A 56,027-nucleotide genomic window follows, 5' to 3' on the forward strand; every position below is an offset into this window, starting at 1 on the left:
CAGCTTGAGCTCCATGGCCGAGTATTCTTCTTCATCTTTCGGCTCAAGGAAGGTCGCGAACTTTTCAAGCTGTTCGTTCCGGCCCGAGTTGCGCAACTGATCCTTCTTGCCGCGCTTTTCCTTTTTGGGTGCAGCGTTTGCACGCTGCAGCTTTTTCAAGGGATCTTCCGGCTGGTTCAAAAGGATCGGAATGGTCACCAGGACCATGAACAATCCCAGCACGCCGACGACGATCAGCGGGCCGAACTCGCCCAATTGATCCGTCAGCATGTCGTTGATTTGGGTCAGAAATTCCATGGTCGTGCCCTCAGACCTTGATGTTGGTGAGAATGCGCATGACGATCAGGTTCAGCGTCAGCATGATCCCCACGACAAAACAGGCGGGAATGAACCATTTGTGGTCCAGAACCGAGTCATAATACCCGGGGTCCTTGACCAGAATGAAAACCAGGCAAAACAGTGGGAACCCCGACAGGAACTTGCCCGACCACTGCGCCTCGGCCGTGATCGCCTTGACCCTGCGGAACAGACGGAACCGTGCGCGGATCACCTTGGCAAGCCCGTCAAGGATCTCGGCCAGGTTGCCGCCCGACTGCTGCTGGATGCCAACGGCGACCGCGAGAAAGCGCAAATCCTGCATGTCCAGACGTTCGGCCATGTCCTTCAACGCCTCGCCCACGTCACGGCCATAGGCGCATTCGTCGGCAATCACGCCAAATTCGGTCGCAAGCGGATCCTGCACCTCGTTCGCGACGATCTGGATCGTCGAAACGAACGGGTTGCCGACCCGAAGTGAGCGCACCATCAGTTCCACGGCATCGGGCAACTGCTCTTCAAGCATGCCCATGCGCTTCTTGGCCTTGTGATTGACCCAGGCATAGACAGCGCCGATACCGATTGCGATCGACAGAGCTGCCCGCAGGATTGTGTCGGTTCTGGTGCCGATGCTCAGGCCCATGAACGCGACCACGGACACCAGTGCCATGATCATGACCAGTTGCCGCGGGCTGAAGGCAATCGCCGCCTTCTGGGCCTTGTCGGCCAACAGCGAGTAGAGCGGAATGCTCTGCGACTTCATGTGCTGCTGCATTTCCTTGCGCAGCTGCTCCAGAACCTGTTCGCGCCCGACGCCTTTGTCGATCATGTCCAGACGGCGATTGACGCGGCTGTTCAGGCTGATGGATTTGCCGAAAGCCACCAGATAGATACCTTCGACCAGCGCCAGAACCCCGACGAAGATCGCGACATAGATGAGCGCCTCGGTTGGCAGTTGCATGCCCTGATCTCCTACATTGTCGTCGGTTCGTAGATCGATGCGGGCAGGTCATACCCCCACAGACGGAACCGTTCGGAATAGTGGCTGCGAACGCCGGTGGCCGTGAAATGACCAATGATCTTATTGTCGGGCGTCAGGCCAACTCGTTGGAATTTAAAGATTTCCTGCATCGAGATTACGTCACCTTCCATCCCGGTGATCTCGGTGATCGAGGTCATGCGGCGCGAACCATCCTGCAGACGGCTGGCTTGGACGATCAGGTTCACAGCGCTTGCAATCTGGCTGCGCACGGCCTTGATAGGCATTTCGATCCCGGCCATCGCGATCATGTTTTCAAGTCGCGAGATACCGTCGCGGGCCGAGTTGGCGTGGATCGTGGTCATCGAGCCGTCGTGGCCAGTGTTCATGGCCTGCAGCATGTCGATCACCTCGGCGCCGCGCGTTTCGCCCACGATGATGCGGTCAGGGCGCATCCGCAGGGCGTTCTTCAGACAGTCGCGCGGGCTGACTTCGCCTTTGCCTTCCACGTTGGGCGGGCGGCTTTCCATCCGGCCCACATGGGTCTGCTGCAGCTGCAGTTCCGCCGTATCCTCGATGGTCAGAATGCGTTCTGCGTCATCGATGAAGCTGGACAGCGCGTTGAGCGTGGTCGTCTTACCCGAACCCGTACCACCAGACACGATGATGTTCAGACGAGTGGAGACGGCGGCCTGAAGATACGCGGCCATTTCTTCGGTAAACGCGCCGAAATTGACCAGATCGTCGATGCCAAGCTTGTCTTTCTTGAATTTCCGGATGGAAACCAGGGACCCGTCCACCGCGATCGGTGGAACCATGGCGTTGAAACGAGACCCGTCGCGCAAACGGGCGTCAACATAGGGGTTGGATTCATCGACCCGGCGACCAACGGCGGACACGATCTTGTCGATGATCCGCATCAGGTGCTTTTCGTCTTTGAACGACACGTCGCTCAGTTCGAGCTTGCCGAAGCGTTCGACAAAGATCTGATGCGGACCGTTGACCAGAATATCGCTGACCGAGTCGTCTTGAAGCAGTGTTTCAAGCGGACCCAGACCGGTGACTTCGTCGTACAATTCCTTGTTCAACTGGGTCCGGTCTTCGCGATTGAGAACGATGCTCTTGGCTTCCAGAACCTCGCTCGCGATCGCGCTGATTTCGGTGCGCAATTCGGCTTCGGCTGCATTTTCCAGTGCGGCCAAGTTCAGGTTTTCCAGAAGCTCCCGATGCAGCTCGATCTTGATTTCGCTCAGCCGTTCCTTGCGCTTGCGCTCGCGGTCGTTGCCCTTGGCTTCCGCCGCGGTTTTGGCCACCGGTTTGCGGGCAATCGCGGTGGACGGCGAAGGTGCCGCTGCCGGAGCAGCTGGGGTTTCGGCGGCCTTGGGGGCTTGTGAAGGGGTCGCAACCGGCTGCGCACCTGATGGTTTCTTGTAACGTGAGAACACGGCGGTTTCTCCCCCTGATAGCCTTTGTTATGCCGCTTCGGCGCTGTTGCTGCCGAGGCTGTGCAAGGATTGAGCAAGCTTTGCGATTTCGCGGCGAAGAGGGTTCTTGCCGGCCGAGCTGGCCAAAGGCAGACCATGGTCGCCGCTTTGCATGACCGGCTTGCCGCCATCCGGCAGCTGCAGGTCAATCGAGATTCCCAGGCTTTCACCCATGCGCTTGACGCGGCTTTTGCCGCTCAGGTCCGTGAACTTGGGTGCGCGGTTCAACGCAAAGCGAAGCTTGTTGAACGGCAATTCCTCGGCCTGAAGGGCGCGTTTCAGACGCAACGCGTTCTGAGCGGACCGCATATCCAGTTCGATCAGAGCAAAATAGACATGCGCGGCCTGCAAAACGGTCTCGGACCAGTGCACCAGCGTTTTCGGCATGTCGACCACGACATAGTCGTAGTGCTTGCGGGCCATGTCGATCACCCGCTGGATATCTTCGTGCGTGAGAATATCCAGAGGCACCATGTCGGTCGGGGCCGTCAGAACATCCAGCTTTTCGTCGAATGTCTGCAGAGCCTGCCCAAACACTTCGTCATCCATGGCCACGGTGTCCGACAGCATTTCGAACACGGTTTCACGGCGGGGCAGGTCCAGATAGGTCGAGATGGTTCCGTATTGCAGATCCAGATCGATCAGGCAGACCTTGGGTGCATCCTTTTGCGATACGGTTGCCAATTCCCAGGCCAGGTTCACGGCCAGAGTCGTTGCACCGACACCACCGGCCAAGCCCTGAACTACAAACAAAGCGCCTTCTTTCGAAGCTCCTGAGGCCAGCGGGACGGAAACCTGTTGCGGAGTCACGACAGGTTCGGGCGCATTCATGCGGTCGATCGCTTCCTGCAGTTCGTTCTCGGGAAGAGGGTAGGGGACGAATTCATCGGCACCCTTGCGCAGCAACTGATGAAGAGCGGCGGGGGTCACGTCCTCGGCAATCAGGACGACTTTGATCTTCTTTTCCTTGGCCTGGGTGATGATCTCACCCATCAAGGTCAGGTTGTCCTCGTCCTCACCGTCGATCGCGAGGGCCACGAATTGAAGTGACTCAGCTTCGGGCTGGCTGAAAAAGGCCAGAGCCTCGGCAAAGCCAAGGTCACCCCAGCGCTCGCCCAAAGCGGCTTCCATGTCCTCGATCAACAGGTCGAAGTTCTGGACATCTCGGCTGATGGTACAGGCCAGAATGCCGGTGTCGTCGTTTTGCGGCGTTGCGCTCGTCATTAACACAATCCTCGTCGTGAGAGCGCAGCAAACGTCGATACAATACCAGTCCGTGTTTCAGCTTGCTGTCGCCCTAAGCGGTCAATTCTGGCCGCAGGTCACCCAATTGTTCACAATGTTGCGTGGAAGTGGGGCAAGAATTGGGCGCAAAAAAACCAATTGTAGGGAATTGGGCGACGATGCCGCCCAATTTCTGATTATTGTTCGCTGGTGTCGCCGATGGCCGTTTCGCGGCGCAGCTGGCTCTTGAATGTCGCGCTTTCGATGTACTCGCGATAAACGAAGTCAGCATACTTGCCATCCAGGATGTTGGGATGGCGATCGACCAGACCCGACACCTCGGTAACGGTGCGGCGGTTGCGGCGATCCCGATTGGGTGTGGCCACCAGTGGCTGCGTTTTGCCATAGGAAACAACGGCTTCCAGACGCGAGCGGGAAATACCCTGTTGCGCGAAGAAGTTGACGACCGCTTGCGCGCGGCGAAGACCCAGACTGTTGTTGTAGGACTGGGATCCGACGGCGTCGGTGTGGCCGTACACGCGGAAACGTGCTTCGGGGAACTGTTTGATCCAGTTCGCCTGATACAGCAGAATCTGGCGTGCTGCCGAATCCAGCTGCGCACTGTCGAACGCAAAGTTGATCTGGGTCGGAACCTCGGCAGCGAATCGCTGCGCCAGGATCTGGCCATAGGTCAACTCGCCGTTCATGACCTGGATGTTGTTCAGCGTTGCGTTGCCGAATGCGCCCTGGTCCACTTCATAGCCGGCCTCACGGGTACAGCTGGCGACAGCGACTGTAAGACCCAGTGTGATGATCCACTTCTGCATTGGTCTGTCCTCCCTATCAATCCAGGACGTAGCCGTAGGAGTTGCCAAAGTCCTGCTTGGCGACTTCCGATGCGGCTCCATTGCCAACCCGTTCCGTCCGGGCAGTTCTGCCGTTCATGAACAGGTCGAATTCGCTGGGCGGCTTCACGCGGTCGGTCGGCAGCGCCAGGGCTTCGCCCCGGGTCGGGGAAACCAGATGCGCGGTGATGATGATCACCAGTTCGCTCTGCTCGCGCTGGTACTCCGCGCTGCGGAACAATGCACCCAGAACAGGTACGTCACCCAACCACGGGATTTGGTTGCTCAGGTCGGTAAAGTCGTCCTGAATCAGGCCGGCGATCGCAAAGCTCTCACCATCTCGCAGTTCGACCGTTGTGCTGGTCTGGCGCGTGATGAAGCTGGGGACCGTGTCACCGTTGATGGTGAAGTTCGAGCTGGTGTCGATACTGGACACCGCCGCCGCCATCTCAAGGTTGATCAGGTCACCGTCGACGACGCGCGGAACGAAGTCGATTTCGACACCGAAAGCCTTGTATTCAATGGCAACCACACCGTCATCCTGAGGAACCGGAATCGGCACTTCACCACCGGCGAGGAAGGTTGCCTCCTGCCCGGACAGTGCCGACAGGTTCGGCTCGGCCAGGCTACGGGCCAGACCCTTGGCTTCCAGCGCTTCCAGCAGCAGCCGGACCTGGGTGGAGCCTGCGCCAAAGCCGAACAGAATCGCGCCAGTATTCGACTGAACCGCCGGGATGTTGTTGGCCAACGCGTTGCTCAGGGACAACTGGTTGTTCAGCGTGTTGATACCACCGGTCGCGTCACCGCCGGAAAAACCAAGCGAGGCGGACAGGTTCTTGGCGACCGACCGGTTCATCTCGGCAAAGCGGACTTTCAACATGACCTGCTGTACGCCGCCGACATTCATCAGGTTCGACACACGCTCGGGCGCATAGCGCTCGGCCAGTTCCAGAGCACGTGCCAGTTTGGCTGCGCTGGAGACCGTGCCCGAGAGAACGATGCCGTCATTGGCGGTCCGCACTTCGATTCGCTCATTTGGCAGAATCTGGCGCAGGCGCTCTTTGAATTCGGTCACATCGGGCGCAACGCGAACGCGGACGTTCGTGATCAGGTTTCCGGCGCCGTCAAATAGTGTCAGCGTCGTCATGCCTGGCGCTTTGCCCAAGACGTAGATTGTGCGGTCCGAAAGCGACGAGATGTCCGCAATGCCTGCATTCGCGATGCTGAGCTCCGCAAACGGCTGTTCGCTTTCAACCACGATGGCGCGGTTCATGGGCACATCCAGCGTTTCCGCCGTGCCCTTTTTCACCACGCGAAGATTTTGGGCCCAGGCGGAATCGCCGACCGGGCTCAGAACTAGGGCCAACCCCAAAAGGGTCGAACCAATCAAGGAACGTATTGTCATGTGACCTGCCTCTCCGATCACCACTCTATTTTTTTGGGTCTTATGCCCTATGGTGATGAACTCTGCGCGAATTCCAGATTTATTGCAATAATCAAGGGTTTCTGGAATTTTCCTTATGTGGACAATGCGCAACAACCCAAACGAAACGAGCCGCGCATTATGCGCGGCTCGGGCATGGTAACGCTCTGAATGGGCGTCAGTTTGTGCAGGGGATCGGGGTCTCGACGATCTGGTCGCCGCGGCGAGTCCGGATGGTGCAGACCTTCTCGGCCTCTTTCTTCGGTGCGGGCGCTGCTTCTTCGATTCCCAACAGTTTGCGTTGGTCAACCTCAATCGCACTTGCGATGGTTTCATCCTGAACCCCGACCAAGGCCAGAGACAGGCGTCCGGTGTTTTGCGCCTGCGCCAGGGCCGCGATCTGTTCCGGCGTGGCGGCAACGGTGACGGTCCGGGCAATGGTCGTGCCGGTCACATCCGATCCCGCCGTCTGATCGACGGCGATCAACTCGATATTGGTCTGGATCAAGCGGGTGATTTCCCCGTTTGCCCCTTCGACCGCGCTGCGCAGCGATCCGGTCCAGTACACATCAACAACGTCGCCGGGGCGAAGAAAGCCCGAAACGCCCGAGGCGACATCGACACTGATGGCGAACGCGCGCATACCTTTTTCGAGACGCGAGGTCAGGCCGGCCAGCTCACCCGGCCGGGTGATCTTGACCTCCATGATGGCCTCGTCCTTTTCCATGGTGCGCAGAACAAAGCGTTCATTGTTGCCGGTTTCCGGGAACAGAGCCGTCATATCGGTGAACGAACCTTCCGGAACCGCATTCTCAGGCCATTCCACGACGCGCACATCTTCTTGGGTCAGGCGCTCGCCGTATTTAAGCGGACGTTCAGATACGATCACGCCGACGGTCGGAACGACGTCGACCTTGGCGTTGGCAAGGGCCTCTTCGGCCATCTGCCGTTCACGCGCCAAGGCGTTCTGATACTCGGCAATATAGTTGCGGGCCATATAGACCGCACCGCCAGCCAGGGCGACCCCGACGATCAGGACAAGACCAAATACAGCTCGCATGCGTATACCTCTTTATTGCTCTGGCCGGACCTGTACCGGTCCGGGCAGGACATTGAAACAGCATATTTCCTAAATCGGAATTGTGTCGAAATGTGGGACAAATGGATATTTTTCGTTGTTTTATTGGCACAGAACGTTGCGAACGAGCATCTCGTGACGTGGCGTCTGCTGTATCCCAGCATGGGTTGTGCGGTGCGGAGAAGGCAGGGGGCAAACGCGAACAACCGCGCCCGGCTGGCGCGGTTGTCATGTGGCCGGTTGGCCAAGTTCCCGAAAATCAGTTGCCGCCGGATCCGTTCGATCCACCGGTGATGATCCCGCCAACGGCCGTGTTGCTGTCGCCGGTGCTGATGCTGATTGCCGAGTCGGAAAGGGCCGCCTCAACATCGTCAGCCAAGCCCTCGGTCCCACCTTGGATCAAAGCGTAGGCAATCGCTGCCAGGCCGGTGACGGCTGCGGTCAGGACCACCCAGTCGACGGTGATCGCACCGCTATCATCTTTTTTGAAGTTCCTGATGAACTTGATCATTTCGCGTCCCTCCTGACAGAGTGATTCCGCCCAGTTCCGGTTTCTGATGGCGACCAGAATTCTCGCGGGCACCTAAATACTAGTTATCAAAGACTTAAACGCGGTCTCCGTGGCGGAAATTGGGCCAAACGTGGGCCATGCTTGGCCCGGCGCCCGAAATCCGATGCGCAGCGTCTGTCTTGCTTAAAAGGAAAAGGCCGCGCCCTTGGGCGCGGCCTTGTATCCCGATTGGGATGAAGTCAGCTTAGTTGCTGCCAGCGGTGGTGATACCACCAGCTGCCGAGTTCGAACCGGTGCTGATCGTTGCGCTGGTCAGGGCGCTTGAAACGTCGGTTGCCAGGCCGGTCGCGCCGCCTTCGATCTGCTGGTAAGCAACGGCTGCCAGGCCAACAACGGCTGCGGTCAGAACGACCCAGTCAACAGTTACGGCGCCGTCTTCGTCTTTGCGGAAGTTCTTGATGAACTTGATCATGTTACGTCCCTCCTAAAGGATCAAAAAGTCAATAAAACCTCGGGGTCTTTCAGAGCTTCATCTCTCAGTCGGCTCATGACCGTCTCGGTATGGCACTATGTTTGCCCCTCGTGCGTGGCAGGAATTGGGCCAAACAACGAATTTTTTGCCTCAGGCTTAACTTTTTGGTCATTAATCTTGTAACTCATTGAAAGAAAGAATAAAAAATTTTCGACGCCAACCCGTCGCGCTGTTTCGGCGGTGCAAAATTGCGCCAAATGAGGCAAAACCGCCCCAATTCGCTTTGTTTTTCTGGCCTTGCGGGAAGATTCGCGTATCAAATCAACTCAAAAGAACAGATGAGGCAGGCAGAAATGGTTTTCCGGGACGCACTGACATGCGCCGGCGTTTTGGCGTTGCTGGTTGCCGTGGCGGCTCCGGCACCTGCCGCGGATATCGAGCCACGCGGCGTATACAAACGGATCAAGGCTCCCAAGGCGGGGGAACGCCCGCGAGTGACGGTTCAGATCAGTCCGCAAGAACACGCATCAGCACCTTCAGCGCCCAGCACGGGCCCCGATTTGGTCGTGCCCGATATCATAGCCCGGACCAAAGTCCCTCCGGCGGCCTTTCCGGACATAATGAACAAAAAGACCCCCGAGGGCGCGTACAAGGCGTTCTGGGACAAGGTATCGCCGGATATGACTCGAGCCGGCCCTGGCCGCCTTGACGAAGCCCTGCAGGCTCTGGCGGCGACCCAGATTTCATCTCCGCGGCTGCAGAACCTCCAAAAGATCGTCGAGCAGCGCGGGGTCGATATTCTCCGTACGACTGTAGGAACAAAAGTGTCGCCAGCGCTGGTCCTTGCGGTCATGTCCGTGGAATCAGGCGGTCGCCCCACTGCCGTCAGCTCGGCCGGAGCACAGGGTTTGATGCAACTGATGCCTGCCACGGCCAAGCGGTTCGGCGTGACCGACAGCATGTTGCCGGAACAGAATATCGCCGGCGGCGTGAAATACCTGGATTGGCTGATGGGTGAATTCAACGACGACCCGATTCTCGTCCTGGCGGGATACAACGCCGGTGAAGGCGCGGTGCGAAAGCACAATGGTGTTCCGCCTTATGCTGAAACGCGGGACTATGTCCCCAAGGTTCTTGCCGCCTTCCAGGTGGCCCGAGCGTTGTGCGCCACTCCGCCGATGCTGATTTCCGACGGGTGCGTCTTTCAGTCAATGAATTGAAAAAGGCCCGCCGAATGGCGGGCCTTGCGGTTTCTCCGTTTGCTCAGCAGTCAGCTGACGATGGTCGCCTCGGTCGCCGCGCGCATCTCTTCTTCGCTGACGCCATCGGCCAGTTCGACGATTTTCAGGCCGCCTTCGACCACGTCCAGCACGCCCAGGTTGGTGATGATGCGGTCAACCACGCCCTTGCCGGTCAGCGGCAGGGTGCATTCCTTCAGCACTTTGCTGTCGCCGTGCTTGTTGGTGTGGTCCATCACCACGATGACCCGTCCGACGCCGGCCACCAGGTCCATCGCGCCGCCCATGCCCTTGACCAGCTTGCCCGGAATCATCCAGTTGGCCAGATCGCCTTTCTCGTCGACCTCCATCGCGCCCAGGATTGCCGCCGCGATCTTGCCGCCGCGGATCATGGCAAAAGACGTGGCGCTGTCGAAATAGGCGGTGCGGGGCAGTTCGGTGATGGTCTGCTTGCCGGCGTTGATCAGGTCCGGGTCCTCTTCGCCCTCATAGGGGAAGGGGCCCATGCCCAGCATGCCGTTTTCCGATTGCAGGGTGATGTCCTTGTCGCCCACATAGTTCGCCACCAGCGTCGGAATCCCGATGCCGAGGTTCACATACATGCCGTCTTCCAGTTCCTCGGCCGCGCGCGCGGCCATCTGATTGCGGTCCCAGGGCATTACGCTTCCTCCTTCTTGCGGGTGGTGCGCTGTTCAATGCGCTTCTCGTGCTGACCTTGGATGACCCGGTGCACATAGATGCCGGGCAGGTGGATACAGTCGGGATCCAGCGAGCCGCGCGGTACGATCTCTTCGACCTCGGCCACGCAGATCTTGCCGCAGGTCGCCGCCGGCACGTTGAAGTTGCGGGCGGTTTTGCGGAACACCAGGTTGCCGGTGTCGTCGGCCTTCCATGCCTTGACGATGGCCAGATCGGCAAAGATCCCTTCCTCGAGGATGTAGGTCTCGCCGTTGAACTCCTTGTGCTCCTTGCCCTCGGCGATCACGGTGCCGACGCCGGTCTTGGTGTAGAAGCCCGGGATGCCCGCGCCACCGGCGCGCATGCGCTCGGCCAGGGTGCCCTGCGGGGTGAATTCCAGCTCAAGCTCGCCCGACAGGTACTGGCGCATGAATTCGGCGTTCTCACCGACATACGAGCTGATCATCTTCTTGACCTGCCGCGTCTGCAGCAGGATGCCGATGCCGAAATCGTCGACGCCCGCGTTGTTCGAGGCAAAGGTCAGATCCTTCACGCCCGACTCCTTGATCGCTTGCAGCAGCAATTCGGGAATGCCGCACAGGCCGAACCCGCCGGCCGCGATCAGCATGCCATCCCGAAGTATCCCATCGAGGGCCTCGGTGGCATTGGCATAGACTTTCTTCATGGAAAACTCCCCCAATGACATGGTGATGGGCAGGTTGTGCCGCCACGTCATTGGGAAGTCAATGAAACCCGCAGGCGGGTGGTATTTCTACCTAACCGCCCGCGGGGGCCTGGATCAGCCGGCTTTCTTCTTGGGCGCGGCCTTTTTGCGGGTGCCTTTCTTGGCCGCCTTCTCATTGACCAGTTCCACCGCCATTTCGGGCGTCACATCCTCGGGCTTGATGTCCTTGGGCAGGGTCGCGTTGACCTTTTCCCACTTCACATAAGGCCCATAGCGCCCGTCCAGAACCTGGATCGCACCGCCATCGGGATGCTCGCCCAGTTCCTTCAGCGGTTTGGCCGCAGCCCGTCCACGCCGCCCGGGGTTGGCGCGCTTTTCCGCCAACAGTTCGACGGCGCGGTTCATGCCGATCTCGAATACGTCGTTGGGATCCTTAAGGTTGGCATAGACAGGCTTCGCCTCATCCGGCAGCTGGTGCATGATATAGGGACCGAAGCGCCCGAAATTGGCGCTGATCACACCGCCCTCGGGGTGTTCGCCAATCTCGCGCGGCAGGCTCAGTAGGATCAGCGCCTTCTCAAGGTCCATGTCGTCCTTGCTCCAACCCTTGGGCAAAGAGGCGCGTGGCGGTTTATTGTTCTCGGGCGTGGCTTCGCCGCGCTGGACATAGGGGCCGAACCGACCGGATTTCAACCAGATCTCATCCTCGCCATCCATGCCCAGCAGGCGTTCTTCGCCCTCGGCGCCTTCGCCAGCGATGGGGCGGGTATAGTTGCATTCCGGATAGTTCCCGCAGCCCACGAACCCGCCGGTCCGCGAGGTTTTCAGGTGCAGCCGTCCGACCCCGCATTTGGGGCAGATGCGCGGATCAGAACCATCCTCGCGCGGGGGGTACAGCTGTGGGGCCAGCGCCTCGTCCAGCTTGTCGAGCACCTCCGAGATCCGCAGCTCGGACGTCTCGGCGATCGCGGCCGAGAAATCGCGCCAGAACTTGGAGAGCAGGTCCTTGTAGTCGCGGGCGCCGTCGCTCACCTCGTCCAGCTGTTCTTCGAGGTTGGCGGTGAATTCGTAACCCACGTACTGACGGAAGAAATTCAACAAGAAGATCGTGACGATCCGGCCCTTTTCCTCGGGGATCAGGCGGTTCTTGTCCTTGCGGACGTAACCGCGGTCCTGAATCGTGGTGACGATCGAGGCATAGGTCGAGGGTCGTCCGATGCCCAGTTCCTCCATCCGTTTGACCAGGGTCGCCTCGGTATAGCGCGGCGGCGGCTGGGTGTGGTGTTGCAGCGCCAGAACCGCCTCGTTGTCCGACAGGATGGCTTTCTTGTCCGCGCCGTCGGCGGTGGCCTTGTCAAACTGATCCTTCAGCGTGGTCTTGGCAAAGCGCGCCGGATCACCCTGCATGATCTGGGGCAGGCGCTTGTCATCCTCGTCCTCGACATCGTCGCGGCCTTCCTCGTAGACGCGCATGAAGCCGTCGAACAGCACGACCTGACCGGTGGCGCGCAGGCCCACCTGGCCGTCATCGCTGCCGATTTCGACGGTGGTGCGTTCCAGCCGCGCGGCAGCCATCTGGCAGGCGATCGTGCGCTTCCAGATCAGATCGTACAGCTTGCGCTGATCGTCATCCGACAGTTTCAGGGCGGCCGCATCTTTGCTCATGTCCGTGGGCCGGATGCATTCGTGCGCTTCCTGCGCGTTCTTGGCCTTGTTCTTGTACATGCGCGGGCTGTCCGGCACGTATTCGGCACCGAACCGGTCCTTGATCGCGTCCCGCGTGGCGGCGACGGCCTCGGGGGCCATGTCGATGCCGTCAGTTCGCATATAGGTAATGTGCCCGGCCTCGTACAAACGCTGGGCCACCTGCATCGCGTGGCGGGCGCCCATGCCAAATTTGCGGCTGGCTTCCTGCTGCAGGGTCGAGGTCATGAACGGGGCGCTGGGATTGCGCGCGGCTGGCTTCGCTTCGACCGAGGTCACGCTCAGCGCGCGGCTGGTGATGGCCTGCACCGCCAGTTCAGCCTGGGTGGCGTTGGCGATGTCATGTTTGTCCAGCTTTTTGCCGGCCAGCGTGACCAGTCGTGCTTCATAGGTCTGGCCGCGCGGCGTTTCGAACAGCGCCTTGACCGACCAGTATTCCACGGGCTTGAAGGCCTCGATCTCCATCTCGCGCTCGACGATCAGGCGCAGGCAGACCGATTGCACGCGCCCGGCCGATTTCGCGCCGGGCAGCTTGCGCCACAGAACCGGCGACAGGTTGAAGCCGACCAGATAGTCCAACGCGCGCCGGGCGAGGTACGCCTCGACCAACGGCATGTCCACCTCGCGCGGGTTCTGCATCGCCTTGGTCACCGCATCCTTGGTGATGGCGTTGAAGGTCACCCGGCTGACGGCCGTATCCTTCTTGATCGAGCGGCGTTTGGTCAGCGCCTCCTGCAGGTGCCAACTGATCGCCTCGCCCTCGCGGTCGGGGTCGGTTGCCAGGATCAGCGCGTTGTCATCCTTGAGCGCGTCGGCGATGGCCTTGACGTGTTTGCGGCTGTCGGCACCGACCTCCCAAGTCATCGAAAACTCGTGGTCGGGATCCACCGATCCATCCTTCGGAGGCAGGTCGCGAACATGTCCGTAAGAGGCCAGGACCGTGTAGTCGGGGCCAAGGTATTTATTGATCGTTTTTGCTTTGGCCGGGGATTCTACAACAACTACAGGCATTTAGTTAAAAACCTCGCTCGACGGATTGGGCGCCTTCTATGGCCGTGCAAAATGTGTAGGGCAAGATGGATTTGTCAATGCACAGTCTGAAAGGCCCGAAATCCGGCCAAATTGAGACGGTCTGCCCGGGTTGGAACCACCTCGGCAGATCACACGGCGAGGCTCAGCAACCCGCCCGGCTGGCGACGGATCAATCCGTCCAGCTCCAGATCGATCAAAGCGGGGCCGATCACGCTGGCGGGCGCATCAACATCCCGGATCAACTGGTCCTCGGCCAAAGGCGAAGGCCCCAACCGTTCCAGGATTCGGGCGTGGAGCGCCTCGGGAGGAGTGATTGTCTGCGCGACGGGCGCCGTGTCGGGGGCAGGTTCGGACGCTCTGCGCGGCTGCGGGGGCAGGGCGTCGATTACATCCTGCACGCAGCGCACCAGTGTGGCGCCTTCACGGATCAGAAGATTGCATCCGGCGGCGCGGGCGTCGAACGGATGGCCGGGCACGGCAAGAACCTCGCGTCCCTGATCCAGTGCGTCGCGCGCCGTGATGAGGCTGCCGGACTTGGCGGCAGCCTCGACGACGACGACGGCCTGAGACAGACCCGATATGATCCGGTTGCGGCGAGGAAAGTGGCGGGCCTGCGGGGTCACGCCCATTGGTTGTTCGGAGATGCGCAGCCCTTTGGTCGCGATGTTGCAGGCCAGTTCCTTGTTTTCCGCCGGATAGATGATGTCGACGCCACCGGCCATGACCGCAACGGTTCCCGTTTGCAGCGTGGCCAGATGCGCGGCGGTGTCAACACCGCGGGCCAAGCCGGAGACGACTACGTAGCCACTCTCACCCAGGCCACCTGCCAGAGCCCGCGCCATCCTGGTTCCCAAGGACGAACAGTTGCGGGCGCCGACAAGCGAGATCATCGGGCGCTGAAGCACCGACACGTCGCCTACTGCCCAAAGCATAGGAGGGGCATCGTTCAGATCGGTCAGCGCGGTTGGATAGTCGGCGGCCCCAAGGCACAAAAGCCGCGCTTTTGCGGCTTTTGCGGCCTTGAGTTCCGCCTCGATGACGCCGGGCGGGCATATTTCATACCCTGCAATTCCGGCAGCGCGTGCCAATTCCGGCAACGCGGCCAGCGCATTCTGCGCCGAGCCATGTTCGTGCATCAGGCGCCGGAATGTTGCCGGGCCAACCTTGCGCGAGCGCAACAGGCGAAGCCAGGAAAACCGGTCCTCTTCCGTGGTGGGTGGGAGTGGGGGGTGATTGGAAGAAAGCTGCTCTTCGGTCATCCGTCGCTCCGCCTGATTGCAGAACTGGTTTACGGCGTGACGGGTTAACAGCTTGTGAATCGCAGAAAATTTTAGCGTGTTCCAGCGTGGGCTTCGCGAAATAGGCGCGCAAACCTTTGAAGGTAATAACTTTTCTCAGACGGTCATTTTTGATGCGCTACGGTTCATTCCCGCCGGGCCGGCAGCACGGATTAACCATGGTGCCGGCCGCAAGCACACGATTCGTATCAAGCGGCGGATCCTCCGACCGTCAGCCCCTCCATCAGCACCGTAGGCTGCCCCACACCCACAGGCACCCACTGACCGTCCTTGCCGCAGGTTCCCATGCCGGGATCCAGAGCCATGTCGTTGCCCAGGCCCCGGATACGTTTCAGCGCTGAAGGACCGTCGCCGATCAGCGTTGCGCCCTTGACCGGCGCGCCGATCTTGCCGTTCACGACCCGATAGGCCTCGGTGCAGCTGAACACGAATTTGCCGTTGGTGATGTCGACCTGGCCGCCGCCGAAACCTACGGCCCAGATGCCATCCTTGATTTCGGCAACAAGGTCCGCCGGGTTAGCATCGCCGCCCAGCATGATCGTGTTGGTCATGCGCGGCATAGGTTTGTGCGCATAGCTTTGCCGCCGCCCGTTACCGGTGGGGGATACCCCCATCAGGCGCGCATTCTGGCGGTCCTGCATGTAGCCGGTCAGGATGCCGTCTTCGATCAGCACGGTGCGCGAGCTGGGCGTTCCCTCGTCATCCACGGTGATCGATCCGCGACGATCCGGGATCGTTCCGTCATCCACCACGGTCACGCCCTTGGAGGCGATCCGCTGCCCCATCAGCCCGGCAAAGGCCGAACTCCCCTTGCGGTTAAAGTCTCCTTCCAAGCCATGCCCGATGGCCTCGTGCAGCAAAATGCCGGGCCAGCCGGGGCCCAGTGCAACTTCCATCACGCCGGCCGGAGCGGGAACGGCATCAAGGTTGACCAAAGCAATGCGCAGCGCCTCTCGGACCTTGTCCTGCCAATCGGACGGGTCAATCAGGCCGTCCAGACCAACGCGGCCACCACCTCCGGCCGATCCGCTTTCGCGCCGGCCGTTCTGTTCGACGATGACCGACACGTTCAGGCGGGTCATCGGACGAACGTCGCGTACCATGGTGCCATCGGGGCGGAGGATCTCGACCTCTTGCACGGACGCGGCGATCACGGCGCTGACTTGAACCACCCTGGGGTCCAGATCGCGCGCAAATCCGTCGATTTCGCGCAGAGTCTCGACCTTGACCGGGAAGCTGGCGGATTCGATCGGGTCCGCATCCGTATAAAGCTGCTTGTTTGTGCGCCTTGGCGGGGCGGCCAAAGTGCCTCCACCGTCGCCAACCGCCAGCCGGGCGGTTTCCGCAGCACGTTTCAGCGAGGGCATTGATACATCGGTCGAGTGGGCATAACCGGCCACATCACCCTGCACGGCACGCAGCCCGAATCCCTCGGACGCATCGTAAGATGCGGTGCGCAGGCGCCCATCGTCAAAGGCAAGTGTTTCGGATTTCCGACGCTCGACAAACAGCTCGCCGTCTTCGGCCCCGGCGGTGGCCGAGCGCAGTACGGCCAGTGCCTCGTCATGCGGCAATGCGGTCTCGAACGGGCGAAACGGGGCTTGAGTCATGGGTTGCGGCCTTTCGCGTTTGATCCAGATCAAAAATAGCGTCTGTTTGACGCAAGCATTTTGCTTTATCTACCTCCCGGAATATGGTTTTTAACGCGGCCAAAGACAACGGGAGAGGTGTGACCGATTCACACCTGTTCGCCAGAGACGCAAAGATCAAACGATCAGGACAGAAAATGAAGAATGCTTTGATGCTTTCGGGGGTGTTCGCAGCCCTCTCCAGCCTTCCCGCCATGGCTCAGGATCTTGAGATCATCGGCAAGCCGGTCGACGGCGGCATGGGCTTCCAGCCGGCGGCCACCAGCCTGGCCGAAGGGATTCACCGCCTTGACGGTATGATTCTGGTTATCATCACCGCGATCTGTCTGCTGGTCGCAGGCCTGCTGGTATACTGCATCGTGCGCTACAACCAGCGTGTAAACCCGACCCCGGCGCGGTTCTCGCACTACACCCCGGTCGAAATCGCCTGGACCATCGGCCCGATCCTGATCCTGGTCTTCATCGGTGCGTTCTCGCTGCCGGTGCTGTTCAAACAGCAGGAAATCCCCGAGGGTGATGTCGTCATCAAGGTGACCGGCAACCAGTGGTACTGGACCTATGAGTATGTCGATCACGACTTTGCGTTCGACAGCTACCTGCTGGGTCACCCGGCCACCCTGGACGAAGGTGCACGCCCCGCCGATGCGGATGTAACCCCGTTCGTTCTGGACGATGCGATGCGCGCCAAGCTGGCCGATGCCGGCTACAGCGAGGATGAGTGGCTACTGGCCACCGACACCGCCGTCGTGGTTCCCGTCAACAAGGTGGTTGTGATGCAGGTCACCGCGGCTGACGTGATCCACTCATGGACGATCCCCGCTTTTGGCGTCAAGCAGGACGGCGTTCCGGGCCGTCTGGCCGAGCTGTGGTTCCAGGCCGACAAGGAAGGCATCTACTTCGGGCAGTGCTCCGAGCTGTGCGGCAAGGACCACGCCTACATGCCGATTACCGTCAAAGTCGTCAGCGAAGAAGCCTACCAGGAATGGCTGCAGGGCGCGTTGGACGAATACGCCGGCCAGCCGGCGTCGTTCCAGATCGCCTCGAACTGACGATCCCGGGGCCTGAGGCCCGATCGAAACCAAGGACAGGCTGCGCGGCTTTCGCGCAGCTTTCGCACCACAAGGACCTGACATGACCGACGCGAGCATCAATGCCAGCACACTTGCCGCACAATCCGGTGCGGACGAGGCCGGCTTTGGCGACTATTTCGCCCTGCTCAAGCCGCGGGTGATGTCGCTTGTCGTGTTCACCGCGTTGGTGGGTCTGCTGGCCGCACCTGTGCCGGTACATCCGTTCGTCGGCTTCTGCGCCATCCTGTTCATCGCCATCGGCGGCGGCGCCTCGGGCGCGCTGAACATGTGGTGGGACGCGGATATCGACAAGGTGATGAAGCGCACCAAGGGCCGTCCGATTCCGTCGGGCAAGGTCGAGCCCGGCGAGGCGATGGCGCTGGGCCTGGCTCTGTCGGGTCTGTCGGTGATCATGCTGGGCTTGGCGACCAACTGGTTCGCGGGCGCGTTTCTGGCCTTTACCATCTTTTTCTATGTCGTGATCTACACGATGTGGCTCAAGCGCCTGACGCCGCAGAACATCGTGATCGGTGGTGCCGCGGGCGCTTTCCCGCCGGTAATCGGCTGGGTTGCCGCGACGGGCTCGATGACGCTCGAGCCGTGGCTGATGTTTGCCCTGACCTTCATGTGGACCCCGCCGCATTTCTGGGCGCTGGCGCTGTTCATGCGCTCGGATTATGACGACGCCGGCGTGCCGATGCTGACCGTAACGCATGGACGCCGCGCCACGCGGACCCATATTCTGGTCTATACCGCATTGCTGGCTCTGCTGGCCGTGGGCACGGCGTTCTCGGGCATCGGTGGGCCGATTTACCTGGCTGTTGCCGTGGTGTTGAACGCTCTGTTCCTGCGGGGGGCATGGGCCATCTCGCGCCGCACCGAAGACGACGCGGAGGCGGACAATTTCAAGGTCGAGCGCAGCTTTTTCAAGCTGTCGCTGCTGTACCTGTTCCTGCATTTCGGCGCGATCCTCGCCGAGGCGCTGCTGAAACCCTACGGGTTGGGAGGCTGGTCATGAGCCTGCGCAAAAGCCATGAGCTGCACCAGCGTCGCTTCGGCCGCAACCTGGGTGTCGGGCTGACGTTGGCGGCGTTCATCGTGATCATCTTCGGCCTGACCATCGTCAAGGTCTCGGGCAGCGATTTCGGCGTGCCCAGCGAGGAGGTTCAGAACTGATGGCTTTGAGCGGACCGCAGAAGACCGTTGCACAGACCGTTGGTCTGGTTGTTCTGATGGGCAGCCTGGCCTGGGCGGCCGTGCCGTTCTACGACTGGTTCTGCCGGGTCACCGGGTTCGGGGGCACCACGGGCGTTGCCGAGGCCACGCCCGACGATATCCTCGACCGGGTGGTGACCGTTCGCTTCGACGCCTCCAAGGCCAAGGACATGCCGTGGGAATTCAAACCCGTCGAGCGAGAGATGAAGGTGCGTATCGGTGAGACCGGTCTGGCCTTTTACGAAGCATACAATCCGACCGACAAGCCGGTTGCGGGACAGGCATCGTACAACGTGACGCCCTATTCCGCCGGCGGATACTTCCAGAAGATCGCCTGTTTCTGCTTTGAAGAGCAGGTTCTGGAGCCTGGCGAGCGGGTCGAGATGCCCGTAACTTTCTTCGTCGACCCCGAAATGGTGGAAGACCCCGAAGCACAGTATGTTCATACGATCACGCTGTCGTATACATTCTATGAAATAGACCTGCCCGAGGGCTATGCCGCCCTGGATGCGCAGGCAGAAACAAACACGAACTAACGCCTGTAGGTGAGGGACGCTGATGGCACACGCAAAAAACCACGATTACCACATTCTGGCACCTTCGATCTGGCCGCTGATCGGCGCGATCGGTGGCTTCGTCATGCTGTTCGGAGCCGTCTTGTGGATGCACGGCATGACCTCCTTCGTGTTCTGGGGTGGTCTTGTGGCGGTACTCTACACGATGTTTGCCTGGTGGTCCGAGGTCGTGGCCGAAAGCCGCGCGGGTGATCACACTCCGGTCGTCCGGATCGGACTGCGCTACGGGTTCATCCTGTTCGTGATGTCCGAGGTGATGTTCTTCTTTGCCTGGTTCTGGTCGTTCTTCAAACATCGCATGTATCCGATGTACGACTATGCCGGTACCGAATACATCCAGCCTGACATCCACGCGGTGGACCCGTTCCACCTGCCGCTGATCAACACTCTGGTTCTGTTGCTATCGGGCTGTGCGATCACTTGGGCGCACCACGCGCTGGTCCACGACAACGACCGCAAGGCGCTGATTCAGGGTCTCGCGATCGGTATCGTCCTGGGTATCGCCTTCACCTTCCTGCAGGCCTTCGAATACTACGAACTACTGGCCCACGAAGGGTGGGAGTTCGGCGGCGATCAGTTCTACTCGAACTTCTTCATGGCAACCGGCTTCCACGGCGCACATGTGATCATCGGCACCATCTTTCTGACGGTCTGTCTGATCCGCGCGCTGCGTGGCGACTTTACCCCGGAGAAACACGTCGGGTTCGAGGCGGCCGCATGGTACTGGCACTTTGTCGACGTTGTCTGGTTGTTCCTGTTCTTCGCCGTTTACATTTGGGGTCAGGCACCTCTGATGTGACGTCGCGCAAGGCTGTCGAATTGCAAAAGCCGCCCTTCTGGGCGGCTTTTTCTCGATCAGGTGCGCAAGGGATTGCGCCCCTTACAATTGCAAGGTTGCATTTCCTTGCGCACAGACCGTAACAAGACGCCGGCTTGACCCCGAGCCGCTATGACACGCAACAAGGGCCAGACATGCGCCGCATCCTGTTTCTGCTGATTTTCGGGCTCGCCGGGCTGGCGGTTCTTGTGTCTCTGGGCACTTGGCAGGTTCAGCGTCTGGCGTGGAAAGAGGGCATTCTGGCCGATATCGAAGCCCGGATCGCCGCCTATCCGGTGCCGCTGCCCGAGGCGGTCGATCCCGAAGCCGACCGCTATCTGCCCGTAGAGGTATCGGGCGAGATGCTGCCCGGCGAAATCCATGTGCTGGTTTCGGTCAAACAGGTCGGGCCGGGCTATCGGATCATAGCGCCTTTCCGAACCGGTGATCGTACGATCCTGGTGGATCGGGGTTTTGTGCCCACAACGGCCAAGCAGGCCGAACGCCAGATCGGCCCCACGCAGGTTGTCGGAAATCTGCATTGGCCCGATGAGATCGACGGCTATACCCCCGATCCGGACCGGGCGGGCAACATCTGGTTTGCCCGCGATGTACCCGCGCTGGCCGATGCGCTTGGGGCCGAGCCGATCCTTCTGGTTGCCCGCAGCCAGACCGATCCCGCCATCACGCCGCTGCCGGTGGATACGGCGGGTATTCCCAATGACCATCTGCAATACGCGGTGACATGGTTCGGCCTGGCGCTGGTCTGGGCCGCAATGACCGGATATTTCCTGTGGCGCGGCCGCGCCCCATCAGAAAGTGACGCGCAATGAAATATATCTCGACCCGCGGGCAGGCGCCCGAACTGAGCTTTGAAGAGGCGATGCTGACCGGTCTTGCCCGCGACGGCGGCCTGTACCTGCCTGCCGAGATCGCGGTTCTGAGCCAGGACGAGATCGCCGCGATGGCCGGGCTGCCCTATGAAGAGATCGCGTTCCGCGTTATGTGGCCCTATGTCAGCGGCTCGTTCGCCGGGGACGAATTCAAAGAGATCATTGCCCGCGCCTATGCCGGGTTCGGTCATGATGCCCGCGCGCCGTTGAAGCAGCTGAACGAGAACCACTTTCTGTTGGAGCTGTTCCACGGGCCCACGCTGGCCTTCAAGGATTTCGCCATGCAACTGATTGGTCAGCTGTTTCAGGTGGCGCTGAAGCGGCGGGGTGAGCGTGTGACCATCGTGGGCGCCACCAGCGGCGATACCGGATCTGCCGCGATCGAGGCGTTCCGGGGGCTGGATGCGGTCGATGTGTTCATCCTGTTCCCGCACGGTCGCGTGTCCGAGGTGCAGCGCCGGCAGATGACCACACCCGCCGACAGCAACGTGCACGCGCTGGCCGTCGATGGCGATTTCGACGACTGTCAGGCCGCCGTGAAGGACATGTTCAACGATTTCGACTTCCGCGACGGGGTCAAGCTGGCGGGGGTGAACTCGATCAACTTTGCCCGCGTGCTGGCTCAGGTGGTCTATTATTTCTCGGCCGCGACCAGCCTGGGCGCGCCGCACCGCAAGGTCAGCTTCACTGTACCCACCGGCAATTTCGGCGACATCTTCGCCGGCTACATCGCCAAGCGGATGGGTCTGCCCATCGACCGTCTGGTGGTGGCGACCAACCAAAACGACATCCTGCATCGCTGCTTGTCGGGGCAGGGCTACTTCAAGGGCGACACCATCCCCTCGATCAGCCCGTCGATGGACATTCAGGTCAGCTCGAACTTTGAACGCGCGCTGTACTATGCCTATGGCGAGGACGGGCGGGCCGTGGCGCAGTTGATGGACGAGCTGAAACAGGGCGGCTTCCACGTCAGCCAAGGCGCGATGGAGGCCCTGCGCGAAAGTTTCGACTCGGGCCGTGTGTCCGAAGAAGAAACGCTGGCCACGATCAAATCCACGCTGGAACAGAGCGCCGAGCTTGTCTGCCCGCACACTGCCGTGGGCATCAAGGTGGCCGAAGACACCCGTGCCGCCGATGTGCCGATGGTCACGCTGGCCACCGCGCACCCTGCGAAATTCCCCGCCGCGGTCGAGCAGGCCAGCGGTGAGCATCCGCCTCTTCCCTCGCGCATGTCCGATCTATATGAACGTCCGGAACGGGTGACCCGCATCGCCAACGATCTGGGCGCCATCGAGGATCATATCAAAAGGCACATTGCTGAGTGACTGTCAGACTGGACCAACTAACGAACGGCTTTCGGATCGTCAGCGAGCAGATGCCGGGGCTGCAATCGGCCGCCATCGGAATCTGGGTGACCGCCGGCGGGCGGCACGAGCGGATCGAACAGAACGGCATCGCGCATTTCCTCGAGCACATGGCCTTCAAGGGCACCGAGCGGCGCTCGGCCCTGCAGATCGCCGAGGCGATCGAGGATGTGGGGGGATATATCAACGCCTATACCTCGCGCGAGGTGACGGCCTATTACGCCCGGGTGCTGAAGGATGACGTGGCACTGGCGATGGACGTGATCGGCGACATCGTTCTGAACCCCGTCTTCGATCCGCGCGAAATCGAAGTCGAGCGCGGCGTGATCCTGCAGGAAATCGGCCAGGCGCATGACACGCCCGATGACGTGATCTTTGACTGGCTGCAGGAACAGAGCTATCGCGACCAACCGCTGGGCCGCCCCATCCTTGGCCCATCCGAACGGGTCAGCGCCTTTTCGCGCGACGACCTGTCGGCCTTCGTGGCCGAGCATTATGCGCCCGACCAGATGATCCTGTCGGCGGCAGGTGCCGTCGATCATGACCAGCTGATGAAGCTGGCAGAAGAGATGTTCGGCCATCTGCAACCCCGCAAGGGGCTGCTGCCGGAACCCGCCCGGTTCACCGGCGGCGAGGCGCGGCGGGACAAGGCGCTGGAGCAGGCGCATTTCGCACTGGCGCTGGAAAGCCCGGGCTATCGCGATGACGAGATCTATACCGCGCAGATCTATTCGACCGCGCTGGGTGGCGGCATGTCCTCGCGCCTGTTCCAGGAAGTGCGCGAGACCCGCGGGCTGTGCTATACGATCTTTGCCCAGACCGGCGCCTATGCCGACACGGGAACGACCACGATCTATGCCGGCACCTCGGCCGATCAGGTGGGCGAACTGGCCACCATCACCATCGACGAGATGAAGCGTGCCGCCGAGGACATGAGCCCCGAGGAGGTTGCCCGGGCCCGGGCGCAGATGAAGGCCGGGATGCTGATGGGGCTGGAAAGCCCCTCGAACCGGGCCGAGCGTCTGGCCCGACTGGTGCAGATCTGGGGCCGTGTTCCGCCGCTTGAGGAAACCGTGGCCAAGATCGACGCGGTCAGCACTGCAGACGTCCGCGCCTTCGCCGAGAAGATGGCGGTTCAGGCCCCGGCGGCGCTGGCGCTTTACGGGCCTGTGGGGGGTGCGCCGACACTGGAGAGGCTGCAGGAGAGGCGCGCGGCGTGATGCTGTTGGGCAGACGCAGGCTGAAACTCGAGACCGAGCGGTTGAGCTTGCGCCCGCCCGTGCATTCCGACTTCAACGACTGGGCCGCGCTGCGGCTGGCCTCGCGCGAGTATCTGACCCCGTGGGAGCCGATCTGGGCCAAGGACCATCTGACCCGCAAATCCTTCACCAACCGTGTCTACTGGGCGCAACGCTCGGTGGCCAATGGCACGGCGGTTCCGCTGTTCCTGTTCCGCAGAACCGATGACATGCTGGTGGGCGCCATCACGCTGGACAACATCCGCCGGGGGCCGGCGCAGGCCGGAACGCTGGGCTATTGGACCGGGCAGGCCTTTGCCCGGCAGGGTTACATGCGCGAGGCCATCGGCGCCGTGGTGCATTACGCCTTTACCCGGCTGGACCTGAGCCGGATCGAGGCCGCCTGTCTGCCGGAAAACGCCGCCTCTCGCGGGCTTCTGGAAAGTTCGGGGTTCAAATACGAGGGCGTGGCGCAATCCTATCTGCAGATCAACGGGCGTTGGCGGACGCATGTGCTCTATGCGTCGCTGCGATCGGACCGGCGCGGGCGGACGGACGCGGGCTAGGGCGCCCGTTCGGCCCTGATCCGGGCGGGCCTGTTTCCGAAATCTGGGCCCCGTGACGTGACTCGAGGCGCCGATGCGCTAGACTTCCCGTCATGCGGAGTATTTTGGCGGGTTTGATCTTTCTGGCAGGGACGGCGGCGGCGCAGGAGCGTCGGCCGAGTCATTGCATCGCCATCGCCCAGAACACCCCCGGCATCGAATATCTGCACAAGGCGGCGTGGCAGGATCCGGTGCCCGAATTCTCGGTCCGGATCAGCTATGTCGCGCATGCGTCCTTTCTGATCCAGACACCCGGCGGGCTGAATGCCGTGACTGATTTCACCGGGTTCATCGGCGGCGCGGACCTGATCCCCGACATCGTGACGATGAACCACGCCCATGACACCCATTGGACCGCCTATCCCGATCCGGCCATTCCTCATGTGCTGCCGGGGTGGGGTGAGTTCGGGCAGGGCATCGAACACTATCTGGATCTGGGCGAATTGCTGGTGCGCAACGTCTCGACCGACATCCGGTCTGCTTACGGTGGGGTGGAAGAGCGCGGGAACTCGATCTTTGTGTTCGAGGTCGAAGGCCTGTGCATCGGCCATCTGGGACATCTGCACCATGTGCCGTCCGACGCGCAATTCGCCGCCCTTGGGCGGCTGGACGTGGTCATGGCGGCGGTAGACGGGGGCACGACCATGCCCTTGCCCGAGATGATCTCGGTCCTGCAGCGGCTGAAAAGCTCGGTCATCATTCCGATGCACTGGTTCTCGGGCTATTCGCTGGACCGGTTCCTGGCCGATATCCGATCCGACTTCCCGGTGCGCCGGGATGGGGTTTCGGAGATCGAAGTGTCCCTGCGGACCCTCCCGGACCGCCCGACGGTGGTAGTGCTCGAGCCGCAATACCTGATGGAACTGGAATAAGCCTTGCCGTGCGCCGCGGGCTTGGGCATGCAGAGGGCATGCATTTGAACCCTGCCGACGAAACCTTTGCCGAAACCATCCGCGCCCGCCTGGGTGACGATATTCTGCGCCCGGTCGAGCCGCGCTATCTGGACGAGCCGCGCCGCCGCTTTGTCGGGCAGGCGGGTCTGCTGGCCTTGCCCCGCACGGTTGAGCAGGTCGCAGCCTTGGTGCGATTGGCGTCCGAGGCCCGCGTCCCGGTGGTTCCATACGGTGGCGGCACCGGTCTTGTGGGCGGGCAGGTCATGGCGGATGGCCCCGCGCCCCTGATCCTGACGCTCGAGCGGATGCGCGCGATCCGGGCCGTTTACCCGACCGAAAACATCCTGATCGCCGAGGCTGGTGCGGTGCTGGCCGACATTCAGGCCGCGGTCGAGGCGGCCAATCGGTTGTTTCCGTTGTCGCTGGCGGCGCAGGGGTCATGCCGGATCGGGGGAAACCTGGCTACCAATGCAGGGGGCGTCAACGTCCTGCGCTATGGCAATGCGCGGGATCTGTGCCTCGGGCTCGAGGCGGTTCTGCCCAACGGCGAGATCTGGCACGGGCTGGGGCGGCTGCGAAAGGACAACACCGGTTATGACCTGCGCAACCTGCTGATCGGGTCCGAGGGCACGCTGGGGGTTATCACCGCCGCCTCGCTCAAACTGTTCCCGCGTCCTGCCGGGCTGGGCACGGCGATCTTTCAGGTGGCCAGTCCCGAAGCGGCGATCGACCTGCTGGCCCTGGCCCGGGACCATCTGGGCGAAACCGTCAGCGCATTCGAACTGATCCACAGACAGGGGCTGGATTTTCTGGCAGAGGTCTTGCCGGACGTGCGGCAACCCTTTGACACACCGCCGGAATGGTCGGTCCTGATCGAGCTGGGATTGGCGGCGGGGCACGAGCCCGAGGCGGCGCTGGAATCCTTGTTCGTGGCAGCGGAGGCGCGTGGTCTGGTGTCGGACGGCGTCATCGCCCAGAGCGCCGCGCAGCGCGACGCGCTGTGGTCGGTGCGCGAACGCATCCCCGAGGCAAACCGGTTGATCGGTTCGGTGTCCAGCCACGATATCTCGGTTCCGATTTCGCGGATCCCCGACTTCATCCGGCAAGGCGGCAAGGCGATTGCGGCCCTCGGACCGTTCCGGGTGAACTGCTTTGGTCATCTTGGGGACGGCAACCTGCACTACAACGTCTTCCCGCCCAAAGGCCTCGACCGGGGCGAGTTTGATGACCGGCGCGCCGCGATCAAGCGCGCGGTCCATGACCTCGTGCATGAGTTTGAGGGATCGGTCAGTGCCGAGCATGGGGTGGGCCGTCTGAAGACCGATGATCTGGAACGCTATGGTGATCCAGCCAAACTGTCGGCCATGCGCGCCATAAAGGCTGCTTTGGACCCGCTCGGGATAATGAACCCGGGCGCCGTCCTGTCAGATGTGTGAGTGCGGCCCGGACGCTCCGGGCCGCAGCGATGCGTTATTTACGACTCGGGCAGGATAACCTTGTCGATGACGTGGATCACGCCATTGCTGGTTTCGATATCTGCCTGAACGACATTTGCGTCATTGACCATGACACCGTTGTCGAGATCGATTGTGATCTCTCCACCCTGAACGGTGGCGGCGGTCATGTCGTCGGACAGATCACCCGACATCACTTTGCCCGGAACCACGTGATAGGTGAGGATCGCAACAAGCTGATCCTTGTTCTCGGGCTTCAGCAGCGTTTCCACGGTGCCTTCGGGCAGAGCAGCAAAGGCTTCATCCGTGGGCGCGAAAACGGTGAATGGGCCTTCGCCCTTCAGCGTGTCAACCAACTCGGCGGCCTGTACGGCTGCAACCAGAGTGTTGAAGCTGCCGGCTCCGACAGCGGTGTCCACAATGTCCTTGCCGTGGCCGTCGGCAATGGCAGCGGTCGAAAACAGGATACTGGCGACACCGGCAACAGCGAATTTGCGAAACATGATCTACTTCCCTTGTTGAGGATGTCATCGGCGACATCAGGGGCGATACGGGGACATGCCGGAAGGAGATCACGCGTCGGGGACAAAAAAACCGACTGGAAAACGAACGACGCCGCGCTAAGCGCGCGGCATTTCCAGCGACAAGTCACGAAATCGTGACCGTTGTCTGTTCACAGCCCTTCGAATTCGCACAGGACATGGACGTCCATGCCCATGTCCTCGAGCACCTTCCGGCCACCCAGCTCGGGCAGGTCGATGATGAAGGCGCAGCTGACGATCTCGCCACCCAGACGTTCGATCAGCTTGATGCCTGCTGCGGCAGTGCCGCCGGTGGCCAGCAGGTCATCGACCACCAGAACCTTTTCGCCGGGCTGGATCGCGTCATCGTGGATCTCGACGATGGCCTCGCCGTATTCCAGCTTGTATTCCTCGCTGATCGTGGTGCCCGGCAGTTTGCCCTTCTTGCGGATCGGGACAAAGCCCACGCTCAGTTGGTGCGCGATTGCGCCCCCCAGGATGAAACCGCGCGCCTCGAGCCCCACGACCTTGTCGATGCGCTCGCCGGCATAGGGGTGCAGCATCTGGTCGATGGCCATGCGAAACCCGCGGGGATCGGCAAACAGGGTCGTCACGTCGCGGAACATGATCCCTTCGTGGGGGAAATCGACGATGGTCCGAATGTAATCCTTGACCGTTTTGCTTCTGGACATGGGGCAACCCTTCTTGCGTCAAAACACGGCGGTGTTTGGCGTATCACGGCCAGTCATGCAAGCCACGGTTGCCTGCCTGCGCGTATTTGCTGCGGAACAGATGCGCCCGGATCACCCGCCCTTGGGGGGCTGCGGGTATCGACAAGCGATGCGCTTTGTCTATAGAAGGTGCCACGCGCTGATGCAGGCCCAGAACAAGGATGACAGCCGTGGCCAAGGCCGACCTCAAGGGATCCACAAAAAAGAACAGCCAGCTGGTTCTGCGCCTGGACAAGGACGAACGCGACGCGTTCGTTGCGCTGTGCCGCGATCTCGACACCTCGGCCGCGCGCGAGATCCGCAAGTTCATTCGCGCATTCATGGCCGAGAACGCCGGGACCTGACTGCTTTCAGGCCGGGCGGCGCAGTACCGCCGTGGCCACGCCCATTCCGATCAGGGTCAACCCTCCGAAACGGGTCATGCCGGTGATGATGCCGGGGCGGCCGATTACGCGGCGCAGCCGGTCGGCCAGCAGCGCATAGGCCAGCGCGTTCAGCCCGGCCAATCCCACGAAAGTCGCAATCAGGATCGCGAACTGCGGGCCCAGCGGCTCGGCCGGGCGCAGAAATTGCGGCACGAAGGCGATGAAGAAGGCGATGGATTTCGGGTTCAGCGCAGTAACAGCGGCCGCATGGCCGAACACGCCGCGCGCGGTGACGTCGCGCCCGGTGGCAACTGCCTGCATCCCGCCGGACGGCGCACTGCGCAGCAGCTTGATGCCCAGCCAGACCAGATAGGCGGCTCCCACCCATTTCAGCACCGAAAACAGCGTGGCCGACGCCAGCACCAGCGCCCCAAGCCCCAGCAACGAGGCGGTCATGGCAATCAGGTCCCCCAGCGCAACCCCCGTGGCCGAGGCCACGGCCACGCTGCGCCCTTTGGACAGCGCATAGCTGAGCACCAGCAGGACCGTCGGGCCCGGTATCAGCAGAAGGGCGGTCGAGGCGGCGACAAAGGCCAGCCAAAGTTCAAAATCCATCATCCAACTCCGTCAAATCCGCAGCAGCTAGCCTAAGAAAACACGTGGCCGTCAAGGCCGCCTACAATACCCGGCCCGCCACCGCATCCAGCTTGGCCAGCACTTGCGGGTCGCGCTTTTCCGGGGCCGTCAAAATCGCGTGGTCCAGCGCACGGTCGCAGCCATGCGGGCAGGGGGTGCGGTCTGCCCCCAGCAGGGCGGGCAGGCCTTTGACCAAGGCGCGCGCGTTCTCGGCGTTGCCGCTCAGCGTCGCGATGATCGCGGTCACGTCCACTTCGCCGTGATCGGGGTGCCAGCTGTCATAGTCGGTGACCATCGCCACCGAGGCATAGCAAAGCTCGGCCTCGCGGGTCAGTTTGGCCTCGGGCATGTTGGTCATGCCGATCACGTCGCAGCCCCACTGCTCGCGGTACATCTTCGATTCCGCCAGCGTCGAGAATTGCGGCCCTTCCATCGCCAGGTAGGTGCCGCCGCGATGCACGGTGATGCCGGCCGCACGGGCGGCGGATTCACAGGCATCGCCCAGGCGTGGGCAGGTCGGATGGGCCACGCTGACATGGGCGACGCAGCCGGTGCCGAAAAAGCTTTTCTCGCGGGCGAAGGTGCGGTCGATGAACTGATCGACGACCACGAAATCGCCTGGGGCCATGTGTTCGCGGAAGGAGCCGCAGGCCGAAACTGAGATCACATCGGTGACCCCCAGCCGTTTCAGCGCGTCGATATTGGCGCGATAGGGCACCTCGGTCGGCGAATGCACATGCCCGCGCCCGTGGCGGGGCAGAAAGGCCATCTCGATGCCGTCCAGTGTCCCGGTCAGGATCTGGTCGGACGGCGCGCCCCAAGGCGTTTCCACGGTAACCCATTGCGGCGTTTCCAGCCCATCGATGTCATAAATTCCCGATCCGCCGATGACGGCAATCTTTGTCTGGGCCACGTTCGTTCTCCGCTGCGATACCTGCCTGTGGGAATTTCTGCGGGCTTGTCGGGCATTTGGCAAGGCTTGCCGGTGTTTTTGCGCCCCACAGGGGCCACAAGGCGCGCGGCCTTGCAGTTTTTGCATGACAGCCTGCCATCGATGGGCTAGCAGACAGCGCCGAAGGCGGGTATACGACCGCCTTCGCGCGAACATTCTGACCCACAGGACCATTTCATGCCCCGAGCCTTGCTGGCAAACTTTGCCAATCGCCTCGCTATTCCCGATCTGAGCTGGATGCCGGACGAAAAGCTGACCCCCGCCCGCCTGCGGATCGAGCTTCTGTCGGGCCTGACCGTCGCCCTGGCCTTGGTGCCCGAAGCGGTGGCCTTTGCCTTCGTCGCCGGGGTTCACCCTCTGGTGGGCCTCTACGCGGCGTTCCTGGTGGGGCTGATCACCGCGCTGATCGGGGGCCGTCCGGGTATGATCTCGGGCGCAACCGGTGCGCTGGCGGTCGTCATGGTGGCGCTGGTGGCGCAGCACGGGGTCGAATACCTGTTCGCCACGGTGGTCTTGATGGGCATTCTGCAGATCATCGCGGGGGCCATGCACTGGGGCCGGTTCATCCGACTGGTGCCGCATCCGGTGATGCTGGGCTTTGTCAACGGCCTGGCCATCGTAATCTTTCTGGCGCAACTGGGCCAGTTCAAGGTGCCGGGCACGATGGAAAACACTGGCCACGGCATGAGCGGCGGTGAATGGCTGTCCGGGATGCAACTCTATACGATGCTGGGGCTGGTCGCGCTGACCATGGTGGTGATCTGGGTGATGCCGCGCATCACGCGCATCGTGCCAGCGCCGCTGGCGGGCATCGTCGTGGTTGCCGCGTTGGTGATCGGCATGGGGCTGGATGTCCCGCGCGTCGGTGACCTGGCCTCGATCGAGGGCGGACTGCCGAAATTCCACATCCCCATGGTTCCGCTGACTTGGGAGACATTGGAGATCATTCTGCCCTACGCCGTCATCCTGGCCGCCATCGGCCTGATCGAATCTCTGCTTACGCTGAACCTGGTGGGCGAGATCACCGGCAAGCGCGGTGGTGCGTCGCAGGAATGCATCGCGCAGGGCACCGCCAACGTCGTGACCGGGTTCTTTGGCGGCATGGGCGGCTGTGCGATGATCGGTCAGTCGATGATCAACGTGAAGTCCGGCGGCCGCACGCGCATCGCGGGGATCGCTGCCGCGCTGTTCCTGCTGGTGTTCATCCTTGTCGGCTCACCCCTGATCGAACAGATCCCGCTGGCCGCGCTGGTTGGCGTGATGTTCATGGTGGTGATCGGCACCTTTGCTTGGAACTCGTTCAACATCCTGCGCAAGGTGCCGCTGACGGATGCCTTCGTCATCGTTCTGGTCACCGTCGTCACCGTGATGGAAGACCTCGCTGTGGCCGTCGTGGTCGGCGTGATCGTTTCGGCGCTGGCCTATGCCTGGAACAACGCCAAGCGCATCCACGCGGTCACCCGCGACTCGGAAACCGAGAAAGGCGCCAAGGTCTACGAGATCAAGGGGCCGCTGTTCTTCGGCTCGTCTGAGGGGTTTGTCGAACTGTTCGATGTCCAGAACGACCCGGAAACGGTGATCGTGGACTTCGCCGACAGCCGTGTGGTCGACCAATCGGCCCTGCAGGCCATCGAAAACATCGCCGCGAAATACGAGGCGGCAGGCAAGCGCGTCATGCTGCGCCATCTCAGCCGGGATTGCCACAAGCTGCTCAAGAAAGCAGGTCACCTGATGGTCGACAGCGACGATGACCCGGATTACGGCCTTGCGGTCGACTATTCTGTTCGAACCGGCGTTCTGGGCGGCCATTGAGCCCCCAAACCCGGCTCAATCGTCTGGACGATTGAGGGAAAACAACTCCGTCACCACCGAGTAGTCGCGATACCCAAGCCGCGACAAGGGTTGAAAGGTGGTGACGTCGAACTTGCCGTCCTTCAGGCAGTCATCGCGCAGGTGCACGCCGACGACTTGTCCGAAAACCACCCGGTTGGCCTGGCCGGGCAGCGTGACGATCTGGGTCAGTTTGCATTCCAGCGCGGCGGGGGCGCCTTCGATGCGAGCGCATGGGATGGTTTCGCATTCCACAGGTGTCAGGTCGGCGTAGGCGAACTCGTCCACCTCTTTCGGAAGGCTGGCCGAGCTTGCGTTCATCGCGTCCCGATGGGCGTGGGCCACCACGTTGACGCAAAAGACGCCGGTCGCCTCGATATTGGCGATGCTGTCCTTTCCGCGGTCCTGGTCGTGTTTCGTGCCGGTGGAGGCAAACATCACCTGCGGCGGCGTATAGGCGACCCCGTTGAAGAATGAATAGGGCGCCAGATTGTTGATCCCATCGGCGCTGCGGGTCGAGATCCATCCGATCGGGCGCGGCGTGATGATGGCGTTGAACGGGTTGTGCGGCAAACCGTGACCGTCTTCGGGGCGATAGAACATCTGGTCTCCAAGCGTTTGCTCAAGGCCTAGCGAAGTGCTAGGGCGATTGCCAGAGTCGAAAAGAGGGCCGCGGTGCAGCAGTTCGGGATCAGGCCGGAAGAGCCGGAGGATTGGTGGGAAGTCGAAGCCCTCTACGACCTGTGTTTTGCACCGGGGCGCGAGGCGCTGTCCTCCTACCGCTTGCGCGACGATGTTCCGCCAGTGCCGGGCCTGTCGATGGTGGCCCGTGACGGGCAGGGGATTTTGGCCGGGGCCATCCGATTCTGGCCCGTTCATGTTGGCGCACACGATGCGCTTTTGCTGGGGCCCGTGGCCGTCCACCCGACCCACCAGGGCGAAGGGTTGGGTGGTTTTCTGATCCGTGAAGGCATCGAAGCGGGGCGGGCCAAAGGGTGGGAGCGGGTCATGCTGGTCGGTGACGCGCCCTACTATTCACGCTTTGGGTTTGCCCGGCTCGAGGGGGTAGAGATGCCACCGCCAACCAACCCGGATCGGGTCCTCGGGCTGGATTTGGCGCCCGGCGCCTGGCACGGAGTGAGTGGTTCGGTGACCCGCTGGACGCGCTGATCTATTGAAACGGCGTTGTGAAATGCCAATGTTTCAGGGTCAGGAGGACACCGAATGAATGACGTCGTTCTCGTCGGAGAAATCGACCCCGACGCTGAGTTGGACCGGCTGGCAAGCCACTACCGCAGCGCGGGCGGCAGCGGTATCAGGTTGCTCAATCGTCTGGGTGGATCGGCTGAGTCGCTGCTGGAACAGCTGCCCGGTTCGGTGCGCGATGGGCTGACCGGTGCAACCGAGCAGGCCTTGTGGCTTGCAGTTCGTGCCGCTGACGGATCGCGCCGCGCGGTTCCCGACCAGAAGCCGTGGGTCAACACCGCCATATCGACCACGATGGGCGCCGCGGGTGGGGCTGGCGGCCTGACGACGGCGTTGATCGAGCTTCCGGCGACCACGGCCATGTTGTTGCGCGCAATACAGGGTGCCGCATCGCGTGAAGGTTTTGACCCCTCGGCAAGGAACGTGCAGTTCGATTGCATCCGCGTTTTGTCGGCGGCAGGTCCCTTGGCGCATGACGACGGCGCAGACATGGGGTTCTTTTCAGTCCGACTGACCGTGACGGGCCCCGCTCTGCAAAAGATCATTGCTGCTGTCGCTCCGAGGTTGTCGGTCGTTTTGGGGCAAAAACTGGCGGCACAGACCGTTCCGGTATTGGGGGCCTTGGCCGGAGGCGGCGCAAACTACCTCTACGCCCGGTACTATCAGCAGATTGCCCGTGTGCATTTCGGCCTGCGGCGTCTGGCGATCGATGCCGATATTCCGCATGACGAGCTTGTGCAGCGTCTGCAACGTCGCATGTTGGCCTGACCCACAGTTTCAAAATTGGACAGAACCGCAGGATGTGGTATCCTGCACCCAATCGGCCCGCAAGATAAGTGGCCGAAAACAGGCAAGAAGAACAAACAAGAGGCGGGGCAGCGTGAAAAGCGCAGGGCTGTCACCAGACATTCTGTCCGAAACCGGGGCATTTCCGGTTCTGCCGCAGTCTGCGGCTCTATGCTACCGGCTTCGGCGCGGGGTGCCTGAGATATTGTTGATCACGACCCGGGGGTCGGGGCGGTGGATCATCCCCAAAGGCCGCATGATCGACGGCCTAAGCGGGTCTGAGACCGCAGCGCAGGAGGCCTGGGAAGAGGCCGGTGTGACAGGCCGTTGTGAGACGCGCAGTATCGGACAGTTCTCTTTCGACAAACACCACCGGGATCTGGGGCGGGTGACATGCGTCGTTGATGTCTACCCGTTGCTTGTTGCCAAGACGGCGGATCGGTTCCCCGAGGTCGCCGAGCGGCGGCGTAGATGGATGCTGCCGGAAAAAGCAGCACAAGCGGTTTCGATCGGCGGGCTTTCCGGGCTGTTGCTGTCAAATGCGCTCAATCCTCATTGAACCGCCTCTGTAAAGACTTGATATTGCCATGTCTGTCAGTATCTATTGGCCCACCGACATTTTGGGCGACAGATGATTCAATATTCACTGAAATGCTGCAATGGTCATGCGTTTGACAGTTGGTTCCAGTCTGCGGACGCTTACGACAAGCTGTCCAAGGCTGGAATGGTCTCTTGCGCGACTTGCGGCAGCACCCGGGTCGAAAAGGCGATCATGACGCCGCGGGTCCAGTCTGCGCGCTCATCTGCTGCAATGCCGCGCGCGGAGAACAGTGATCGACCCGAAGCCCAGCGCCAACCGACCAAGGCCGAGATAGAGCGCGTTCTCAACGCCCTGCGCGCCAAGGTCGAGGCGAATTCCGATTATGTCGGCCACGAATTTGCGCGCGAGGCCCGCAAGATACATCTGGGCGAGGCCCCGGAGCGCGCCATCTATGGCGAGGCCAAGCCGGAAGAGGCCAAGGCCCTGATCGAAGATGGGGTTCCCGTGGCCCCTCTGCCGTTCATTCCAAGCCGAAAGACGAACTGAACCGTGCATCTTGTTATCACCGGCGCCAATCGCGGCATTGGGCGTGCTCTTGCTGAATGCTATCGTGGCCGCGGCGATACTGTCACCGGCACCGCACGGGACGATTCCGCCGATATTCGTCTGGACGTTACCGACCCGGCGCAACAGGCGCAGATGGCGCGCAAGTTGGATGGCCAGCCCGTAGATCTGTTGATCTGCAATGCAGGTGTCTATCTGGACAAAGGCCAAACAATCGACGGCTACCCGGCCGAGATGTGGGGCCAGACCTTTGCGGCCAACGTCACCGGGGTGTTTCTGACCATTCAGTCCTTGTTGCCCAATCTGCGTGCGGCGCGCGGCAAGATCGCGATCATCTCGTCGCAGATGGCCTCGCACACGCGGGCGCCCGGGGGCAGCTATATCTATCGGGCCTCCAAGGCGGCTGTGCTGAACCTTGGGCGCAACCTGGCGGTGGATATCAAGGACGATGGCATCGCCGTCGGCATTTATCACCCGGGATGGGTGCAGACGGACATGGGCGGTCAGGCCGCCGACATCACCGTGTCACAGGCCGTTGCCGGGTTGACCGAGCGTTTCGATGCGCTGAGTTTGGACTCCACCGGCTGCTTTGAAACCTGGGACGGGCAGGCACATCCTTACTGAGCGGCCAGCGCTGCCTTGGGGATCTCGTAGACTTCACCGGGATCGATGAAGATCACCAGAATTTCGCCCCGCGTTTCCGAAGTGATCTTCGACGTCGAGCTGCTGGAATCCGGCTTTCCATCGGTGAAATAGATGCGGCGTACTTCCCCAGTATCCAACTGAACCGCCAGGGTTGCAGTGCCATCATCCTTGCGCCGCAACTCGGCAGGGCAATTTTTCAACGGCTGGCCCGCCAACGCGGCGCAGGGGACCGTTCCCAACGCGTTCTGGCCGTCCGTTCCGGACAGTGAAGCCACCTGGGCCAGAGCCGGGCCGGACATCAGCGCACAGGCGAAAACAAAACGCAGCATGGTACTCCTCATGGTTTAAATCCTTGACGATACGCTGACATTGCTGCCGGTCCTTGTAAAGCGTTGCGCTGCAGTGTCCTACCGTTCTATGTGCCCTTGCTCTTGCGTGTTGCCTCGCATAAGACGCTCGGGACCGGAAATCCAAGGCGCGGAGACATTTGCCCCCATGCCCGTACTCGTGATGAAATTCGGCGGCACATCCGTCGCCAACCTCGACCGCATCCGCCGCGCAGCCAAGCGCATCGGCGTCGAAGTGGCCAAGGGCTATGACGTCATCGTCATCGTGTCGGCCATGTCGGGCAAGACCAACGAACTGGTCGGCTGGGTTGACGAGATCTCGCCGCTATATGACGCGCGCGAATATGATGCCGTGGTTTCCTCGGGCGAGAATGTCACCGCCGGTCTGATGGCACTGACCTTGCAGGAAATGGACATCCCCGCCCGCAGTTGGCAGGGCTGGCAGGTGCCGCTGCTCACCGATGGCGCCCATTCGGCGGCGCGGATCCTGGACATACCGACCGACAACATCAACCAGAAGTTCGGCGAGGGCATGAAGGTCGCCGTGGTGGCGGGTTTTCAAGGCCTCAGCCCCGAGGGGCGGATCACCACGTTGGGTCGGGGTGGCTCGGACACCACCGCAGTGGCTTTTGCCGCAGCCTTCGACGCCGAGCGCTGCGACATCTACACGGATGTGGATGGCGTCTATACCACCGATCCGCGCATCTGCGAGAAGGCGCGCAAGCTGGACAAGATCTCGTTCGAGGAAATGCTCGAACTGGCCTCGTTGGGGGCCAAGGTGCTGCAGACCCGCTCGGTCGAGCTGGCGATGAGGTACAAGGTGAAACTGCGTGTTCTCTCGAGCTTCGAGGAACAGTCCGACGAGGCCGGAACCCTGGTCGTCGACGAGGAGGAAATCATGGAATCCAATGTAGTCTCGGGTGTGGCCTATTCGCGGGACGAGGCCAAGATGACCGTCGTGTCGGTCGCCGACCGCCCCGGCATCGCCGCGATCATCTTCAACGCGCTCAGCGATGAGGGGATCAATGTCGACATGATCGTGCAAAACATCTCGGACGAGGGGCGCACGGACATGACCTTTTCCTGCCCCACCAACCAGGTGGCGCGCGCCGAAAAGGCGCTGTTGGCGGTCAAGGAGCGTGGCGAGTTGAACTATGCCGAGCTGGTCGCCGACACCGATGTGGCCAAGGTTTCGGTGGTGGGCATCGGCATGCGCTCGCAGTCGGGCGTGGCGGCCAAGATGTTCAAGATACTCTCGGATGAGGGGATCAACATCAAGGTCATTACAACCTCCGAGATCAAAATTTCCGTCCTCGTCGACCGGAAATACATGGAACTTGCCGTTCAGGCGCTGCATGATGCCTTTGAACTGGAAAAGGCGGCCTGAGCATCTCGGCCAAGGTCCCGCCTGACACCGCAGAGTAGATCGGGCGATGGCAGACGGAATGGAAACAGAATCCCGCAAGCTGCTGGGGCGGCTGCGCGAGGAGATGGCAAGCGAGGCGGCCGGTCAGGAGCGTCTTGACCGGATCACGCATCTGATCGCCGACAGCATGCGGTGCGAGGTATGTTCGATCTACCTGTTCCGCGACGACGAAACCCTGGAGCTGTGTGCCACCGAAGGTCTTGCTCCCGAGGCCGTTCACCAGACCCGGATGCGTCTGGGCGAAGGTCTTGTTGGCCGGGTGGCCAAGTTCGGCAAGGTCGTCAACGCCGCCGATGCGCCCTCCGAGAAAGGTTTTCGGTACATGCCGGAAACGGGCGAGGAGCGGTTTTCATCGTTCTTGGGTGTGCCCATTCAGCGGCTGGGGCAGAAGCTTGGGGTTCTTGTGGTCCAGTCCCGCGCTCAACGCGAGTTTTCCGCGGATGAGGTCTATGCGCTTGAAGTTGTGGCAATGGTCCTTGCGGAAATGGCCGAGTTGGGTGCGTTTGTGGGCGAAGGTGCCGCTCTTTCACCGCTGCATCAGCAATCCATTTTGCTGCGCGGTGGCCCGGCACAAGAGGGCTCGGCCGAAGGGCATGTCTGGCTGCACGAGCCGCGCGTCGTCGTCACCAACCCGATCGCCGACGATCCACATCGCGAGCTGGAGCGGCTGAACGAAGCAGTCGAAGAGCTGCGCGTGGGCGTCGACAAGATGCTTGAAATCTCGCGGGGCGGTGACACTGAACAGCTGCAGGTTCTGGAAGCCTACCGTATGTTCGCCAATTCCAAGGGCTGGATGCGGCGGATGGAGGAGGATATCGCCCGCGGCCTCAGCGCCGAGGCGGCGGTGGAAAAGGAACAGTCGCAGGCTCGCGCCCGGATGAGCCAGGTCACCGACCCTTATCTGCGCGAGCGTCTGGCGGATCTGGACGATTTGTCCAACCGTCTGCTGCGCATCCTGACCGGGCAGGGCGGGTCGAACGGTAAAGAGCTGCCGCCCGATCCGATCCTGGTGGCGCGCAATATCGGCCCGGGTGACCTGCTGGAGTATGGCCGTTCGCTGAAAGGTGTCGTGCTCGAGGAAGGCTCGGTCGGCAGTCATGCCACCATCGTCGCCCGCGCTCTGGCCATCCCGCTGGTGGTGCATGTGGGCCGGATCACGACCGAGGCTTTGAACGGCGACCACATTCTGGTCGATGGCGATGAAGGGGTGGTGCATCTGCGCCCCGAGGATACCGTCGTCAGCGCCTTCCGCGACAAGATGGCCATGCAGGCCGAGGCGCAGAAACGCTATGCCTCGATCCGCGAAACCCCGACCGTGACCAAGGATGGCGAGCGGATCAATCTGGTGATGAATGCTGGCCTGATGGCCGACTTGCCGTCGCTCAAGACGTCCGGAGCCGAGGGCGTTGGCCTGTTCCGCACCGAATTGCAGTTCCTGATCCGCAACCAGATGCCCAAACGGTCGGAACTGGTGGCGCAGTATAAACGCGTTCTGGATTCGGCCGATGGCAAGCGCGTGGTATTCCGAACGCTGGATATCGGGTCGGACAAGGTACTGCCCTACATGAAGCATGTTGCCGAGCCCAACCCGGCGCTGGGCTGGCGTGCCATTCGCGTGGGTCTGGACAAGCGTGGGGTCATGCGCATGCAGTTGCAGGCGCTGATCCGCGCCGCCGAGGGGCGACCGTTGACGGTGATGTTCCCATTCGTGGCACAGGCCGATGAATACCGCGAGGCCCGGTGGGAAGTGAACAAGACCATCGACCGCGAAAAGCGTCTGGGCCATGTTCTGCCCGAAACGCTTGAAATCGGGGCGATGCTGGAAACGCCTTCGCTGGCCTTCGCGCCGCAGAAGTTTTTTGACGAGGTCGATTTCATCTCGATCGGTGGCAACGACCTGAAGCAGTTCTTCTTCGCAGCCGACCGTGAAAACGAGCTGGTGCGTCGCCGCTATGACACCTTGAATGTCAGCTTCCTCAGCCTGATCGAGCGCATCGTCGAACGGTGCGGAATTTCCGACACGCCGTTGAGTTTCTGCGGCGAGGATGCCGGCCGCCCGATCGAGGCGCTCTGCCTGGCGGCGATGGGCATCCGCACCCTGTCGATGCGCCCGGCCTCGATCGGCCCGGTCAAAAGCCTGCTGTTGCGTTCGAACCTGCAGGAGGTCCGCAAGATCATCGCCGACGCTCGCCATCGGGGCGAACAATCGGTGCGTCCGGCGATCATGGAGTATCTGCGCGACAACGGCTGACGCCCGGGTGACCGCGAAAAAAGGCCCGATTCCGAAATCCGGGCTTGCTTTTTGGGCTTGGTCTTTCTATCCAAGCCACGAATGTTAGCGGTAACAGGATGTCTGGCTGCAGACCGCGCCGGATTGTCCGAAGAAGGGAGCCAGCCATGGTTTCACGCGTAATCCCGGTAGATCCGTTCGATCTGGTCCTGTTCGGCGCGACCGGAGATCTGGCCCAGCGCAAAATCCTGCCGGGCCTTTACCATCGCTTCGAAGTGGGGCAGATGCCCGAAGATGCGCGCATCATCGGGACCGCGCGGTCGGATATGGACGATGATGGGTTCCGTGCGCAGGTGCGCAAGTCGATGAAGGAATTCGCCCCGTCGTTCAAAAAGGACGTGCTGGACCGGTTTCTGGCCCGGGTCGAATACGTATCGGTCGATGCGCTGGGCGAAAACGGCTGGGACAAGCTGGCCAAATCGCTGCGTGCTGACGTGGTGCGCGCCTTTTATCTGTCGGTCGGTCCGAAACTGTTTCCCGGCATCGCACAGCGCCTGCATGATCACGGGCTTGCCACGCCCGACAGCCGCATCGTGGTCGAGAAACCCTTTGGCCATGATCTGGCCTCGGCCAAGGCGCTGAACGAAGGTCTGCGCGCCTGTTTCGAAGAACATCAGATCTATCGGATCGACCATTACCTGGGCAAGGAAACGGTGCAGAACCTGATGGCGCTGCGCTTTGCCAACTCGCTGTTCGAACCGCTGTGGAACGCGACCCATGTGGATCATGTCCAGATCACCGTGGCCGAAACCGTCGGGGTCGAAGGGCGCGGCGCCTATTACGACCAGTCCGGTGCGATGCGGGACATGGTGCAGAACCACCTGGTGCAGCTTTTGTGCCTGACCGCGATGGAGCCGCCCTCGACTTTTTCGCCCAACGCGGTGCGCAGTGAAAAGGTCAAGGTGATCGAGGCACTGGAACCTGTCGCCCCGACCGACATCGCCCGCGGCCAGTACCGGGCGGACAAGGGCGGCGACGGCTATGTTGATCATGTGGGCAACCCCGACAGCCTGACCGAAAGCTACATCGCGCTGAAGGTGCGCGTGGGCAACTGGCGCTGGTCGGGGGTTCCGTTCTATCTGCGTACGGGCAAGCGTCTGCGCGCCCGCGAATCCGAAATCGCGGTGTTTTTCCGCGACCCGCCGCACACGATCTTTCCCAATGTCGGCCCGCTGCACGGCAACGTTCTGGTGATCCGCCTGCAGCCCGACGAGGGCATCACCCTGCGCACCACGATCAAGGATCCCGGCCCGGGCGGCTTCCGCCTGACGGACGTGGCGCTGGACATGAGCTTTGCCGAGGCGCTGGGTGCCGATGTGCGTGCACAGGACGCCTATGAACGGCTGGTGATGGACGTGATCCGCGGCGACCAGACCCTGTTCATGCGCGGCGACGAGGTCGAGGCCGCCTGGGCCTGGGTCGATCCCATCATCAAGGGCTGGGAAGAGCGCGGCGACCGCCCCTCGCGCTATGATCAGGGCAGTTCCGGCCCGGAAGACGCATTGATGCTGATGCATCGCGACGGGCGCCGCTGGCGCCAGATCGGAGGTTGAGATGGTTCACAACGTCATCACCGATGTCACCCAAAGGATAATCGAGCGCAGCGCCGATCCCCGCCGTACCTATCTGCAGCGGATGGAGCAGGCCCGGTCCGAAGGGCCGGCGCGCGCGCATCTGTCGTGCAGCGGCCAGGCCCATGCCTATGCCGGGGCGGGGGCCGATCAGCAGACGATGGCCACGACCAGCGTGGGCAATCTTGGCATCGTCACCGCCTATAACGACATGCTGTCGGCACACCAGCCGTTCGAGCGCTATCCCGAACTGATCCGCCGCGCGGCCCGTGCCGCGGGCGGCACCGCGCAGGTCGCGGGCGGGGTTCCGGCCATGTGCGACGGGGTCACGCAAGGCGAGGCCGGGATGGAGCTGTCGCTGTTCTCGCGCGACGTGATCGCGCTGGCGGCGGCGGTGGCGCTCAGCCACAATACCTTTGATGCAGCGGTGTTCCTGGGGGTCTGCGACAAGATCGTGCCAGGGCTGGTGATCGCAGCGCAGAGCTTTGGCCACCTTCCGGCGGTGTTCCTGCCCGCCGGCCCGATGACCAGCGGCCTGCCTAACGACGAAAAGGCCAAGGTGCGCCAGAAATTCGCCGCCGGCGAAGCCACCCGCGAAGAACTGATGGCCGCCGAGATGGCCGCCTATCACGGGCCGGGCACCTGCACCTTTTACGGCACCGCCAACACCAACCAGATGCTGATGGAGTTCATGGGCCTGCACCTGCCGGGCTCCAGCTTCGTCAACCCCAACACGCCGCTGCGCGATGCGTTGACCGAGGAAGGCGCCCGCCGTGCCCTGTCACTCAGCGCGCTGGGCAACAACTACACGCCGGTGTGCCAGATCCTCGATGAACGGGCCTTCGTGAACGGCATCGTGGGGCTGATGGCCACGGGCGGGTCGACCAACCTGCTGATCCACCTGATCGCCATGGCCCGTGCCGGGGGCATCGTGCTGGACTGGCAGGACTTCTCGGACATCTCGGGCGTCGTGCCCCTGGTCGCGCGGGTCTATCCCAACGGTTTGGCCGACGTGAACCATTTCCACGCCGCGGGCGGTCTGGGGTATACCATCGGCACGCTGCTGGATGAAGGCTTGCTGCATCCCGACACGCTGACCGTGGCGGGGCAGGGGCTGCGCCACTATACGCAGGAGCCCAAGCTGATCGATGGCGCGCTGGTCTGGGAGGACGGCGCCGGCCACAGTCTGAACGAAAAAATCCTGCGCCCGGCCAGTGACCCGTTCCAGCCCACCGGAGGCCTGTCGCGGCTGAGCGGCAACCTGGGTACCGGCGTGATGAAGGTCTCGGCCGTGGCGCCCGAACACCAGGTGGTCGAGGCCCCGGTGCGCGTCTTCCACGACCAGGACGAGGTCAAGACCGCGTTCAAGGCGGGCGAGTTCACCGACGATGTCATCGTCGTGGTCCGTTTTCAGGGGCCCAAGGCCAACGGCATGCCCGAACTGCACTCGCTGACGCCGCTGCTGTCGATCCTGCAGGGGCGCGGGCAGAAGGTGGCGTTGGTGACCGATGGCCGCATGTCGGGGGCCTCGGGCAAAGTGCCCGCGGCGATCCATGTCTGCCCCGAGGCGCTGGACGGCGGCCCGATCGCCAAGCTGCGCGATGGCGACCTGCTGCGCGTCGACGCGGTGCGGGGTCAACTTGAAATCCTGACCCCCGGCGTGCTGGACCGCCCCGCCGCCACCGCCGATCTTTCGGCGCATCAATACGGGGTCGGCCGCGACCTGTTTACCACGTTCCGCAACGCCGTCGGCTCGGCCGATGCCGGTGCCAGCATTTTCGGAGCCTGAGCCTATGTCCGCAAAAACTCAACGCACACGCGAGATCTGCGCATTGGCGCCCATCGTCCCGGTTCTGGTCGTCGATGACGCCACCCATGCCCGCCCGCTGGCCGAGGCTCTGGTGGCCGGTGGCCTGCCCGCGCTCGAGGTGACCTTGCGCACGCCCGCCGCGCTGGACGCGATCCGCGCCATGGCGCAGGTGCCCGGCGGGGTCGTGGGGGCCGGCACGCTGGTCACGCCCGACGATGTCCGCGCCGCAAAAGAGGCGGGCGCGCAATTCGGGGTATCGCCCGGTGCCACCGACGCCCTGATCGCCGCCTGCGAGGCCGAGGGCCTGCCGCTGCTGCCCGGCGCGGCCACTGCGACCGAGGCGATGCGCCTGCTTGAGCAGGGCTATGACATGCTGAAATTCTTCCCGGCCGAAGCCTCGGGCGGGGCGCCTGCGCTCAAGGCGATCGGCGCGCCGCTGCCGCAGATCACCTTCTGCCCGACTGGCGGTGTGTCGCCCGCCAACGCGCGCGACTACCTGTCCCTGCCCAACGTGATCTGCGCGGGCGGCAGCTGGGTTGCGCCGAAACAGATGGTTACACAGGGTAACTGGGCGGGGATCGAAACCCTCGCGCGTGAGGCCGCCGCCCTGATGGATTGACCTCGCCTAACTGGGCGCTAGGGTGGGCGCCATTACAGGCAGGTTGATCCACATGACAGACAATATGTCCCTCGCCCAAGGGCGAAATTATCTGGCCATTCCGGGCCCTTCCGTGATTCCGGACGCGGTGCTGCAGGCCATGCACCGCCCGTCGCCCAATATCTATGCCGGTGAACTGGTCGAGATGATGCCCGACCTGACGGCCGACCTGCGCCGCGTGGCCCGTACACGGCACGAGGTGGCGATCTACATCGCCAACGGCCACGGCGCGTGGGAGGCGGCGCTGTCCAACGTTCTGGCGCCGGGGGAAACCGTGCTGGCTCCGGCTTCGGGGCGGTTCACCCATGGCTGGGCGGAAATGGCCGAGCGTCTGGGCGTCAAGGTCGAGTTGATCGATTTCGGTCCGTCCGACCCGTGGTACATGGACCGGATTGCACAGACCCTGCGGGCTGATGCCGACCACCGGATCAAGGCGGTTCTTGCGGTGCATGTGGACACGTCAAGCTCGATCCGCAACGACATTCCGGCGCTGCGGGCGCTGTTGGACGATCTGAACCACCCGGCATTGCTGATGGCGGACTGCATCGCCTCGCTGGGCTGCGACCGGTTCGAGATGGATGACTGGGGCGTCGATGTCATGGTCACCGCCTGCCAGAAGGGGCTGATGACCCCGGCGGGCATGTCCTTCGTGTTCTTCAACGACCGGGCCAAGGCCAAACGGGCCGCGATGCCGCGGGTTTCGGGCTATTGGGACTGGCAGCCGCGATCAGAGCCCGACTGGTTCTATCAGTATTTCGGCGGCACCGCGCCGACGCACCACCTGTATGGTCTGCGCGCCGCCCTGGATCTGATCCATGCCGAGGGGCTTGAGCACGTCTGGGCCCGCCATGCGCGGCTGGCACAAGCCGTCTGGGCTGCCTGCGAGGTCTGGGCCGAAGGCGGGGCGCTGCACCTGAACGTCTGCGATCGTGCGCATCGCAGCCATGCCGTCACCGCCTTGCGCTTGACCGAGGGTCGCGGCACCCCCCTGCGCAGCTATACCGAGCGGCATCTGGGCCTGACCCTTGGCATCGGGCTGGGCATGGCGGACGAGGAGTCATGTTTCCGGCTGGGCCACATGGGCCATCTGAACGGGCACATGGTCATGGGCCTGTTGGGCGGCATCGAAACCGCCATGGTCGCGTTGGAGATCCCGCGCGGGTCCGGCGCGCTCGAGGCTGCGGCGGCGGTTCTGGCGGGCTAGGCGCTGCGCGCCGCCGCCAGCGCCTGTGGCAGGGCGGCGGCAAAGGCGTTCAGGTCGGCTTCGGTGCCGCAACTGACGCGGATGCAGCGGTTCTGCGGGGCTGCAAATGGCATCCGCACGAAGATCCCCTGCGCCACCAGCGCCTCCAGCACCGCCTTGGCAAATGCTCCGTCGCGCCCGCAGTCGATCGCCACGAAATTGGTGGCCGAGGGCAGCGGGGCCAACCCGTTGTCACGCGCGATCGCGCCGATCCGGTCGCAGGCCGAGGCGATCTGTGCTTGTACCTGCGTCAGCCAGTCCTGATCGTGCAGGGCGGCCAGCGCCCCGGCCTGCGCCATGCGGTTCATGCCGAAATGGTTGCGCACCTTGTTGAAGGCCGAGATCAACCCGGGCGCTCCGATCGCATAGCCGACCCGTGCGCCGGCCATGCCGTAGACCTTGGAAAAGGTGCGCATCCGGATCACGCGCGGATCATCCGCCGCGACCGGCGCGGCGGTGCCGACGGGCGCGCATTCCACGTAAGCCTCGTCCAAAACCAGCAGACAGCCGTCCGGCAGGGCGTCCATCGCCGCGACGATGTCCGTGCCGCGATGCCAACTGCCCATCGGGTTGTCCGGGTTGGCCAGATAGACCAGCTTGGCGCCGACCTCGGCTGCCTTGGCGAACAAGGCGGCCGGGTCCTCGTGATCGTTGGCATAAGGCACCTTGTGGATCGTCCCGCCATAGCCCGCGACGTGGTAGTTGAAGGTGGGATAGGCCCCGTCCGAGGTCACGACCGCATCGCCCGGACCGACCATCAGGCGCACCAGATAGCCCAGCAGCCCGTCGATGCCTTCGCCGACCACGATGTTGTCGGGGCTGATCCCGTGATGATCGGCCAGCGCATGGCGCAGATCGTGGTTTTCGGGGTCGCCATACATCCAGATGCCGTCAGCGGCCTGCCGCATCGCCTCGATCGCGCGGGGCGAGGGGCCGAACACGCTCTCGTTTGCGCCCAGCCGGGCCACGAAGGGCGCGCCGTGCTGGCGCTCCTGCGTCTCGGGGCCGACGAAGGGCACGGTTGCGGGCAGGGATTGTGCAAGCGGGGTGTATCTGGGTCCGGTCATGGGCGCAGATAATCCCAAGGGCATGGCCGGGGCAAGCCTTGCATGAGGCCGGGGTGTCCGCACCGGTCTGCCCTCACGTCGGGCTGGCGTCGGCTGCGGGTTTCGGGGCATTGTTTGCCCGGAACATCAAACCCGGAGGCCCAGATGGCGCGCGTATCAGTCGAATACAGGAACCACATCGCCCATGTCACCCTGACCCGCGGCGACAAGATGAACGCGCTGGATGATGCGATGGTCAAGGCGATCCTGGCAGCGGGGCAAGAGGTCGCCGCCTCGGACGCCCGGGCCGTGGTCCTGTCGGGCGAGGGCAAAAGCTTCTGCGCGGGCCTCGACATGGCCAGCTTCGCGGCCATGGCGCACAAGGACCCGACCGAGTGGCTGATGACCCGCAGCCATGACGACGCGAATGAGATGCAGGAGCTGGCGCTGATCTGGCGCCGCGTGCCGGTGCCGGTGATCTGCGCCATTCAGGGCGTGGCCTATGGCGGTGGACTGCAGATCGCGCTGGGTGCCGATATCCGCATTGCCCATCCCGATGCCAAGCTGGCCGTGATGGAGATGAAATGGGGCATCATCCCCGACATGGGCGGCATGGTCCTGTTGCCGAAACTGGTACGGTCCGACGTGCTGCGCATGCTGACCTATACCGCGCGGCCCATCGGTGCCGCCCAGGCCGCCGACTGGGGGTTGGTCACCAGCCTGTCGGATGATCCGCTGACCGAAGCCATCGCGCTGGCCGAGGATATTGCGGGCAAGAGCCCCTCGGCCATCCGCGCCGCGAAACGCCTGATCGAGGTGGCCGAAACCAAGTCGCGCGCCGAGGTTCTGCTGGCCGAATCCGCCGAACAGGTCGAGCTGATCGGCAAACCCGACCAGATGGAAGTGGTAATGGCCCAGATGCAGGGCCGCAAGCCCGATTTCAAGTAAACCTCGCGGGCCGCGGCCAGGTGGGCCTCAGCCCCGCAGACGCGTCGTCACCCCATAGGCGATGCCGCCTGCCAGCAGACCCCAGACCGCCGCGCCCAGGCCAAACACGGTGATGCCCGAGGCGGTGATAGCAAAGGTAAGGATCGCGGCTTCGCGCTCGGCCGGAACCTCGAGCGCGGCGAAGGTGGCATTGGCCATGACCCCGATCAGTGCGACGCCGGTCAACGTGCCCATCAGCATCGGATCAGCATGGGCGGCAAACCCGGTGATGGCCACGGCGAATACCCCGAACAGGCAATAGAACACCCCGGCCATGACCGCAGACCAATAGCGCTGATCCCGGTCGGGGTGGCTGTCCTCGTTCGAGCACATGGCGGCGGTAATGGCCGCAAGGCAGGTCGCCGGCGCGCCGAAGGGGGCCGACAGGATGCTGGCCCCGCCCACGGCCGAGAACAGCCGCCCTGCGACCGGGGCATAGCCAAAGCTGCGCATGACCGCGATGCCGGGGATGTTCTGCGTGGCCATCGTGACCACGAACAGCGGCACCCCGATGCCGATCATCGACGCCACCGAAAAGGTGGGCGTGATCCAGACCGGCGCGGCCAGCAGGTGGTCGGGGCGCACCGACGGTCCGTCAGAGAACAGAACGACAACCAGTGCGGCGGCCAGTACGGCGGCGGGAACCGCCAGTAGTCTGTGCACACGTCCGGCGATGAACCAGGTCAGGATCACCGGCAGGGCCTGCCAGGGGATCTCGACCGCGGCCTGAAACGGGACGATGCACAGCGGCAGCAGCACTCCGCCCAGCATCGCCTGCGCCAGCGTGGTGGGAATCGCCGCCGCCAACCGTCCCAGCGGGCGCCACATTCCGGCCAGCACGGCCAGCGCACCCGCAAACAGGAACGCGCCGATGGCATCTGAGAAACCCGCGGCCGGCGCGGCCGAAACCGCCAGCAGCGCCGCACCGGGCGTGGACCAGGCCACGCTGATCGGTTGGCGGTACCACAGGCTGAGCACGATCGCAGCCAGCCCCATGGCAAGGGCGGCCATCATCAGCCCCGATGCCGCCTGCGGCCCCGAAGCGCCCATGGCGTCCAGCCCCTGCAGGACAATCGGAAAGGAACTGAAAAAGCCGACTACGGCCACGACCAGCCCGGTTGAAACGGTCTGCATCGGCGGAAAGGGTCTGGACATGGGGGCCTCGGTGGATTGGTCCCGAGATTGCTAGCAACCGTTTGGCCCGGTGAACAGGGCCGGGTGGAAAAAACCCCGCCGGGCGCGCGGCGGGGTTTCGTCAAGCTGCGGAGGGCTGACGGATCAGGCGATCTCGGCCAGTCGGGCCAGCGCCTCGTTGATGCGGGCCTCTTCCTCTTCGCGGGCGGCCAGGTTGGCCTTGGCCTCTTCCACCACCTCTTCCGGGGCCGAGGCCACGAATTTGGGGTTGTTGAGACGCCCGCGCAGACCGCCCAGTTCCTTGGCCAGTTTGCCCTTGGCTTTTTCCAGCCGTTCCTTCTCGGCGCCGATGTCGATGATGTCGGCCAGCGGCAGGCCAAAGGACGCGCCGGGCGCCGCGATCGAGATCGTGCCCTTGGGCAGCGTATCGGCCTTGGTCAGGCTGTCGATCCGGGCCAGCCGTTTGATCAGCGCCTCGTTCCGGTCCCAGGCGGCCTGGCCGTGGGCGTCGATCTCGGTCACCAGCATCGGCACGTACAGGCCCGCCGGAACGCGCATCTGGGCGCGGGCCGAGCGGGTGTTCTCGATCACCGAGATCACCCAGTTCATCTCGCGATCCGCGTCGGCATCGACCAGATCGGCGGCGGCATAGGTTGGCCAGTCGGCATGCACCAGCATCTTGGGCCGCGCGCCGGTCAGGCCCCACAGCTCTTCGGTGATGAAGGGCATGATCGGGTGCAGCAGGATCAGGCACTGGTCCAGAACCCAGCGCATGGTGGCGCGGGTCTCGGCCTGGGCCTCGGCATCGTCGCCCTGCAGCAGCGGTTTGGACAATTCCACGTACCAGTCACAAACCTTGCCCCAGACGAAGGCATAAAGCGCATTGGCCGCGTCATTGAAGCGATAGCTCTCCAGCGCGGCGTCGACCTCTTCGCGCACGCGGGCGGTTTCGCCGATGATCCAGCGGTTTACTGCGGCCTTGGGCTGCAGGTCGGCCACGTCCAGTTGCGGGACTGCGTCGGTGAAGACCTCGTTCATCTCGGCAAAGCGGACGGCGTTCCACAGCTTGGTGCCAAAGTTGCGATAACCGGTGATCCGCTCGCGCGACAGTTTCAGCACGCCGCCGATGGCCGCCATCGAGGCGTTGGTGAAGCGCAGCGCGTCGGCGCCGAACTCGTCCACGATTTCCAGCGGGTCGATGACGTTGCCGGTGGTCTTGGACATCTTCTTGCCCTTCTCGTCGCGGACGAGCTGGTGCAGATAGACGGTGTGGAACGGGATTTCGTTCACCACGGCCAGCTGCATCATCATCATCCGGGCGACCCAGAAGAACAGGATGTCGAACCCGGTGATCAGGACATCGGTGGGGAAGTAGCGCTGCAACTCCTCGGTCTGTTCGGGCCAGCCCAGCGTGCCGATGGGCCACAGGCCGGACGAGAACCAGGTGTCCAGCACATCCGGGTCGCGCCAGACCGGATAGACCAGCTTGGTCGGGTCGCGGTCGATGGCGTATTGTGCCAGGCTTTCGGCGAACCGGTGGATCGCCTCGTGCTTGTCGGCCACCTCGATTACCGTGGCGTGGCTGAGCGGGCTGGGAATGTCGGCATTGTCATCCAGGAACTTCCCGGTGACGTCCTCGAAGCTGGCGGCGCACTCCATGACCGTGCCCCGGTGCAGCATGCCGCCTTCGTTCAGCAGCCGGCCCAGTTCGACCAGGTCCAACTCGCCGTCGTTTTCGTCATCCTTGAAATCCTCGGCGGACAGGTCCAGCCCATACCAGACCGGAATCTGATGCCCCCACCACAGCTGGCGGCTGATGCACCAGGGTTCGATGTTTTCCAGCCAGTGGTAATAGGTCTTTTCGCCCGATTCCGGGATGATCTTGACCCGGCCATCGCGCACGGCGTCCAGCGCGGGGCCCACGATCTTTGACGTCTCGACGAACCACTGGTCGGTCAGCATCGGCTCGATCACCACCTTCGAGCGGTCGCCGAAGGGCTGCATGATCGGTTTGCTCTCGACCAGCGGCACCAGCGCGTCCGCGCCTTCGGCATCGGGTTTCAGCGCGGTCGATCCCAGGCGCGGATCATCCGCACGGGTCATCACGGCCAGACCTTCGGCGGTGATCTCTTCGACCACCTTGGCGCGCGCCTCGAATCGGTCCAGGCCGCGCAGGTGGTCGGGCACCAGGTTGATCGCGTCGATCTCGTTCTCGGTGAATTCGCGCCCGCGGGCATATTCCTGGGCCTTGGCGGCTTCGTCCGCGTAGGGCGCGCCGTCGGCCCGCATGTGGCCGCGCGTGTCCATCAGGCGGTACATCGGGATCTTGCCGCGCTTGGCCACCTGATAGTCGTTGAAATCATGCGCGCCGGTGATCTTCACCGCGCCCGAGCCGAAATTCGGGTCGGGGTATTCGTCGGTGATGATCGGGATCTGGCGGCGATGCTCTTTCGGGCCCACCGGGATTTCGCACAGCTTGCCGACGATGGGCGCATAGCGTTCGTCCGACGGGTGCACCGCAACCGCGCCGTCGCCCAGCATGGTTTCGGGGCGGGTCGTGGCGATCGAGATGTAGTCGCGCTCTTCCTCGAGCACGATGTTCCCGTCCTCGTCCTTTTCGACGTAGGTGTAGGTATCGCCCCCGGCCAGCGGGTACTTGAAGTGCCACATATGGCCGGCGACCTCGATATTCTCGACCTCGAGGTCCGAGATCGCGGTCTCAAAATGCGGGTCCCAGTTGACCAGCCGCTTGCCGCGGTAGATCAGGCCCTTGTCGTACATGTCGACAAAGACCTTGATGACCGCGTCATGGAAGTTGGGGCTGTTTTCGTGGCCCGTGCGCGGGTCGCCGGCCGCACCGGCCATGGTGAAGGCGTTGCGCGACCAGTCGCACGAAGAGCCGAGGCGTTTCAGCTGCTCGATGATGGTGCCGCCGTATTCGCCCTTCCACTCCCAGACTTTCTCAAGGAACTTCTCACGGCCCAGTTCGTTCCGGCCGGGTTGTTGCGTGGCGGCGAGCATCTTCTCGACCTGCATCTGCGTGGCGATGCCGGCATGGTCCTGCCCGGGCTGCCACAACGTGTCGAACCCGCGCATCCGGTGCCAGCGGGTCAGAATGTCCTGCAGGGTGTTGTTGAACGCATGGCCCACATGCAGCGCGCCGGTCACGTTCGGCGGCGGGATCATGATGCAAAAGCTTTCGTCGCGCGACTTGTTCGCGCCTGCCTTGAAGGCTCCGGCCTGTTCCCAGGCCTTGTAGATCCGGGCCTCGGCCTCGGCCGCGTTGAATGTCTTGTCCATCGCCATCGGGTGCGTCCTGCGTCATCGATCTTGGGTCAGCGCCTGCAATAGCGAATGGCGGCGGGAAGGGAAAGGGCCAAGCACCTCGCGCACTGGACATCCGCCGCATCAAGGCTAGGGTCGCGGTCTGAGGCAGCGAAAGGGGCGCGTCATGGAAAAGTTCGGCAAGAGCCAACCGGTCACCCGGACCGAGGATCAGCGGTTCCTGACCGGTCAGGGGCGCTACATGGACGATACGGTGCCGCCCGGTGCGCTGTACGCGGTGTTCTTTCGCAGCCCGGTGGCGCATGGCGACATCACCGCGCTGGACCTCGACGCCGCCCGCGCCGCGCCCGGTGTGCGGCTGGTGCTGACCATCGATGACCTGATCGCCGCCGGAATCGACCCGGTGCTGAGCGCCACGATCCTTGTCAACCGCGACGGCAGCCGCGCCGCCAGTCCCCCGCGCCACATGCTGGCCCGCGACCGGGTGCGCTTTGTCGGCGAGCCGGTGGCGATGGTCGTGGCCGAAACGCTGGCGCAGGCCCGCGACGCCGCCGAGCTGATCTGGATGGACACAGCCGACCGCCCCGCCAAGCTGGACCTTGCGCCGGGCGGTGAGCCGCTGCACCCCGAGGCCCCCGACAACCGCGCCTTTGACTGGGCCGTGGGCGACGAGGCCGCGACCCAAGCCGCCTTTAACGCTGCCGCTCATGTCGTGTCGCTGCAGGTGGCCGACAACCGGGTGATCGTGAACTCAATCGAGCCGCGCGGCTGCAACGCGGTCTGGTCCGACGGGCGGCTGCATTTCAGCTATGGCGGGCAGGGCGTCTGGGGGATGAAGGCGCAGCTGGCCGACAAGCTGCGGCTGGACCCGCAGGCGGTCCATGTCACCACGCCCGATGTGGGCGGCGGGTTCGGCATGAAGGCGATGCCGTACCCCGAGTATTTCTCGGTCGCAGTAGCGGCGATGCAACTGGGCCAGCCCGTGCACTGGATGTCGGACCGGACCGAGGCGATGCTGTCCGACCACCACGGGCGCGACCTGACCTCGCTGGCCGAACTGGCCTTTGACGAGCATCTTCGCATCACCGCCTACCGGGTCCACAGCCGCTGCAACCTGGGCGCGTACAACAGCCATTTCGGCCAGGCGATCCAGACCAACCTGTTCAAATGCGTGCTGCCCGGCGTCTATGACGTGCAGAAAACCTATCTGCGGGTTGAAGGGTTCTATACCAACACCACCCAGGTCGATGCCTATCGCGGTGCCGGCCGCCCCGAGGCGATCTATGTGCTGGAACGCGCGATGGATCGCGCCGCGCGCGAGCTGGGCGTCGACCCGTGGAAGCTGCGCCGCCGCAACTTCATCCGGCCCGAGGCCTTTCCCTATGTCTCGGCGACCGGTGAAACCTATGACGTGGGCGATTTCGGAATGGTCCTGTCCCGCGCCGCCGAACAGACCGATGGTTTCGCCGCGCGCAAGGCCGCCGACGCCGAACGCGGCCTGATCCGGGGGCAGGGGCTTTGTTACTATATCGAAAGCATTCTGGGCGACCCTTCCGAAGGCGCAAAAATCGAATTCGGTCAGGATGGCACCGTGAACCTTTATGTTGGGACGCAATCGAACGGGCAGGGGCATGAGACGGTCTATGCCCAGTTCCTGTCGGACCAGACGGGAATTCCGGCCGACCGGATCCGTGTCGTACAGGGTGACAGCGACCGTCTGGCGCAGGGCGGCGGTACCGGCGGGTCGCGCTCGGTCACGGTACAAAGCGCGGCGACCCTGGTCACGATTGACCAGATGATTGCCGCATTCACGCCCTATCTGGCGGATAAATTGGGGGTCGAGGAAAGCGATGTGACCTTCGACCATGAAACCTTTCGCGCGCCGGGGTCGAACCTGACGCCCACGCTGATCGAAGCGGCCGAGATGGCCCGCGCGGATGCCCGCACCGACCTGCTGCAGCACGAGGCCCGCACGCGGCTCGAGGCGCGCAGCTATCCCAACGGCGCCCATGTTGCCGAGATCGTGATCGACCCGGAAACCGGCACGACGACGGTCGACCGCTATACGGTCGTCGATGATTTCGGCAATCTCATCAACCCCATGCTGGCCGAAGGGCAGGTGCATGGCGGGGTGGCTCAGGGTATCGCCCAGGCGCTGTGCGAGCACGTGGTGCATGATGGTGAGGGGCAGTTGCTCACGGCAACGTTCATGGATTACGCCTTGCCGCGCGCCGCTGACATACCCATGATTAGGTTTACCTCGGCGCCGGTTCCGTCGACCGCCAACCCCATGGGAATGAAAGGATGCGGCGAGGCAGGCACCGTTGGCGCATTGGCCGCGGTTGCAAATGCGGTGCAGGATGCGCTCTGGGATCATGGGGTGCGGCAGGCTGACATGCCGTTCACTCCGGTCAAGGTTTGGGAATTGTTGTCGAATGGTACTGTCGCGGTTCGGTAAGAAGATACTTGGATGGCTCGGCCGCCCCCTGCGGTCCGAGCATTCTGCCGAAACGCGCCACCGCGAACCCATCAGTCATGTCATCATCCTGGACGGAACGATGTCGACCCTGGAGCCCGGCTTCGAAACCCATGCCGGCCAGACCTTTCGATTGTGCTGTGAAATGGGCAATCGGGTCTCGGTCTTCTATGAAGCGGGCGTGCAATGGGAGAGCTGGAAATCCACGCTGGACGTGATGATGGGGCGGGGGATCAATCGCCAGATCCGCAGGGCCTACGGCTATCTTGCCTCGCGGTACAAGCCCGGCGATCGGATCTACTTCATCGGCTATTCCCGCGGCGCCTATGGTGTGCGCAGCCTTGCCGGCGTCATCGATATGATCGGTCTGTTGCAGGCCGAGCATGCGACCGAGCGCAACATCAAGCAGGCCTACCGGCATTATGAGTGCAACCCGGGCGGGCAGGCGGCGCAAGACTTTCGCCGGAATTTCTGCCACGACGGCGTCGAAATTGAGATGATCGGCGTCTGGGACACGGTCAAGGCATTGGGACTGCGCCTGCCGCTGCTGTGGCGCATGGCCGAAGAGCGGCATTCATTTCACAACCACCACCTCGGGCCGTCCACCCGGCACGGGTATCATGCGCTGGCGCTGGATGAAACGCGAGAGGTCTTCACGCCGATCCTTTGGTCGACCGCACCGGATTTCCGAGGCCATTGCGAACAGGTTTGGTTCCGCGGCACGCATGGTGACGTCGGGGGGCAACTCAGCGGGTTCGAGCCCGCGCGACCGCTGGCCAACATTTCGCTGGTGTGGATGCTCGACAAGGCCGAGTTGCATGGTCTGCCGCTGCCTGAAGACTGGCGCAACCGCTTTCCCACTGATCCCCATGCACCGTCGGTCGGGACGTGGCGGGGGTGGGGCAAGATCTTCCTGCTGCGCAAGCATCGCACCGTAGGTCAGGACCCGTCCGAACGCCTGCATGTCTCGGTTTCGCCCGGCGAACTGCCCAAATGGGTGAATTTGCCGGCAGGGCCGCATTCACATCCGGCGCAGTAACGGTCAGTCAAACTTCGCCGGGCTGGGTGACTTGCCGTTCGCCTGAAACGCAGCGTGGATGTCTTTTTCCAGATTGCGTGTCCGGGACAGGTCCGGCAACGCATCCGGGGCGAAAAACGCCGCTTCGCTGGTTTCGGGGCCCGGTATCGGGGTGGCGGCATCCAAAGGGCTACACAGGAAGAACAGTTTGTAGAAGTCCCGTGGATCTGGCGGGTAGGGATGCCGTGCCTTGTGGCGTACGGCATAGAGTGTCTGCGCCGTGACACGCAGACCGGCTTCCTCCAAGACTTCGCGTTCGATGTTCTCCGCCGGAGAGCTGCCGATATCGGCAAAACCGCCAGGCATCGCCCACAACCCGTCGCTGCGTTCCCGTACTAGCAGGATACCGCCGTTGCGAATTACGGCGGCGCGGATGTCGATGCTGGGTGTTGCGTATCCGCCCGTATGGGCAGGCATCGTCATTTCGATCTGTGACAAAGGCACCCGACCCAGATCGGACAGCATCGCGCGGGCCATTCCGGCGATCTCGTCATAGCGTTCGCGGTCGAACGGATCGGTGGTGAAATGCTGGCCGGTTTCGGCCAGCGCCAAAAGCCGTTTGGCCCGGGCCAGCCAGGTATCCTCCATCGCTGTCGGATCCTGGCGCATGGGCCTCAGCGACGCCGGTCGCGGCGCGAGCTCATGGGTTGGAAGGCGACGCCCACATGCGCCTCGCAATAGGGTTTGCCCGGCTCGGCCGGCAGACCGCAGAACCAGAAATCATCCGTGGCCGGATCGCCCACAGGCCATTTGCAGGTCTTTTCGGTCAGTTCCATCAGGGTCAGCTTCTTGGCCTTCTTTTCGACCTCGTTGACCTTGGCCAGCGCCTCGGGGCTGATTTCATTGGCCGAAGGCTGCGGCGGCAGCGGCTGGCCGGCCGGAATGATCTGGCGGCGCGGCGGCGTGGCCGGCTTTGCCTCGGCGGCCGGTGCGGCTGCTGCAGGGCGGGCCGGTTCGGTCTTGGGGGCGGGTTTGGGCTTGGCCTCGGCCTTGGGTGCGGGGGCCGGTTTTTCCTTGGGCTCGGCCTTGGCCGGAGCGGCGCCGGTGGTCCGGTTCGACAGGCCCAGGCGATGGACCTTGCCGATCACCGCATTGCGGGTGACCCCGCCCAGTTCCTTGGCGATCTGGCTGGCCGACTGGCCTTCGCCCCACATTTTCTT

53 protein-coding genes (2 of these 53 only partly in view) are annotated in these 56,027 nt (G+C 62.9%); 28 read left to right on the forward strand and 25 right to left on the reverse strand.

Annotated features, from left to right (window positions below; translation table 11 throughout):
• From ACR0FC_RS00825 to ACR0FC_RS00865, 9 genes are all read right to left on the reverse strand, one after another.
• Nucleotides 1-297: the 5' end (the start) of a type II secretion system F family protein gene (locus tag ACR0FC_RS00825; RefSeq protein ID WP_093962760.1), read on the reverse strand. Its footprint begins 687 nt before the window's first position; the window shows 297 of its 984 coding nt (coding positions 1-297); it begins with the start codon at nucleotides 295-297; its stop codon lies off the left edge, out of view.
• 10 nt (nucleotides 298-307) lie between these two features.
• On the reverse strand, nucleotides 308-1,276 hold the full coding sequence (locus ACR0FC_RS00830) for a type II secretion system F family protein (RefSeq protein ID WP_093962759.1): 969 nt from the start codon (nucleotides 1,274-1,276) through the stop codon (nucleotides 308-310).
• 11 nt (nucleotides 1,277-1,287) lie between these two features.
• Nucleotides 1,288-2,739 carry a TadA family conjugal transfer-associated ATPase gene (locus ACR0FC_RS00835; RefSeq protein WP_170337529.1) on the reverse strand — a complete coding sequence of 484 codons (1,452 nt, stop codon included), beginning with the start codon at nucleotides 2,737-2,739 and terminating at the stop codon, nucleotides 1,288-1,290.
• Nucleotides 2,740-2,766: 27 nt separating this feature from the next.
• Nucleotides 2,767-4,002, reverse strand: a complete 1,236-nt coding sequence (locus ACR0FC_RS00840; protein WP_093962757.1) for a CpaE/TadZ family protein — start codon at nucleotides 4,000-4,002, stop codon at nucleotides 2,767-2,769.
• Nucleotides 4,003-4,199: 197 nt separating this feature from the next.
• Complete coding sequence (locus tag ACR0FC_RS00845) at nucleotides 4,200-4,829, reverse strand: OmpA family protein (protein WP_093962756.1); 630 nt, start codon at nucleotides 4,827-4,829, stop codon at nucleotides 4,200-4,202.
• A gap of 16 nt (nucleotides 4,830-4,845) precedes the next feature.
• Nucleotides 4,846-6,252, reverse strand: coding sequence for a type II and III secretion system protein family protein (locus tag ACR0FC_RS00850; protein WP_093963039.1), 1,407 nt, complete (start codon nucleotides 6,250-6,252; stop codon nucleotides 4,846-4,848).
• Nucleotides 6,253-6,448: 196 nt separating this feature from the next.
• Nucleotides 6,449-7,330 carry a Flp pilus assembly protein CpaB gene (gene cpaB / locus ACR0FC_RS00855; RefSeq protein WP_170337530.1) on the reverse strand — a complete coding sequence of 294 codons (882 nt, stop codon included), beginning with the start codon at nucleotides 7,328-7,330 and terminating at the stop codon, nucleotides 6,449-6,451.
• Nucleotides 7,331-7,607: 277 nt separating this feature from the next.
• Complete coding sequence (locus ACR0FC_RS00860; RefSeq protein WP_170337531.1) at nucleotides 7,608-7,859, reverse strand: hypothetical protein; 252 nt, start codon at nucleotides 7,857-7,859, stop codon at nucleotides 7,608-7,610.
• Nucleotides 7,860-8,103: 244 nt separating this feature from the next.
• Nucleotides 8,104-8,331 (reverse strand): Flp family type IVb pilin, encoded by a 228-nt coding sequence (locus ACR0FC_RS00865; RefSeq protein ID WP_093962753.1) that lies wholly within the window; start codon nucleotides 8,329-8,331, stop codon nucleotides 8,104-8,106.
• 353 nt (nucleotides 8,332-8,684) lie between these two features.
• Here ACR0FC_RS00865 and ACR0FC_RS00870 point away from each other — a divergent pair, with 353 nt between their 5' ends.
• Entirely contained in the window at nucleotides 8,685-9,551 is an 867-nt protein-coding gene (locus ACR0FC_RS00870; RefSeq protein WP_170339382.1) for a lytic transglycosylase domain-containing protein, read from the forward strand.
• Nucleotides 9,552-9,601: 50 nt separating this feature from the next.
• Here ACR0FC_RS00870 and ACR0FC_RS00875 read toward each other — a convergent pair whose 3' ends face one another.
• The 5 genes from ACR0FC_RS00875 to tldD all read right to left on the reverse strand — a co-directional run bounded on the left by ACR0FC_RS00875 (nucleotide 9,602) and on the right by tldD (nucleotide 16,576).
• On the reverse strand, nucleotides 9,602-10,228 hold the full coding sequence (locus tag ACR0FC_RS00875; protein WP_170337532.1) for a CoA transferase subunit B: 627 nt from the start codon (nucleotides 10,226-10,228) through the stop codon (nucleotides 9,602-9,604).
• Nucleotides 10,228-10,932: a CoA transferase subunit A gene (locus tag ACR0FC_RS00880; protein ID WP_040634234.1), complete on the reverse strand. Its 705-nt coding sequence runs from the start codon at nucleotides 10,930-10,932 to the stop codon at nucleotides 10,228-10,230. Before ACR0FC_RS00880 ends, ACR0FC_RS00875 begins: the two co-directional genes overlap by 1 nt.
• 114 nt (nucleotides 10,933-11,046) lie before the next feature.
• Entirely contained in the window at nucleotides 11,047-13,647 is a 2,601-nt protein-coding gene (gene topA, locus ACR0FC_RS00885; protein WP_170337533.1) for a type I DNA topoisomerase, read from the reverse strand.
• 149 nt (nucleotides 13,648-13,796) lie between these two features.
• Nucleotides 13,797-14,927 carry a DNA-processing protein DprA gene (gene dprA / locus ACR0FC_RS00890; protein WP_170337534.1) on the reverse strand — a complete coding sequence of 377 codons (1,131 nt, stop codon included), beginning with the start codon at nucleotides 14,925-14,927 and terminating at the stop codon, nucleotides 13,797-13,799.
• 227 nt (nucleotides 14,928-15,154) lie between these two features.
• Nucleotides 15,155-16,576 (reverse strand): metalloprotease TldD, encoded by a 1,422-nt coding sequence (tldD, locus tag ACR0FC_RS00895; protein ID WP_170337535.1) that lies wholly within the window; start codon nucleotides 16,574-16,576, stop codon nucleotides 15,155-15,157.
• A gap of 176 nt (nucleotides 16,577-16,752) precedes the next feature.
• Between tldD and coxB the strand changes: the two genes are divergently transcribed.
• The 11 genes from coxB (at nucleotide 16,753) to ACR0FC_RS00950 (ending at nucleotide 26,721) form a co-directional block, all read left to right on the forward strand.
• The gene (coxB, locus tag ACR0FC_RS00900) at nucleotides 16,753-17,664 is read left to right on the forward strand and encodes a cytochrome c oxidase subunit II (RefSeq protein WP_170337536.1); all 912 of its coding nucleotides are present in this window, start codon (nucleotides 16,753-16,755) and stop codon (nucleotides 17,662-17,664) included.
• 82 nt (nucleotides 17,665-17,746) lie between these two features.
• Nucleotides 17,747-18,703: a heme o synthase gene (cyoE, locus tag ACR0FC_RS00905; protein ID WP_170337537.1), complete on the forward strand. Its 957-nt coding sequence runs from the start codon at nucleotides 17,747-17,749 to the stop codon at nucleotides 18,701-18,703.
• Nucleotides 18,700-18,861, forward strand: coding sequence for a hypothetical protein (locus ACR0FC_RS00910; protein ID WP_170337538.1), 162 nt, complete (start codon nucleotides 18,700-18,702; stop codon nucleotides 18,859-18,861). The genes cyoE and ACR0FC_RS00910 overlap by 4 nt, the downstream gene beginning before the upstream one ends.
• On the forward strand, nucleotides 18,861-19,436 hold the full coding sequence (locus tag ACR0FC_RS00915) for a cytochrome c oxidase assembly protein (RefSeq protein ID WP_093962748.1): 576 nt from the start codon (nucleotides 18,861-18,863) through the stop codon (nucleotides 19,434-19,436). The genes ACR0FC_RS00910 and ACR0FC_RS00915 overlap by 1 nt, the downstream gene beginning before the upstream one ends.
• 22 nt (nucleotides 19,437-19,458) lie before the next feature.
• Entirely contained in the window at nucleotides 19,459-20,274 is an 816-nt protein-coding gene (locus ACR0FC_RS00920) for a cytochrome c oxidase subunit 3 (RefSeq protein WP_093962747.1), read from the forward strand.
• Nucleotides 20,275-20,447: 173 nt separating this feature from the next.
• On the forward strand, nucleotides 20,448-21,125 hold the full coding sequence (locus ACR0FC_RS00925; RefSeq protein WP_170339384.1) for an SURF1 family protein: 678 nt from the start codon (nucleotides 20,448-20,450) through the stop codon (nucleotides 21,123-21,125).
• Complete coding sequence (gene thrC, locus ACR0FC_RS00930) at nucleotides 21,122-22,510, forward strand: threonine synthase (protein ID WP_170337539.1); 1,389 nt, start codon at nucleotides 21,122-21,124, stop codon at nucleotides 22,508-22,510. Before ACR0FC_RS00925 ends, thrC begins: the two co-directional genes overlap by 4 nt.
• Entirely contained in the window at nucleotides 22,507-23,769 is a 1,263-nt protein-coding gene (locus tag ACR0FC_RS00935; protein WP_170337540.1) for a M16 family metallopeptidase, read from the forward strand. The genes thrC and ACR0FC_RS00935 overlap by 4 nt, the downstream gene beginning before the upstream one ends.
• The gene (locus ACR0FC_RS00940) at nucleotides 23,769-24,353 is read left to right on the forward strand and encodes a GNAT family N-acetyltransferase (RefSeq protein ID WP_093962743.1); all 585 of its coding nucleotides are present in this window, start codon (nucleotides 23,769-23,771) and stop codon (nucleotides 24,351-24,353) included. Before ACR0FC_RS00935 ends, ACR0FC_RS00940 begins: the two co-directional genes overlap by 1 nt.
• Nucleotides 24,354-24,445: 92 nt before the next feature.
• A complete protein-coding gene (locus ACR0FC_RS00945; protein ID WP_170337541.1) occupies nucleotides 24,446-25,264 on the forward strand; it encodes an MBL fold metallo-hydrolase in 819 nt (272 codons plus the stop codon).
• 38 nt (nucleotides 25,265-25,302) lie between these two features.
• On the forward strand, nucleotides 25,303-26,721 hold the full coding sequence (locus ACR0FC_RS00950; RefSeq protein ID WP_170337542.1) for an FAD-binding oxidoreductase: 1,419 nt from the start codon (nucleotides 25,303-25,305) through the stop codon (nucleotides 26,719-26,721).
• Nucleotides 26,722-26,759: 38 nt separating this feature from the next.
• Here ACR0FC_RS00950 and ACR0FC_RS00955 read toward each other — a convergent pair whose 3' ends face one another.
• Entirely contained in the window at nucleotides 26,760-27,242 is a 483-nt protein-coding gene (locus ACR0FC_RS00955) for a fasciclin domain-containing protein (protein WP_170337543.1), read from the reverse strand.
• Nucleotides 27,243-27,412: 170 nt separating this feature from the next.
• Nucleotides 27,413-27,952 carry an adenine phosphoribosyltransferase gene (locus ACR0FC_RS00960; RefSeq protein ID WP_093962739.1) on the reverse strand — a complete coding sequence of 180 codons (540 nt, stop codon included), beginning with the start codon at nucleotides 27,950-27,952 and terminating at the stop codon, nucleotides 27,413-27,415.
• 200 nt (nucleotides 27,953-28,152) lie between these two features.
• Here ACR0FC_RS00960 and ACR0FC_RS00965 point away from each other — a divergent pair, with 200 nt between their 5' ends.
• Nucleotides 28,153-28,335 (forward strand): hypothetical protein, encoded by a 183-nt coding sequence (locus tag ACR0FC_RS00965; RefSeq protein WP_170337544.1) that lies wholly within the window; start codon nucleotides 28,153-28,155, stop codon nucleotides 28,333-28,335.
• 6 nt (nucleotides 28,336-28,341) lie between these two features.
• Here the strand turns inward: ACR0FC_RS00965 and ACR0FC_RS00970 are convergent, their stop codons facing one another.
• The gene (locus ACR0FC_RS00970) at nucleotides 28,342-28,971 is read right to left on the reverse strand and encodes a LysE family translocator (RefSeq protein ID WP_040634229.1); all 630 of its coding nucleotides are present in this window, start codon (nucleotides 28,969-28,971) and stop codon (nucleotides 28,342-28,344) included.
• Nucleotides 28,972-29,032: 61 nt separating this feature from the next.
• Nucleotides 29,033-29,905: an S-methyl-5'-thioadenosine phosphorylase gene (locus ACR0FC_RS00975; protein WP_170337545.1), complete on the reverse strand. Its 873-nt coding sequence runs from the start codon at nucleotides 29,903-29,905 to the stop codon at nucleotides 29,033-29,035.
• A 216-nt stretch (nucleotides 29,906-30,121) separates the two neighbouring features.
• Here ACR0FC_RS00975 and ACR0FC_RS00980 point away from each other — a divergent pair, with 216 nt between their 5' ends.
• Nucleotides 30,122-31,756, forward strand: a complete 1,635-nt coding sequence (locus tag ACR0FC_RS00980; RefSeq protein WP_170337546.1) for a SulP family inorganic anion transporter — start codon at nucleotides 30,122-30,124, stop codon at nucleotides 31,754-31,756.
• A gap of 15 nt (nucleotides 31,757-31,771) precedes the next feature.
• Here ACR0FC_RS00980 and ACR0FC_RS00985 read toward each other — a convergent pair whose 3' ends face one another.
• The gene (locus ACR0FC_RS00985) at nucleotides 31,772-32,377 is read right to left on the reverse strand and encodes a flavin reductase family protein (protein WP_170337547.1); all 606 of its coding nucleotides are present in this window, start codon (nucleotides 32,375-32,377) and stop codon (nucleotides 31,772-31,774) included.
• Nucleotides 32,378-32,449: 72 nt separating this feature from the next.
• Here ACR0FC_RS00985 and ACR0FC_RS00990 point away from each other — a divergent pair, with 72 nt between their 5' ends.
• The 5 genes from ACR0FC_RS00990 to ACR0FC_RS01010 all read left to right on the forward strand — a co-directional run bounded on the left by ACR0FC_RS00990 (nucleotide 32,450) and on the right by ACR0FC_RS01010 (nucleotide 35,495).
• Nucleotides 32,450-32,944, forward strand: a complete 495-nt coding sequence (locus tag ACR0FC_RS00990; RefSeq protein WP_170337548.1) for a GNAT family N-acetyltransferase — start codon at nucleotides 32,450-32,452, stop codon at nucleotides 32,942-32,944.
• A gap of 54 nt (nucleotides 32,945-32,998) precedes the next feature.
• On the forward strand, nucleotides 32,999-33,748 hold the full coding sequence (locus ACR0FC_RS00995; RefSeq protein WP_170337549.1) for an EcsC family protein: 750 nt from the start codon (nucleotides 32,999-33,001) through the stop codon (nucleotides 33,746-33,748).
• Entirely contained in the window at nucleotides 33,705-34,325 is a 621-nt protein-coding gene (locus tag ACR0FC_RS01000) for an NUDIX hydrolase (RefSeq protein WP_170337550.1), read from the forward strand. Before ACR0FC_RS00995 ends, ACR0FC_RS01000 begins: the two co-directional genes overlap by 44 nt.
• 72 nt (nucleotides 34,326-34,397) lie before the next feature.
• The gene (locus ACR0FC_RS01005; protein ID WP_170337551.1) at nucleotides 34,398-34,853 is read left to right on the forward strand and encodes a DUF1178 family protein; all 456 of its coding nucleotides are present in this window, start codon (nucleotides 34,398-34,400) and stop codon (nucleotides 34,851-34,853) included.
• A gap of 3 nt (nucleotides 34,854-34,856) precedes the next feature.
• Complete coding sequence (locus ACR0FC_RS01010; protein WP_170337552.1) at nucleotides 34,857-35,495, forward strand: SDR family oxidoreductase; 639 nt, start codon at nucleotides 34,857-34,859, stop codon at nucleotides 35,493-35,495.
• On the opposite strand, the gene ACR0FC_RS01015 is transcribed toward ACR0FC_RS01010, so the two are convergent.
• Nucleotides 35,489-35,845: a hypothetical protein gene (locus tag ACR0FC_RS01015; protein WP_170337553.1), complete on the reverse strand. Its 357-nt coding sequence runs from the start codon at nucleotides 35,843-35,845 to the stop codon at nucleotides 35,489-35,491. The two genes, ACR0FC_RS01010 and ACR0FC_RS01015, sit on opposite strands and share 7 nt — an antisense overlap.
• Before the next feature lie 166 nt (nucleotides 35,846-36,011).
• On the opposite strand from ACR0FC_RS01015, the gene ACR0FC_RS01020 reads away from it, so the two are divergent.
• The 6 genes from ACR0FC_RS01020 to ACR0FC_RS01045 all read left to right on the forward strand — a co-directional run bounded on the left by ACR0FC_RS01020 (nucleotide 36,012) and on the right by ACR0FC_RS01045 (nucleotide 44,822).
• Nucleotides 36,012-37,250 (forward strand): aspartate kinase, encoded by a 1,239-nt coding sequence (locus ACR0FC_RS01020; RefSeq protein ID WP_170337554.1) that lies wholly within the window; start codon nucleotides 36,012-36,014, stop codon nucleotides 37,248-37,250.
• Nucleotides 37,251-37,296: 46 nt separating this feature from the next.
• Nucleotides 37,297-39,540 (forward strand): phosphoenolpyruvate--protein phosphotransferase, encoded by a 2,244-nt coding sequence (ptsP, locus tag ACR0FC_RS01025; RefSeq protein ID WP_170337555.1) that lies wholly within the window; start codon nucleotides 37,297-37,299, stop codon nucleotides 39,538-39,540.
• Between the two features lie 146 nt (nucleotides 39,541-39,686).
• Entirely contained in the window at nucleotides 39,687-41,132 is a 1,446-nt protein-coding gene (zwf, locus tag ACR0FC_RS01030) for a glucose-6-phosphate dehydrogenase (protein ID WP_170337556.1), read from the forward strand.
• Nucleotide 41,133: 1 nt separating this feature from the next.
• A complete protein-coding gene (edd, locus tag ACR0FC_RS01035; RefSeq protein WP_170337557.1) occupies nucleotides 41,134-42,939 on the forward strand; it encodes a phosphogluconate dehydratase in 1,806 nt (601 codons plus the stop codon).
• A gap of 4 nt (nucleotides 42,940-42,943) precedes the next feature.
• Complete coding sequence (locus ACR0FC_RS01040; RefSeq protein WP_093962724.1) at nucleotides 42,944-43,579, forward strand: bifunctional 4-hydroxy-2-oxoglutarate aldolase/2-dehydro-3-deoxy-phosphogluconate aldolase; 636 nt, start codon at nucleotides 42,944-42,946, stop codon at nucleotides 43,577-43,579.
• A gap of 52 nt (nucleotides 43,580-43,631) precedes the next feature.
• Entirely contained in the window at nucleotides 43,632-44,822 is a 1,191-nt protein-coding gene (locus ACR0FC_RS01045; RefSeq protein ID WP_170337558.1) for a pyridoxal-phosphate-dependent aminotransferase family protein, read from the forward strand.
• On the opposite strand, the gene ACR0FC_RS01050 is transcribed toward ACR0FC_RS01045, so the two are convergent.
• The gene (locus ACR0FC_RS01050; RefSeq protein ID WP_170337559.1) at nucleotides 44,819-45,928 is read right to left on the reverse strand and encodes a pyridoxal phosphate-dependent aminotransferase; all 1,110 of its coding nucleotides are present in this window, start codon (nucleotides 45,926-45,928) and stop codon (nucleotides 44,819-44,821) included. The genes ACR0FC_RS01045 and ACR0FC_RS01050 overlap by 4 nt on opposite strands.
• 144 nt (nucleotides 45,929-46,072) lie before the next feature.
• Between ACR0FC_RS01050 and ACR0FC_RS01055 the strand changes: the two genes are divergently transcribed.
• Nucleotides 46,073-46,855, forward strand: a complete 783-nt coding sequence (locus tag ACR0FC_RS01055) for a crotonase/enoyl-CoA hydratase family protein (RefSeq protein WP_170337560.1) — start codon at nucleotides 46,073-46,075, stop codon at nucleotides 46,853-46,855.
• Nucleotides 46,856-46,882: 27 nt separating this feature from the next.
• Here the strand turns inward: ACR0FC_RS01055 and ACR0FC_RS01060 are convergent, their stop codons facing one another.
• A complete protein-coding gene (locus ACR0FC_RS01060; protein ID WP_254437744.1) occupies nucleotides 46,883-48,049 on the reverse strand; it encodes a benzoate/H(+) symporter BenE family transporter in 1,167 nt (388 codons plus the stop codon).
• A 123-nt stretch (nucleotides 48,050-48,172) separates the two neighbouring features.
• The gene (locus ACR0FC_RS01065) at nucleotides 48,173-51,334 is read right to left on the reverse strand and encodes a valine--tRNA ligase (protein WP_170337561.1); all 3,162 of its coding nucleotides are present in this window, start codon (nucleotides 51,332-51,334) and stop codon (nucleotides 48,173-48,175) included.
• Nucleotides 51,335-51,479: 145 nt separating this feature from the next.
• Here ACR0FC_RS01065 and ACR0FC_RS01070 point away from each other — a divergent pair, with 145 nt between their 5' ends.
• Together ACR0FC_RS01070 and ACR0FC_RS01075 are read left to right on the forward strand one after the other, a co-directional pair.
• A complete protein-coding gene (locus tag ACR0FC_RS01070; protein ID WP_170337562.1) occupies nucleotides 51,480-53,771 on the forward strand; it encodes a xanthine dehydrogenase family protein molybdopterin-binding subunit in 2,292 nt (763 codons plus the stop codon).
• Nucleotides 53,749-54,828 (forward strand): DUF2235 domain-containing protein, encoded by a 1,080-nt coding sequence (locus tag ACR0FC_RS01075; protein WP_170337563.1) that lies wholly within the window; start codon nucleotides 53,749-53,751, stop codon nucleotides 54,826-54,828. The genes ACR0FC_RS01070 and ACR0FC_RS01075 overlap by 23 nt, the downstream gene beginning before the upstream one ends.
• A gap of 3 nt (nucleotides 54,829-54,831) precedes the next feature.
• Here the strand turns inward: ACR0FC_RS01075 and ACR0FC_RS01080 are convergent, their stop codons facing one another.
• Together ACR0FC_RS01080 and ACR0FC_RS01085 are read right to left on the reverse strand one after the other, a co-directional pair.
• Entirely contained in the window at nucleotides 54,832-55,476 is a 645-nt protein-coding gene (locus ACR0FC_RS01080) for an NUDIX hydrolase (protein ID WP_217354880.1), read from the reverse strand.
• A 5-nt stretch (nucleotides 55,477-55,481) separates the two neighbouring features.
• On the reverse strand, nucleotides 55,482-56,027 hold the 3' portion of the coding sequence (locus ACR0FC_RS01085) for a GcrA family cell cycle regulator (protein ID WP_093962717.1). Its footprint extends 33 nt past the window's final position; only the last 546 of its 579 coding nucleotides appear in the window; its start codon lies beyond the right edge, outside the window; the stop codon is at nucleotides 55,482-55,484.

The sequence above is a fragment of the Ruegeria sp. BB9 genome (genome assembly GCF_056539345.1).

Excerpts from the sequence above, each read along its gene's own strand:
- ACR0FC_RS00830 (WP_093962759.1), bottom strand. The coding sequence starts at position 1,276 with ATGCAACTGCCAACCGAGGCGCTCATCTATGTCGCGATCTTCGTCGGG.
- ACR0FC_RS00840 (WP_093962757.1), bottom strand. The coding sequence starts at position 4,002 with ATGACGAGCGCAACGCCGCAAAACGACGACACCGGCATTCTGGCCTGT.
- ACR0FC_RS00845 (WP_093962756.1), bottom strand. The coding sequence starts at position 4,829 with ATGCAGAAGTGGATCATCACACTGGGTCTTACAGTCGCTGTCGCCAGC.
- ACR0FC_RS00850 (WP_093963039.1), bottom strand. The coding sequence starts at position 6,252 with ATGACAATACGTTCCTTGATTGGTTCGACCCTTTTGGGGTTGGCCCTA.
- cpaB (WP_170337530.1), bottom strand. The coding sequence starts at position 7,330 with ATGCGAGCTGTATTTGGTCTTGTCCTGATCGTCGGGGTCGCCCTGGCT.
- ACR0FC_RS00860 (WP_170337531.1), bottom strand. The coding sequence starts at position 7,859 with ATGATCAAGTTCATCAGGAACTTCAAAAAAGATGATAGCGGTGCGATC.
- ACR0FC_RS00865 (WP_093962753.1), bottom strand. The coding sequence starts at position 8,331 with ATGATCAAGTTCATCAAGAACTTCCGCAAAGACGAAGACGGCGCCGTA.
- ACR0FC_RS00870 (WP_170339382.1), top strand. The coding sequence starts at position 8,685 with ATGGTTTTCCGGGACGCACTGACATGCGCCGGCGTTTTGGCGTTGCTG.
- ACR0FC_RS00875 (WP_170337532.1), bottom strand. The coding sequence starts at position 10,228 with ATGCCCTGGGACCGCAATCAGATGGCCGCGCGCGCGGCCGAGGAACTG.
- ACR0FC_RS00880 (WP_040634234.1), bottom strand. The coding sequence starts at position 10,932 with ATGAAGAAAGTCTATGCCAATGCCACCGAGGCCCTCGATGGGATACTT.
- topA (WP_170337533.1), bottom strand. The coding sequence starts at position 13,647 with ATGCCTGTAGTTGTTGTAGAATCCCCGGCCAAAGCAAAAACGATCAAT.
- dprA (WP_170337534.1), bottom strand. The coding sequence starts at position 14,927 with ATGACCGAAGAGCAGCTTTCTTCCAATCACCCCCCACTCCCACCCACC.
- tldD (WP_170337535.1), bottom strand. The coding sequence starts at position 16,576 with ATGACTCAAGCCCCGTTTCGCCCGTTCGAGACCGCATTGCCGCATGAC.
- coxB (WP_170337536.1), top strand. The coding sequence starts at position 16,753 with ATGAAGAATGCTTTGATGCTTTCGGGGGTGTTCGCAGCCCTCTCCAGC.
- cyoE (WP_170337537.1), top strand. The coding sequence starts at position 17,747 with ATGACCGACGCGAGCATCAATGCCAGCACACTTGCCGCACAATCCGGT.
- ACR0FC_RS00910 (WP_170337538.1), top strand. The coding sequence starts at position 18,700 with ATGAGCCTGCGCAAAAGCCATGAGCTGCACCAGCGTCGCTTCGGCCGC.
- ACR0FC_RS00915 (WP_093962748.1), top strand. The coding sequence starts at position 18,861 with ATGGCTTTGAGCGGACCGCAGAAGACCGTTGCACAGACCGTTGGTCTG.
- ACR0FC_RS00920 (WP_093962747.1), top strand. The coding sequence starts at position 19,459 with ATGGCACACGCAAAAAACCACGATTACCACATTCTGGCACCTTCGATC.
- ACR0FC_RS00925 (WP_170339384.1), top strand. The coding sequence starts at position 20,448 with ATGCGCCGCATCCTGTTTCTGCTGATTTTCGGGCTCGCCGGGCTGGCG.
- thrC (WP_170337539.1), top strand. The coding sequence starts at position 21,122 with ATGAAATATATCTCGACCCGCGGGCAGGCGCCCGAACTGAGCTTTGAA.
- ACR0FC_RS00940 (WP_093962743.1), top strand. The coding sequence starts at position 23,769 with ATGCTGTTGGGCAGACGCAGGCTGAAACTCGAGACCGAGCGGTTGAGC.
- ACR0FC_RS00945 (WP_170337541.1), top strand. The coding sequence starts at position 24,446 with ATGCGGAGTATTTTGGCGGGTTTGATCTTTCTGGCAGGGACGGCGGCG.
- ACR0FC_RS00950 (WP_170337542.1), top strand. The coding sequence starts at position 25,303 with ATGCATTTGAACCCTGCCGACGAAACCTTTGCCGAAACCATCCGCGCC.
- ACR0FC_RS00955 (WP_170337543.1), bottom strand. The coding sequence starts at position 27,242 with ATGTTTCGCAAATTCGCTGTTGCCGGTGTCGCCAGTATCCTGTTTTCG.
- ACR0FC_RS00960 (WP_093962739.1), bottom strand. The coding sequence starts at position 27,952 with ATGTCCAGAAGCAAAACGGTCAAGGATTACATTCGGACCATCGTCGAT.
- ACR0FC_RS00965 (WP_170337544.1), top strand. The coding sequence starts at position 28,153 with ATGACAGCCGTGGCCAAGGCCGACCTCAAGGGATCCACAAAAAAGAAC.
- ACR0FC_RS00970 (WP_040634229.1), bottom strand. The coding sequence starts at position 28,971 with ATGGATTTTGAACTTTGGCTGGCCTTTGTCGCCGCCTCGACCGCCCTT.
- ACR0FC_RS00980 (WP_170337546.1), top strand. The coding sequence starts at position 30,122 with ATGCCCCGAGCCTTGCTGGCAAACTTTGCCAATCGCCTCGCTATTCCC.
- ACR0FC_RS00985 (WP_170337547.1), bottom strand. The coding sequence starts at position 32,377 with ATGTTCTATCGCCCCGAAGACGGTCACGGTTTGCCGCACAACCCGTTC.
- ACR0FC_RS00995 (WP_170337549.1), top strand. The coding sequence starts at position 32,999 with ATGAATGACGTCGTTCTCGTCGGAGAAATCGACCCCGACGCTGAGTTG.
- ACR0FC_RS01000 (WP_170337550.1), top strand. The coding sequence starts at position 33,705 with ATGACGAGCTTGTGCAGCGTCTGCAACGTCGCATGTTGGCCTGACCCA.
- ACR0FC_RS01005 (WP_170337551.1), top strand. The coding sequence starts at position 34,398 with ATGATTCAATATTCACTGAAATGCTGCAATGGTCATGCGTTTGACAGT.
- ACR0FC_RS01015 (WP_170337553.1), bottom strand. The coding sequence starts at position 35,845 with ATGCTGCGTTTTGTTTTCGCCTGTGCGCTGATGTCCGGCCCGGCTCTG.
- ACR0FC_RS01020 (WP_170337554.1), top strand. The coding sequence starts at position 36,012 with ATGCCCGTACTCGTGATGAAATTCGGCGGCACATCCGTCGCCAACCTC.
- ptsP (WP_170337555.1), top strand. The coding sequence starts at position 37,297 with ATGGCAGACGGAATGGAAACAGAATCCCGCAAGCTGCTGGGGCGGCTG.
- zwf (WP_170337556.1), top strand. The coding sequence starts at position 39,687 with ATGGTTTCACGCGTAATCCCGGTAGATCCGTTCGATCTGGTCCTGTTC.
- edd (WP_170337557.1), top strand. The coding sequence starts at position 41,134 with ATGGTTCACAACGTCATCACCGATGTCACCCAAAGGATAATCGAGCGC.
- ACR0FC_RS01040 (WP_093962724.1), top strand. The coding sequence starts at position 42,944 with ATGTCCGCAAAAACTCAACGCACACGCGAGATCTGCGCATTGGCGCCC.
- ACR0FC_RS01045 (WP_170337558.1), top strand. The coding sequence starts at position 43,632 with ATGACAGACAATATGTCCCTCGCCCAAGGGCGAAATTATCTGGCCATT.
- ACR0FC_RS01050 (WP_170337559.1), bottom strand. The coding sequence starts at position 45,928 with ATGACCGGACCCAGATACACCCCGCTTGCACAATCCCTGCCCGCAACC.
- ACR0FC_RS01055 (WP_170337560.1), top strand. The coding sequence starts at position 46,073 with ATGGCGCGCGTATCAGTCGAATACAGGAACCACATCGCCCATGTCACC.
- ACR0FC_RS01060 (WP_254437744.1), bottom strand. The coding sequence starts at position 48,049 with ATGTCCAGACCCTTTCCGCCGATGCAGACCGTTTCAACCGGGCTGGTC.
- ACR0FC_RS01065 (WP_170337561.1), bottom strand. The coding sequence starts at position 51,334 with ATGGCGATGGACAAGACATTCAACGCGGCCGAGGCCGAGGCCCGGATC.
- ACR0FC_RS01070 (WP_170337562.1), top strand. The coding sequence starts at position 51,480 with ATGGAAAAGTTCGGCAAGAGCCAACCGGTCACCCGGACCGAGGATCAG.
- ACR0FC_RS01075 (WP_170337563.1), top strand. The coding sequence starts at position 53,749 with ATGGTACTGTCGCGGTTCGGTAAGAAGATACTTGGATGGCTCGGCCGC.
- ACR0FC_RS01080 (WP_217354880.1), bottom strand. The coding sequence starts at position 55,476 with ATGCGCCAGGATCCGACAGCGATGGAGGATACCTGGCTGGCCCGGGCC.